The organism is Mucilaginibacter galii, assembly GCF_014635825.1.
GTDB classification, from domain to species: Bacteria; Bacteroidota; Bacteroidia; order Sphingobacteriales; family Sphingobacteriaceae; genus Mucilaginibacter; species Mucilaginibacter galii.
Genome location: NZ_BMDO01000017.1, coordinates 1 through 49052, shown reverse-complemented (window position 1 = coordinate 49052; position 49052 = coordinate 1). Strand labels below are relative to the sequence as shown.

Annotated in this window: 38 protein-coding genes, 1 tRNA gene and 1 riboswitch; of the genes, 14 read left to right on the top strand and 25 right to left on the bottom strand. The window is 42.4% G+C overall.

What is annotated here, in order from left to right:
• Positions 1-744 precede the first annotated feature (744 nt).
• From IEV61_RS20195 to clpB, 4 genes are all read right to left on the bottom strand, one after another.
• Positions 745-1281 carry a ferritin gene (locus tag IEV61_RS20195; protein ID WP_188418904.1) on the bottom strand — a complete coding sequence of 179 codons (537 nt, stop codon included), beginning with the start codon at positions 1279-1281 and terminating at the stop codon, positions 745-747.
• Between the two features lie 216 nt (positions 1282-1497).
• The gene (locus IEV61_RS20190; protein ID WP_188418902.1) at positions 1498-1863 is read right to left on the bottom strand and encodes a hypothetical protein; all 366 of its coding nucleotides are present in this window, start codon (positions 1861-1863) and stop codon (positions 1498-1500) included.
• A gap of 186 nt (positions 1864-2049) precedes the next feature.
• Positions 2050-2649, bottom strand: a complete 600-nt coding sequence (locus tag IEV61_RS20185) for a hypothetical protein (protein ID WP_188418900.1) — start codon at positions 2647-2649, stop codon at positions 2050-2052.
• A 330-nt stretch (positions 2650-2979) separates the two neighbouring features.
• Positions 2980-5571 (bottom strand): ATP-dependent chaperone ClpB, encoded by a 2592-nt coding sequence (gene clpB / locus IEV61_RS20180; protein WP_188418898.1) that lies wholly within the window; start codon positions 5569-5571, stop codon positions 2980-2982.
• A 289-nt stretch (positions 5572-5860) separates the two neighbouring features.
• Here clpB and IEV61_RS20175 point away from each other — a divergent pair, with 289 nt between their 5' ends.
• Positions 5861-7213, top strand: coding sequence for a sensor histidine kinase (locus IEV61_RS20175; protein ID WP_188418896.1), 1353 nt, complete (start codon positions 5861-5863; stop codon positions 7211-7213).
• A gap of 417 nt (positions 7214-7630) precedes the next feature.
• Here the strand turns inward: IEV61_RS20175 and IEV61_RS20170 are convergent, their stop codons facing one another.
• Entirely contained in the window at positions 7631-9052 is a 1422-nt protein-coding gene (locus tag IEV61_RS20170) for an ATP-dependent DNA helicase (RefSeq protein ID WP_188418894.1), read from the bottom strand.
• A gap of 63 nt (positions 9053-9115) precedes the next feature.
• On the opposite strand from IEV61_RS20170, the gene IEV61_RS20165 reads away from it, so the two are divergent.
• Both IEV61_RS20165 and IEV61_RS20160 read left to right on the top strand, forming a co-directional pair.
• Positions 9116-9934, top strand: a complete 819-nt coding sequence (locus IEV61_RS20165) for a DUF3822 family protein (protein WP_188418893.1) — start codon at positions 9116-9118, stop codon at positions 9932-9934.
• Positions 9910-10485 (top strand): RsmD family RNA methyltransferase, encoded by a 576-nt coding sequence (locus IEV61_RS20160; protein ID WP_188418891.1) that lies wholly within the window; start codon positions 9910-9912, stop codon positions 10483-10485. The genes IEV61_RS20165 and IEV61_RS20160 overlap by 25 nt, the downstream gene beginning before the upstream one ends.
• A gap of 699 nt (positions 10486-11184) precedes the next feature.
• Here IEV61_RS20160 and IEV61_RS20155 read toward each other — a convergent pair.
• Positions 11185-11757, bottom strand: a complete 573-nt coding sequence (locus IEV61_RS20155; protein WP_188418889.1) for a pentapeptide repeat-containing protein — start codon at positions 11755-11757, stop codon at positions 11185-11187.
• Positions 11758-11855: 98 nt separating this feature from the next.
• Here IEV61_RS20155 and coaD point away from each other — a divergent pair, with 98 nt between their 5' ends.
• Complete coding sequence (gene coaD / locus IEV61_RS20150) at positions 11856-12347, top strand: pantetheine-phosphate adenylyltransferase (protein WP_188418887.1); 492 nt, start codon at positions 11856-11858, stop codon at positions 12345-12347.
• Here the strand turns inward: coaD and IEV61_RS20145 are convergent.
• Positions 12286-12927: an NUDIX hydrolase gene (locus IEV61_RS20145; protein ID WP_188418885.1), complete on the bottom strand. Its 642-nt coding sequence runs from the start codon at positions 12925-12927 to the stop codon at positions 12286-12288. The two genes, coaD and IEV61_RS20145, sit on opposite strands and share 62 nt — an antisense overlap.
• Here IEV61_RS20145 and pyrE point away from each other — a divergent pair.
• A complete protein-coding gene (gene pyrE, locus IEV61_RS20140) occupies positions 12926-13567 on the top strand; it encodes an orotate phosphoribosyltransferase (RefSeq protein WP_188418883.1) in 642 nt (213 codons plus the stop codon). The genes IEV61_RS20145 and pyrE overlap by 2 nt on opposite strands.
• A 476-nt stretch (positions 13568-14043) precedes the next feature.
• Positions 14044-15669 (top strand): ABC-F family ATP-binding cassette domain-containing protein, encoded by a 1626-nt coding sequence (locus tag IEV61_RS20135; protein ID WP_188418881.1) that lies wholly within the window; start codon positions 14044-14046, stop codon positions 15667-15669.
• Between the two features lie 201 nt (positions 15670-15870).
• Here the strand turns inward: IEV61_RS20135 and IEV61_RS20130 are convergent, their stop codons facing one another.
• The 3 genes from IEV61_RS20130 to IEV61_RS20120 all read right to left on the bottom strand — a co-directional run bounded on the left by IEV61_RS20130 (position 15871) and on the right by IEV61_RS20120 (position 20953).
• Positions 15871-16623 (bottom strand): hypothetical protein, encoded by a 753-nt coding sequence (locus IEV61_RS20130; protein WP_188418880.1) that lies wholly within the window; start codon positions 16621-16623, stop codon positions 15871-15873.
• Between the two features lie 750 nt (positions 16624-17373).
• Entirely contained in the window at positions 17374-18588 is a 1215-nt protein-coding gene (locus tag IEV61_RS20125) for a PepSY-associated TM helix domain-containing protein (RefSeq protein ID WP_188418878.1), read from the bottom strand.
• Positions 18589-18625: 37 nt separating this feature from the next.
• Positions 18626-20953 (bottom strand): TonB-dependent receptor, encoded by a 2328-nt coding sequence (locus IEV61_RS20120; protein WP_229747230.1) that lies wholly within the window; start codon positions 20951-20953, stop codon positions 18626-18628.
• 243 nt (positions 20954-21196) lie between these two features.
• Between IEV61_RS20120 and IEV61_RS20115 the strand changes: the two genes are divergently transcribed.
• The 5 genes from IEV61_RS20115 (at position 21197) to IEV61_RS20095 (ending at position 26607) form a co-directional block, all read left to right on the top strand.
• Positions 21197-21541, top strand: a complete 345-nt coding sequence (locus IEV61_RS20115) for a winged helix-turn-helix domain-containing protein (RefSeq protein ID WP_188418876.1) — start codon at positions 21197-21199, stop codon at positions 21539-21541.
• Positions 21542-21612: 71 nt separating this feature from the next.
• Positions 21613-23610, top strand: a complete 1998-nt coding sequence (locus tag IEV61_RS20110) for a TonB-dependent receptor plug domain-containing protein (protein WP_188418874.1) — start codon at positions 21613-21615, stop codon at positions 23608-23610.
• Between the two features lie 11 nt (positions 23611-23621).
• Positions 23622-24113: a molybdopterin-dependent oxidoreductase gene (locus IEV61_RS20105; RefSeq protein ID WP_188418872.1), complete on the top strand. Its 492-nt coding sequence runs from the start codon at positions 23622-23624 to the stop codon at positions 24111-24113.
• An 851-nt stretch (positions 24114-24964) separates the two neighbouring features.
• Positions 24965-25040, top strand: a tRNA-Lys gene (locus IEV61_RS20100).
• A 181-nt stretch (positions 25041-25221) separates the two neighbouring features.
• Positions 25222-26607, top strand: coding sequence for a phage integrase SAM-like domain-containing protein (locus IEV61_RS20095; protein ID WP_188418870.1), 1386 nt, complete (start codon positions 25222-25224; stop codon positions 26605-26607).
• A gap of 171 nt (positions 26608-26778) precedes the next feature.
• Here the strand turns inward: IEV61_RS20095 and metE are convergent, their stop codons facing one another.
• Complete coding sequence (gene metE / locus IEV61_RS20090; RefSeq protein WP_188418868.1) at positions 26779-29085, bottom strand: 5-methyltetrahydropteroyltriglutamate--homocysteine S-methyltransferase; 2307 nt, start codon at positions 29083-29085, stop codon at positions 26779-26781.
• A gap of 183 nt (positions 29086-29268) precedes the next feature.
• Positions 29269-29455: riboswitch (cobalamin riboswitch) on the bottom strand.
• A 173-nt stretch (positions 29456-29628) separates the two neighbouring features.
• Between metE and IEV61_RS20085 the strand changes: the two genes are divergently transcribed.
• Positions 29629-30090 (top strand): Lrp/AsnC family transcriptional regulator, encoded by a 462-nt coding sequence (locus IEV61_RS20085; RefSeq protein ID WP_188418866.1) that lies wholly within the window; start codon positions 29629-29631, stop codon positions 30088-30090.
• Positions 30091-30742: 652 nt separating this feature from the next.
• Positions 30743-30982, top strand: a complete 240-nt coding sequence (locus IEV61_RS20825) for a Na+/H+ antiporter NhaA (protein WP_373867859.1) — start codon at positions 30743-30745, stop codon at positions 30980-30982.
• 426 nt (positions 30983-31408) lie between these two features.
• On the opposite strand, the gene IEV61_RS20075 is transcribed toward IEV61_RS20825, so the two are convergent.
• On the bottom strand, positions 31409-32083 hold the full coding sequence (locus IEV61_RS20075; RefSeq protein ID WP_188418862.1) for a hypothetical protein: 675 nt from the start codon (positions 32081-32083) through the stop codon (positions 31409-31411).
• Positions 32067-33539 carry an aspartate kinase gene (locus tag IEV61_RS20070; RefSeq protein WP_188418860.1) on the bottom strand — a complete coding sequence of 491 codons (1473 nt, stop codon included), beginning with the start codon at positions 33537-33539 and terminating at the stop codon, positions 32067-32069. The genes IEV61_RS20075 and IEV61_RS20070 overlap by 17 nt, the downstream gene beginning before the upstream one ends.
• Positions 33540-33875: 336 nt before the next feature.
• Here IEV61_RS20070 and IEV61_RS20065 point away from each other — a divergent pair, with 336 nt between their 5' ends.
• Positions 33876-35825: a KUP/HAK/KT family potassium transporter gene (locus IEV61_RS20065; RefSeq protein ID WP_188418858.1), complete on the top strand. Its 1950-nt coding sequence runs from the start codon at positions 33876-33878 to the stop codon at positions 35823-35825.
• Positions 35826-35838: 13 nt separating this feature from the next.
• Here the strand turns inward: IEV61_RS20065 and IEV61_RS20060 are convergent, their stop codons facing one another.
• The 12 genes from IEV61_RS20060 to IEV61_RS20005 form a co-directional block, all read right to left on the bottom strand.
• Positions 35839-36411: a hypothetical protein gene (locus IEV61_RS20060; RefSeq protein WP_188418856.1), complete on the bottom strand. Its 573-nt coding sequence runs from the start codon at positions 36409-36411 to the stop codon at positions 35839-35841.
• Between the two features lie 5 nt (positions 36412-36416).
• Positions 36417-38174, bottom strand: coding sequence for a sensor histidine kinase (locus tag IEV61_RS20055; RefSeq protein ID WP_188418854.1), 1758 nt, complete (start codon positions 38172-38174; stop codon positions 36417-36419).
• Positions 38171-39304, bottom strand: a complete 1134-nt coding sequence (locus IEV61_RS20050) for a sensor protein KdpD (protein WP_188418852.1) — start codon at positions 39302-39304, stop codon at positions 38171-38173. The genes IEV61_RS20055 and IEV61_RS20050 overlap by 4 nt, the downstream gene beginning before the upstream one ends.
• 74 nt (positions 39305-39378) lie before the next feature.
• Entirely contained in the window at positions 39379-40461 is a 1083-nt protein-coding gene (locus tag IEV61_RS20045; protein ID WP_188418851.1) for a porin, read from the bottom strand.
• A 69-nt stretch (positions 40462-40530) separates the two neighbouring features.
• Complete coding sequence (locus tag IEV61_RS20040; protein WP_188418850.1) at positions 40531-41097, bottom strand: K(+)-transporting ATPase subunit C; 567 nt, start codon at positions 41095-41097, stop codon at positions 40531-40533.
• Between the two features lie 14 nt (positions 41098-41111).
• The gene (gene kdpB, locus IEV61_RS20035; protein ID WP_188418849.1) at positions 41112-43145 is read right to left on the bottom strand and encodes a potassium-transporting ATPase subunit KdpB; all 2034 of its coding nucleotides are present in this window, start codon (positions 43143-43145) and stop codon (positions 41112-41114) included.
• Positions 43146-43153: 8 nt separating this feature from the next.
• Entirely contained in the window at positions 43154-44872 is a 1719-nt protein-coding gene (kdpA, locus tag IEV61_RS20030; RefSeq protein WP_188418848.1) for a potassium-transporting ATPase subunit KdpA, read from the bottom strand.
• Between the two features lie 10 nt (positions 44873-44882).
• A complete protein-coding gene (gene kdpF, locus IEV61_RS20820) occupies positions 44883-44960 on the bottom strand; it encodes a K(+)-transporting ATPase subunit F (protein WP_157540818.1) in 78 nt (25 codons plus the stop codon).
• Positions 44961-45214: 254 nt separating this feature from the next.
• On the bottom strand, positions 45215-46564 hold the full coding sequence (locus IEV61_RS20020; RefSeq protein WP_188418847.1) for a sigma-54-dependent transcriptional regulator: 1350 nt from the start codon (positions 46562-46564) through the stop codon (positions 45215-45217).
• Between the two features lie 43 nt (positions 46565-46607).
• Positions 46608-47510 carry a prohibitin family protein gene (locus IEV61_RS20015; RefSeq protein WP_188418846.1) on the bottom strand — a complete coding sequence of 301 codons (903 nt, stop codon included), beginning with the start codon at positions 47508-47510 and terminating at the stop codon, positions 46608-46610.
• Between the two features lie 485 nt (positions 47511-47995).
• Positions 47996-48466, bottom strand: a complete 471-nt coding sequence (locus tag IEV61_RS20010) for a hypothetical protein (protein ID WP_188418845.1) — start codon at positions 48464-48466, stop codon at positions 47996-47998.
• 14 nt (positions 48467-48480) lie between these two features.
• Complete coding sequence (locus IEV61_RS20005) at positions 48481-48855, bottom strand: hypothetical protein (RefSeq protein ID WP_188418844.1); 375 nt, start codon at positions 48853-48855, stop codon at positions 48481-48483.
• Positions 48856-49052 lie beyond the last annotated feature (197 nt).

Here is a 49052-nt window from a genome sequence, read left to right as displayed (position 1 = left end):
TCTTTTATGTAGTTCTTCACCCCGGCGCTCTATCCGTTTATCTCCGAACCTATCTCTGTAATCCGCATTCTGCATCCGCAAAAATACAGCTTATACTTGTGGGTACACCGTAGTCCCCGAGGAGGGAATTGAAACTCTTGTTTTTATAATACCTACCTGGGGAGGGGTGCGGTTGGATAGTGCGAGGGCAGGGAGGGGTTTGACACGCATGATTGGTGATTCGCTTTGAGAAAACCCTCCCTGCCCTCCCTAGGGAGGGAACTAATCTCTTGTTTTTATAATTCCTTCCTTGGGGAGGGGTGCGGTTGGATAGTGCGAGGGCAGGGAGGGGTTTGACACGCATGATTGGTGATCCGCTTTGAGAAACCCCTCCCTGCCCTCCCTAGGGAGGGAATTGAAACAAGACATAAGAGAAAAGTAGCGTTGTTCGGCAACACTACTACCAAAAAAAAGCGTAGGCCCGCCAGCGCACCCGGCCGGGAGTTGGCCATGCGGGCAAAGGCAGGGATTGCGATGGCTTGGTCTTTTTGCTACTTTTGTGGCTAAGACAAAAGTAGTAGCCTCTCGCGGCAATGAGCGAGACGAAGTGAGCACTAAATAAAGTTTAAAACGCACTAAACCGAGCTAATCAGCACCTAACTATTCGAACAAGATTTCTCGCTATCGTTCGAAATGACAGGAAATTAATTTCACGAAAAAAGCCGATACATTACTGCATCGGCTTTTGTAACTTTATAATTTCTATTAACCTGCGGCTTCGCTGTCGTATTTAATTTTGTTAACGTGCTTATCAATTTCCCAGCGACCGGTACCTTCTTCGCCAATAACCTCGAACAATTCGAGTGCGCGGCGGGCTTTATATTCTTCTTCGCGTTGTTCTTTAAAGAACCAATTCAGGAACTCGAAAGTAACAAAGTCCTGCTCACGCATACAGGTAGCAGCAATGTTTTTGAAAGATTGGGTAATAGCTATTTCTGCTTCCAGGGCATCTTCAAATACCTCGCGGAAAGCGGTAAACTCCTGTTTAATGCCTGTAATTTCGGGCGATACGGCGTTACCACCCATATCGAGCACATATTTAAATAATTTTAACTGATGATAGCGTTCTTCTTCGGCCTGTTTAGCAAAATAATCGGCCGAGTAATCGAACCCGTTACGGTTACACCACGACGACATGGCCAGGTACAACGATGAAGAATGAGCCTCTTTTTTTATCTGTTGGTTTAAAAGTGTTTCGATGTCTTCAGACAATAGACACTTAATGCGCATGATATCTTTCATAAATTTACAGTTTAAGCTGTACGTATAACAATACATACAATAATAGTGCTATAAATGTTACTAACAGTATTTATACGCAATATGAAATAAGTCTAATTAAGAGAGGGAGAAAAGACTCCAGAGTAAAGAATCAAGAATACAGAAATTAACATGAGTATATGTTGAAGATAGCAAATTGTGGCGCTTATCTGGATTCTTGAATCTATATTCTATAATCTAACAAACTACCCTGCTCAGCCTGTCGTGCAGGATCTGGTTGAGTTCGAGCATGGCGAAGGTACCTTCTAATAAGTCTTTAAGAGAGATGATCTGTAAGAGGTTTAAGAAATAGCAATGATTACAGGCGCAGATGAACACCATTTCTATTTCGGGTGCCTTGCTGCTGTCGAGCAGGGCGGCTTCGATGTCAACGCGGTAAATTGATTTTTTGAGTTTTAATAAACCGCGGTAATCGAACCGTACCAGTTTACCGGCAAAATCAATATACCAGCAGCATTCGCGGTCGTTTTGATACACAGTGCCCGCTTTGGTGTTAAACACCTCGGTGAAATTAGTAGCAATTGCAGTTTTTACCCCAGTCATATCTTACTCAGGCAAATATAAGACTATTTAGAAGCAGTCCAAATACTATTAAGAAATTTATGAACCCGTCATTGCGGGGTATGAAGCAATCCCTACTTAAAAAGGCACCAATTTAGCTATAGTGGATCGCTTTACCTCCTAAATGAGAATCCCCTGCGGAAAACGAAAGTATCAGTTTACTTACAGTTACCACTCTAAACCGGCAATATCAAATTCCATTATTTCTGTTTTATTTCCCGCAGGAGGTATTGCAACTATCGATTTATCACGGTGATTGGTAATTACTTCACCGGCTGAATTGGCAATAAACTCGGCTTCGATTAAAAGTTTTTTAGATTTTTTTAGCTTGGTTATGAAAGTTGTAGCGGAGTCTATAAAAACAATGCCGCCGCTTCCACCTTCTGTTCCAGAACACGTATATTCTTCTGGCTTTTGACTATCAAATCTTACTCTAATCGAAATCTCATCATCATCAGTATAAAATCTACCATTGTAATTTGATTTTAAGGGGTGAGTAACGGATACCATCACTTCATTAACGTTATTTTTTTTGCGGATAGTTAACTCTGGACTAACAGCATTTTCAGATTTTCTATAGTAACCAAAGTACAACCTGTCATCACTATATGTTGTCGCGAAATAAACAGTATCTGAAGTCATTCTATCTTCTGTTTTATCATATTTCCAGTTCGTTTCCTCGTCTTCCTCAGTACTTGATGAGTTAGTATCTACATCACATGAAGATGTTATTAAGATAATTGCAAATAAGATAAAATACAGCTTCATAATGCCACCTAAGATAATATTTCAGGTTGTTTTTTCAATAAAATAATACTTAAACTGTAAAAGCATAAAAACACACATTTAGTTCGTGTAATACTCTCGTGAAAAATCAGCAGCGCTAATTTAATCAGAACACTGGGTAACCGCTGATAACCCACATAACACATCATTGCGATTGACGAAGCGACCTGTGAATAGAAAAGTCACCAATGTACCTGTCATTTAAGACTGCTACGTTCCTCTAAATGGCAAGTGGTCTAAAACAAAAAAGGGAGCCACATCAAATGCAGCTCCCTTGTATATATAATGACTCCTTAACCGGAGGACGAGCCTTTACTCGTTCAGGAATACGAACTGGTTATCGAACATATCCAGTTTGATCTTGCTGTCGCGGTCTACCTTGCCGGCCAGTATTTGTTTACTCAACTCGTTCAGGATCTTTTTCTGAACTACCCTTTTGAGCGGGCGGGCGCCGTATTGCGGGTCGTAACCCAGTTGGGCCAGCCAGTCTAAAGCTTCATCAGTGGCTTCTATCTGGATACCCATTTCATCGAGCGTGTGTTGCAAGCCTTTAAACTGCAGTTTCACAATTTCGGCAATCTCGTTACGGCCCAGCGGCGTAAACATAATGATCTCATCTATACGGTTCAAAAACTCCGGACGGATGGTTTTTTGCAGCAACTCGAACAACTGGGTCTTGGTTTTAGCCATTACCTCTTCCTTATCGCTCTCTTCAAAACCCTGGAAGTTTTCCTGGATAATATGCGAGCCAATGTTGGAGGTCATGATAATGATGGTATTCTTAAAGTTTACCACGCGGCCTTTGTTATCGGTTAAGCGGCCATCATCCAGCACTTGCAACAGGATGTTGAACACATCGGGATGTGCCTTTTCTATCTCATCCAGCAAGATAACGCTGTAAGGTTTGCGGCGCACGGCTTCGGTTAATTGTCCGCCCTCATCGTAACCCACGTAGCCCGGAGGGGCACCAATTAAGCGGCTCACGGCGTGGCGTTCCTGGTACTCCGACATATCTATCCGTACCAATGATTGCTCATCGTTAAACAAGTACTCGGCCAGTGCTTTAGCCAGCTCGGTTTTACCAACACCGGTAGTTCCTAAAAAGATGAACGAACCCAAAGGCTTTCTTTTATCCTGTAAACCGGCACGGCTACGGCGTATAGCATCGCTAATGGCTTCAATGGCTTCTTCCTGACCGGCCACGCGTTTATGCAGTTCATCTTCCAGGCTCAGCAATTTCTCGCGCTCGCTTTGAATCATTTTAGTAACCGGGATGCCTGTCCAGCGGGAAACCACACCTGCAATATCATCGGCGGTAACTTCTTCTTTCAGCATGCGGCTGTCTGCCTGGTTCTCTAACAGGGCGGCTTTCAGCTTTTCTACCTCAGTTTCGGTATCTTTTATTCGACCGTAGCGTAACTCGGCTACCTTGCCATAATCGCCTGCACGTTCGGCCTGTTCAGCTTCTTGCTTATAGTTTTCTATAGCTTCAATTTTGAGGTTGATGCCGTCTACCAAATCTTTTTCGCTCTGCCATTTGGCACGCAGCGAATCGCGATCGGCAGATAAGTTGGCAATTACCTCGCTTAACTCGTTCACCTTGCGGTCGTCGTTTTCGCGTTTAATAGCCTCGCGCTCAATTTCAAGCTGCATAATACGGCGTTCCAGCTCGTCTACCGCTTCGGGTACGGAATTCATTTCCATGCGCAGTTTTGAGGCGGCTTCATCCATTAAGTCGATGGCTTTATCGGGTAAGAACCTGTCGGCTATATACCGTTGCGACATTTCTACCGAAGCTATAATGGCTTCATCTTTAATCCGCACTTTGTGGTGGGCTTCATACCGCTCCTTCAAGCCTCGCAGAATAGAAATGGCATCGGCAGCATCAGGCTCTTCTACCATTACACGTTGAAAGCGGCGTTCCAGGGCTTTATCCTTTTCTATATATTTCTGGTACTCGTTAAGCGTAGTGGCACCAATGGCGCGCAGTTCGCCGCGGGCCAGGGCAGGTTTTAAAATATTGGCAGCATCCATAGCGCCTTCGCCCCCACCGGCACCTACCAGCGTGTGTATCTCATCAATAAAGAGAATGATCTCCCCGTCGCTTTTGATAACCTCGCTAATGACCGCTTTCAGGCGTTCTTCAAACTCACCTTTGTATTTGGCACCGGCTACCAGCGCACCCATATCTAAGGAGTACACGGTTTTAGTTTTTAAATTTTCAGGTGCATCACCTTTAATGATACGGAAAGCAATACCCTCGGCAATAGCGGTTTTACCCACGCCCGGCTCGCCTACCAGTACCGGGTTGTTCTTGGTACGGCGGCTCAGGATCTGGATCACCCTGCGGATCTCTTCGTCGCGACCTATAACCGGGTCCAGCTTGCCCGATTCGGCGTACTCGTTCAGGTTACGGGCATATTTATTGAGCGAGTTGTAGGTAGCTTCGGCGTTTTGGCCGGTTACTTTGGCATCGCCACGCAGACTGTTAATGGCACTTTTGAGGTCCTTTTCATTAACGCCGTAATCTTTTAAGGCGCTGCTTACTTTATCATTTACTGATAAAAGTCCCAGCAAAATATGTTCTACGGATACAAACTCGTCTTTAAATTCTTTTAAATAGTTTTGCGCTTTTTGCAGGGCGGTATTGGTGTTAGACGAGAAGTAAATATTACTGCCGCTCACCTTTGGAAAAGCCTCTATCTGGGCATCCAGCGTACTGTTTAAACGACTGATATTTACGTTCAGCTTTTTTAATAAATAACTGATCACGTTTTCATCAACCAGTAACAAGCCTTTCAGCAAATGGGCGGTTTCTATAGCCTGCTGCTGATTACCGGTTGCTATTTCAGAAGCCTTCTGTACGGCTTCCTGGGCTTTGATGGTAAAGTTGTTAAAATTCATGATACTATAGCTTATTCAAACTACTTGCCACAACACTTTTAATGAAAAAAAGTCAGGCAAAAACAATCTTAAGCGCCATTTTGTCCAATTTATATAGTTCCAATACTCCATTAATGGCTGATGTAACCGTACGAACAGATGACCGGTTGATCAGCGAAGCCGGCACTATTTTCCGTAAACAACAACACTGATTAATAACCAGTTAAATAATGTAGAAATTTATCACATAAGGCTTAAAGTTATTCCTCATTTGTTTAAAACCATTAATTTTGAATTATAACTATTGCCCTTGAACACTTATTATTTTAAAAGTATTCCGCCTGATTACCGCACTGGTCATCAGAAATATTACATGCTCCAAAACCTCCATACGGCGCGGGCGGCGTGTATCCTGTTCTTTATTTTGAATGTAATGATCCGCATAGGCGTTATGGTATTGCCTTCCGGATTAACGCGTATTCACAATTACCCGGAATTTAACTTAGCGAATTTGGCTTGCCTGTGCATTACCCCTATTTTCTACCTAGTTGGCCGGCAGCTCATGGCAAACTATCTTAAAAAGAATACAAGCACCGGCCTTTCGCTTTTTTATATCGTATTGTTTTGCATATACCTGCTGGCCTGCGGCATGCTGTTCAACTTTATAGCCACTTCCGATCCTTCGCACAGCATTATTATTTACCTGGTAGCGCTTATTGCCGTGGCTGCGGTGTACACGCTGGAGTACCAGGAAACGCTGCTGCTTACCGTTGTTAACATGGTTATGTTTACGCTTCTCCTACTATATGTACAGGCCGACCCTACCGAAATTTTGTACAGTGAGTTGTTACTTGCTGTTCTATCGGGCATCTTCTTCTTTATATCGCGCCATATCTACACTTACCGGGCCGACCAATACCTGCAATACCGTATCATCAAAGAAAAAAACGGAGCAATTGAGAAAGCCGGCGCCTTTAAAAACGATGTACTGGGCATGGTTGCTCATGACCTGCGTAACCCTATTGCAGCCATACAATCAATAGCACTGCTTACTGAAATGGACGAAATTGATGAAGACACGCAGGAAAACATGGATATGATCAAAGCGTCGTGCCATAAGGCATTAGCCATTATTAACGATTTGCTGGAAGTGGCCCGCAACGATAACAGCGACACCATGCCCAAAGAGCAGGTTAACCTGAACAATTTTTTAGCCGATATGGTACAGGTTTGGCAGCGGGTAAGCGATTTTACAAACCCTTTAACCTTAACCGCCCCGCCATACCCGGTTTTTGCCGAAATTAATAAGGAAAAATTTCACCGCGTAATTGATAACCTCATTAGCAACGCAGCCAAATTTTCGAAAGCTACCGCGCCTATTGAGCTTACCGTAAACACTGAAAGTGCTCATATTTTAGTTACGGTAAAAGATCAGGGTATGGGTATACCCGAAACAATGCTGCCGCAGATATTCGACCGGTTTTCTAAAGCAGGGCGTAAAGGCTTGAAAGGCGAAAAATCGACCGGGTTGGGCTTGAGCATTTCGCAGCAGATTGTAGAGAAACATAACGGGCGTATTGAAGTGGAAAGTGAGGAAGGCAAAGGCTCGGTGTTTACCATAAAGCTGCCGCAGCTAATTAACCAGGATACACTAACTGCCTAAACTGGATGTTCTGTTTTGTCCTCAAACTTCCCCTCAATGGGCACACTGTGTAAATTAGTGTACAACAGGCGTTTTTGCCTTTTTAATCATTTAGCAAGCATAAGATTTATTAATTATACATAATACATTAATGAGTTAAATTATTTACCAATTTGGAAATTACCTATATTTTGGTAAAGTAATTGTAAAGCAGGTGTACAGTATTGTGTATTAATTAACCAATTATTTGTTAAGTTATGAAACAGGTATTTACAACAGTTGCTGCATTTGTTGCAGTATTGTACTTAGTAGTAGTAGTATTTTTCCAAATTAAAGACCCTCATTATTGAAGGACAGATTTAATTTGCAAGAACCTTACCTGAAAAAGCATTTATTAAATAGAGAGTTTAATAAATGCTTTTTTAGTTTCTGCATAAGCTATTCTTCAGGCGCCATATAAAACTTCTCGTTAAAGTTCACTAAGTACAGCTCGGTTGTTGCCCGTGTGCAAGCAGTATAAAACCAGCGTAAAAAATCGGTGTTCAACATTTCGTCGGTGATGTAGCCCTGGTCTACAAATACCGCTTCCCATTGCCCTCCCTGCGCCTTATGGCAGGTTACCGCGTAGGCAAACTTAATTTGCAGCGCATTATAATAAGGGTTCTTTTTTAACTCGTTCAACTTATCGCGCCGGTTAGGAATGTGCTCGTAATCTTTCATTACTTCCAGGTAAAACCGTTTTTGATCTATCGACTGTAAGGCAGGCGCATCAGCGTATAAAGCATCCAACAGTACTTTACAATCAATTACCGGGTCTTCGGCATAATCTATAAACTCCAGTTGCACATCGGCAAAGCGAAAGCCGTACAATTCTTCAAAACGGCGCACTTTTTTAATACGGGCAATATCGCCGTTGGCAATAAAGCCGGTGCTGTCTTCTTCATGTTCCTGCAACCAAAAGTAATTATTACGTACCACCATAATCTGGTCGCCGCCGGTAAGTTCTTCTTCGCGCATTAATATACGGTTGCGTATTTGCCGGTTGTAGAGGTTGGCGTTTTTGTTGGAACGACATATAACTAAAGAGCTATCGTGTCCGTATTTTTGGTAAGCATAATTCAGGCCCTCTTCCAGGCGTTCGCCCGTCATGCGGTAAACGTCTTTGTAGCCCTTGGTCACAATTTGCGGATAGGTTTCCTGCTCCAGGCGTATGAGGTCGCGCACAGCGGTTACGTTGTATAATATGCCCGAGTCTTTTTGCTGCCGCAAAACGTCGGTTAGTTCATAACTAAACACATGCAGGCCAAATTGCTCATGTAACAGCGGACCGTCGAGCGCTGGGCTATGGTCAGAACCTACGGGCGGCAGCTGCGCGGTATCACCCACCAGCATCAGCTTACAGTTCTTCATGTTGTACACGTAGTCTATCAAATCCTTAAGCAGGGTCTCGTAGTTGTTGCCGCTAATGCTATCTGAGATCATGGATGCTTCATCCACAATAAATAGCGTATCCTCGGCCATGTTGGTGGCCAGCATAAAAGATTCATCCACGTTCATGGCCGATTTTTTACGGTAGATGCGCTTGTGTATGGTATAAGCCTTCCGGCCCGAATAAGCCGTAATTACCTTGGCAGCCCGGCCTGTTGGGGCCAGTAAAACCGATTTTAAATTGTAACTGCGCAATGCTTTTACCAGGGCGCTAAGGATGGTGGTTTTACCCGTACCAGCGTAACCTTTGAGCAAAAAACACTCGTATCCCTCATTACTCTGCAAAAAAGTATGGAGGCGGCCAAACAGCTCCTGTTGCTGAGGTGCAGGCTGGTGCGGAAAGGCTTTACTGATCTGTTCGGACTGGGACATAGTGTTTTTGAAACTACAGGCATAACAAAACAATGAAAAAATAGTTACTTTTGCGCATCACTCATGAACGATACTTTATATCATTACATTGACCCTGGCTTTAGCCACACGGCTGTCGGTAATTATACATTATTGTTACTGCTTGGCCACGCTAGCTATAATTTGGCAATAATGCAGGGGCAGCAGTTAATGGTGTGGCGTAAAACCGCACCGCTGAGCGAATTAACACAGCCCGGCAGCGAGGTACAGGAAGTGCTTGATTTTAATTACCACGATGTAGTTACCGGTATAAGCAGCCCCTGGTTTACCTTAGTACCCGAAGAATTATTTGATACCGTTACAGCAACTGAGGCCGCCCGCTATTTGGATGTAAGCATTGCCGACAGTGTATTTGCCCAGCCGCTCGACGAGTATAACCAGGTCATATTTAAAGCTAATGAAGAATTAAGCACTGCAGCCGCACGTTACGACCTGCAAAAGGTAGTTTTTGCAGCTTCGGGCTGGATACAGACCATTGCCGCCAACGCGCCCTCAGAACACCAAGTGTTTTTACAGGTATTTGATGACCGTTTTGACCTGGCCTATTTCAGGCAGGAAAAGTTGCATTTGTACAATACCTTTGAGTATACCCACGAAGATGAACTGGCCTACTACACCGTGTTTGCCTGCCAGCAATTAAAACTCGATCTGTCTTTGATCACCGTAGTATTAAGCGGTGCGGTTGAAACAGACGACCAGCGTTTTAGTCCGCTGTTGAACGATATGTTTAAGGCGATTGAAATAACGCCGCTGCGTGTGGCCAACATACCTCAAACTTTGCCTGCCCACCAGTTGCTGGCCCTTACTGCCCTACCGCTATGCGCATCATTGGCGGACGCTTAAAAGGCTTGCGGCTTAACCCGCCTAAAAACCTACCTGTAAGGCCCACTACCGATCTGGCCAAAGAAGCCCTGTTTAACATTTTGCAAAACCAGATAGACCTGGAAGGCTTAAAGATACTCGATCTTTTTTGTGGTACAGGCAACCTGGCGCTGGAGTTTGCATCGCGCTATGCCCAAAGCGTTACCGCGGTAGACCGCAGCATCCATTGCGTTAATTATGTAAAAGATACGGCCCGTCAGCATGGGCTTACCCAAATAAATACTTTTAAGGCCGATGTATTTAAATACCTGGAGATAGAAACCGAGCAGTACGACCTTATTTTTGCCGACCCTCCGTACGACCTTAACCGTATTCCCGAACTGCCTAAAATTGTTTTTGATAAAAACCTGTTGCTGCCCGGCGGTATGCTCATTGTAGAACACCAAAGCATGCAAAACCTGAGCAACCACCCCAACTTTACCGTGCAAAGGCGCTACGGCCATTCGTCATTCTCATTTTTTGAGATGAAGGAGGAAGAAGGTGCGGAGAGCAAGGATCAAAGTGCGGAGTAAATTTAACTGCTTTCATTTCGCGGCTAACGAAAAATCCTGTTACTCTATGCTTGTATGTTACTTTGCAATTTGAACAGTATCTCTCACTATCGTTCGAGATGACAAGATGAATGTCAATTAATAAAAACCCAACCTGTCATTTCGAGTGTTAACGAGAAATCCCATTACTCCCTGCCTGTATATTACTTTGCAATTTGAACAGGATCTCTCACTTTCGTTCGAGATGACAAGATGAATGTCAATTAACAAAACCCAACATGTCATTTCGAATGCTAACGAGAAATCCTGTTACTCCATGCCTGTATGTTACTTTGCAATTTGAACAAGATCTCTCACTATCGTTCGAGATGAAAAGGTGAGTATTCTATTAATCAAAACCTAACCTGTCATTTCGAGTGCTAACGAGAAATCCTGTTACTCTACGCCTGTATATTACTTTGCAATTCGAACAAGATCTCTCACTATCGTTCGAGATGACAAAACGAATGTCAATTAACCAAACCTAACCTGTCATTTCGAATATTAACGAAAAATCCTGTTACTCCATGCTTGTATATTACTTTGCAACTTGAACAAGATTTCTCACTATCGTTCAAAATGACAAGTTTTTTAAGTTGTTATTGTGAGGGTTGCAACCTCACATGTTTAGATAATCATCCTTGCGGGCTGCAACTTCGTTATCACATTGGCTTTATATTCCTAAACTATCTTTAGCTGATGTTTCAATAATAGTCCGGCTAATCCCTCAGCTGATAAAACAGCCTTCTTCATGGTGTTGATCTCGGGATCGATGGTGTAATTATAAGCGGTAGCAAAGTTAACGCTGCTGAGATCGCTGCGGTTAAATAGGGTGCCCGATAGATCGCATTGTTCAAATTTAGAACCTGTTAAAATAGTTTGCACAAAGCTGGTCTCTTTCAAAGAACATTTCACAAAATTGGTCTTCGCCATTTTCTTACCGCTAAAAGAGGCAAAGTCGATGATGCAGTTCTCAAAAGCTACGCTGAACAAAAAATCGCTGCACTCATGAAAATTAACGCCCAGTATTTTGCAGTCTTTAAACGTTACGCTTTGCAGGGAGGTATTGCCTACTTTTAACATGGAAAGATTACAGCCCTCAAAAACACAATCGATAAACTTACTGCCCGAAAACTCACTGTTGGAAAGGTCGCACTGCTTAAAAGTGCAATCCTGAAACTCGCGCCCCCTGATGAGTTCGCCGGTGTAAACTACTTTCTCAAAGGTTTTATTTTCGTGTATCAGTTGCTGCATAATGCTTGGCAAGGTAAAGTATGGTTGCCGGGGGTGTTGAAGTTCGGAAACAAAAATCAGAAATTAAATATAACTTTGCTATAAGCTAATTAACCTATATGAAGATTGCTCTGTTCCCCGGCTCGTTCGACCCTATTACCAAAGCGCACGTAGATATCGTAAAGCGGTCGTTAAGCTTGTTCGACAAGTTGTACATAGGCATTGGGGTAAACAGCTCGAAGCAAAGTTTTTTAAGTATTGAACAACGGCAGGAAATGCTGCGTGCGGTATTTGAGTTGGAACCTAAAATACACATTATTGCCTACGAGGGCTTAACGGTAGATTTTTGCCGGAGCATAAACGCAGGTTACATGATTCGCGGTATACGTACGGTATCTGACTTTGAATATGAAAAGGCCATTGCGCAAATGAACCACGCCCTGGCCCCCGATATTGAAAGCATATTTATTGTAAGTAAACCAGGCTACTCCTCCATTAGCTCTACCATTGTGCGCGAAGTATTACGGCACAACGGCGATGTAAGCCAGTTTATTCCGAAAGAGGCGCTGGAATATCTGAAAGCAAATCACGTTTCAACAACACGTCCATAATAGAAGGGAACGTATTTCCTGCCACCAGGTCAATATCCTTGCGGCCCATCCAGCGTACATCGGTTATGCCTTCCTCTATTTGGGGTTTTAATTTGGCTTTGCCTTTATACTTCATTTTGTACCAGTGCGTTTTCTTGAGCACCACCTCGCCTTTAATGGTATAAACGTGGTAGGTGTTCACTATTTTTTTACCGCACTCGTCAATAGCTATACCACATTCTTCTTCCACCTCGCGTACGGCACCTTCTTTGGGCTTCTCCCCTTTTTCGAGTTTCCCTTTAGGCAGATCCCACTTACCATTGCGGAAAATGAACAGGTAATCTTTTTTGTTGTTCTTTACCAACCCGCCGGCTGCCTCAATAAGCGTAGTGCTTTTCATCACTTTTTTAAGAAAAGCCTTGGCATCATCGCACAAAACGTAATAGTACAACTTTGGATTGTTTCCTATTATTTTATTGTACAACGTTTTCAAATCAAACGATTGCTGGTCAAGCTGTTCGTACATTTCAACCTGTGCAGGGGCCGATTCTGTGATCAAAACCACCTTTTGGTTGATATAAATTCTGTATTTTAGTGCCATGTTTAATAAAAATGAGATTGAACAGCAAGTGGCTGAATTCCTGTTGCAAATTAAAGCAATTAAATTACAACCCGACAATCCTTTTACATGGGCTTCGGGATGGAAATCACCCATATACTGCGATAATCGTGTTACGTTGTCTTATCCGGCCATCCGTACCTACATCCGTCAAAAACTAAGCCTCGTAATTCAGGAAGAATTTGGCTCGGTAGGTTGCATTGCAGGTGTGGCCACTGCCGGTATACCGCAGGGTGCCCTGGTAGCCCAGGAGTTAGGCTTACCGTTTATATATGTTCGCTCTAAACCTAAAGAGCATGGTACAGGCAATATGATCGAAGGCGAAATTATGCCCGGTCAGCGTATTGTGGTTATTGAAGATTTGATCTCTACCGGAAAAAGCAGCTTACAGGCCGTTGATGCCCTGCGCACAGCCGGTTACGAAGTGGCCGGCCTGGCGGCTATATTCAGCTACGGTTTCGATGTAGCCGAAGAAAACTTTAAAAAAGCCAAGTGCCGTTACATTACCCTCTCAAACTACAATGCCATGCTGAAGTTTGCCGAAGAAAAGCAATATATTAACATCAAAAGCATGGACCTGCTACAACAGTGGCGTGCTAACCCTGCCGAGTGGGGACGCTAAATTTATAGATTTTAACAGAATAAAAAAACGGGCATGGTTATAGCAACCAGGCCCGTTGAATGTTTTTATAGATCGACGCAATACCAGTTTAACTGCATGCGTTTGGAAGATGAATTAAATAACTTTTTTGCTCTGAGCGTTGTAACCTGCAACTATTACATTTACAACTATTAATCCTACGATAACTGCTAACATAACTTGTATCTTTTATACATAGTTAAACGCAAATAGTGCTCCATTAGTTCGGAAAAGGCCTTTTTCAAAACACTTTTCCATTTATTTCAGCAATATTCCTAACTGCTATAAAAGTTCATAACAAAACTTAAACGGCGTTATAAAATTGAAATTCATTTCTTCGTAAACGTGTCTTTCATTAGCCCCCCAAAAATGGGGAATACTGTCGAATTACTTGCCCAAAGCGCGTAATTGTGGCATTTTTACCGTATTTTTGCACAATATATTTTTACAGGGACGGCATGATTACAGTTTCCAATTTATCATTGCGCTATGGAAAGCGCACCTTATTTGAAGATGTAAATCTTAAATTTACGCAAGGCAACTGCTATGGCATTATTGGCGCTAACGGTGCAGGTAAATCTACTTTTCTGAAAATTCTTTCGGGCGAAATTGACCCAAGTACAGGTTCGGTAAGTTTTACACCAGGCGAGCGTATGGCCGTGTTAAAACAAAACCACTACGAGTTTGATGAGTTCCCGGTAATAGAAACGGTATTAATGGGGCACAAAGAGCTTTATGATACCATGAAAGAAAAAGATGCCATTTACCTGAAAGAAGATTTTACAGATGCCGATGGCGAACGTGCCGGTGAGCTTGAAAACATTTTTGCCGAAATGGATGGCTGGAACGCCGAAAGCAATGCCGCTACCCTACTGAGCAACCTGGGCATTAAAGAAGACTCACATTATAAATTGCTGAAGGAACTGGACGCCACGCAAAAAGTACGTGTGTTATTAGCGCAGGCCCTTTTTGGCAAACCCGATATTTTGCTACTGGATGAGCCAACCAACGATTTGGACATTCATACCATTAGCTGGCTGGAAGATTTCCTGGCCGGTTATGAGGCTATTGTGCTCGTCGTATCGCACGACAGGCACTTTTTAGATACCGTGTGTACACACGTGGTGGATATTGACTTTAGTAAGCTTACGATATATACAGGCAACTATACCTTCTGGTACCAATCGAGCCAGCTGGCTTTAAAACAACGTTCTGACCAGAACAAGAAGCTTGAAGAGAAAGTAAAAGAGTTACAGGAATTCATTAGCCGCTTTAGCGCCAATGCTTCCAAATCAAAACAGGCAACCAGCCGTAAAAAAGCGCTGGATAAAATTAACCTGGATGAGATCAAACCATCTAACCGTAAGTACCCGGCTATTATGTTTAACCAGCAAAGCCGCGAAGCCGGTGACCAGATCTTGCAGGTTGAAAACTTGAGCAAGACACTGAACGGTGAGGTTTTATTCAAGAACGTTAATTTCATGATAGGTAAAGGTGACAAGGTTGCTGTATTGTCGCAAAACAGTTTAGCTACCAATGCATTTTACGATATTTTAACCGGCCGCGATACCGATTTTACTGGTAGCTTTAAATGGGGCGTTACCATTAATCCGGCAGATATTCCGGCAGATAATGCCGATTATTTTAAAGGCAAGGACGAGAACCTGATAGACTGGTTGCGCGAATATGCAACCGGCGATAAGGACGAGCAGTTTATCCGCAGCTTTTTAGGCCGTATGTTGTTTTCGGGCGAGGAAGTATTGAAGAAAGCGACCGTATTATCGGGTGGTGAAAAAATGCGTTGCATGTTTAGCCGCATGATGCTGCAACAGCCCAACGTGCTGCTGTTTGACGAACCTACCAATCACCTGGACCTGGAATCGATCACGGCATTGAACAATGGCATGAAAGATTTTAAAGGCACTATCCTGTTCACCTCGCGAGATCATGAACTGACCGAAACCGTGGCAACCCGTGTAGTAGAGCTTACCCCTTCCGGTCAAATAGATAAAATGATGAATTATGATGACTACATAAACAACGACGCCGTACAAAAGCAACGCGAAGAGTTGTACGCTATGTAATAAATAATAACAGATCAGGGTTTATAGTCATCCTTATAAACCCTGATCTATTTATAGGTTTGTATTAATCCCCTCACGATACCTCCACCTTAGCATAGCCTCAAATATGTTTTTCCTCATTGTGTATCGAAAAAACCCGGTATAATGAGGAATTGCAAAGTAAGAAACGAGTCTCAATGCAAACCAATGTTAGCTGTAGTTTCACTCATCAAAGGATACATATTTTTCAATAAGTGTCTTAATTGTTATGTGACTGTTTTTTAACAATTCAGAGTTTACTGTCCCATTTCTTGTTGTTCTGAAATTAAACTCAATTCCACTTATTTTCGCCTTTGCTTCTTTATATTCTGCCTTTGAAACTTTAAAGCTTCCGTTACTTTTTATTTTTATAATTTTCTCATCTTTCTTAGTCGCAGAAGTCACATTGGGTTCTGTTTGTTCTGTCATGCCAATAAATACCGACAGTTCGTCAATATCAATTAGGCCGTGCCATTTAATTACAAAATCATCCTTTAAGTTTCCTGCTTCCTTACATTCTATATTTTCGGGTTTTTCTTCTGCCAATGCATTAACCGAACCTAAAAAATATTTTTTTCCATCTGTTAATTTTATCTCAACGTTATACTTTTCTTTCACCGGAACATTTAAAAAAACATATCTCGATTCGTTGGTATAATAAAGTCCTTGTTTGTGAGTCAGCTTTTCTTCAATACCGTTTACAAAAATCAGGATGGAATCATTGCTAATTCTATTCCCATCGTTATCAAGTAATGCTACTGCTACTGAATTATCGAGTTTGTCGGTTGGACTTTGATTGATTTCTATTCTTGCATATATTAATGACAGCTTATCCAATTTTCCATTTGATAAATCTGATGTACAAGAACTTATACCTAATAAGATAAGGAATAAATATAAAACACCATGATTTGCTACCCCTTTTAAGTCTACCATTATATTATTTATAATTATTGCTTAAATCTTCGGTTCTTGTATTCGAGCGATTAGCCAAAGCATAATTTAATATGATAATAGTACGATTAAAAATACTTCTATCAAATTTCGCCCCTGCTGAAAATGTACGTATAGTAGGAATGCTTAAATTGATGATAGTCACTTTTATTTAACCCGGTTAATCTGTTCGCAAATTCTGAGGAGAAACTTTGGTAACGGATGAACATGGCCAACCTAAATTTACCTACAAGGAATCAAAAGACATATTAGGGAATGTTACAAAGGTTGTAACAGATGGGCAAGGCAAACAAATTCTATCGGTAAAAGGCTTCACAGATATTTTTGGGAATGATACAAATACTGTGACTACCGAATTGGACCAAGACGCCGTGGATTCATTGATGGGATTCTTCATTGATAAATAAAAATTATTCGTAATTTCATAAAGAAGGCGGCTATTTGAAGATGTTGCGATGAAATACATTAAGGGTGTAAAGAATTACTCACATCTAAAAACAAGTTATCACTAAATGGCCTATCTCCTCCACTGGAGGCATTTTGCTAAACGTTACATTTTTAAGAGTTCACCAATCTTATAGAGTAATGCTCAATAAAATCAATTCCTAAACAAGAAGAACGCAATGTCGCAAGCGGCCTAACTCCTGTCAGGAAGATCTATTGATAATAAATTTTGAAAGCATCAAAAGATATAAGCAGTGACTATAATGAATACTTATCACAATTCAAAGCTTAGTTAGTCTCCCTCATCTTTCTTTTGCTACGCCCCCATTTACGGTTATACCAAATAATAAACCCGGTTATGGGCATGCTCGCGCCTATTATACACGCAAAAAATGCCATGATCTTGGTGGGCAGCCCCAATATCTGCCCGGTATGTATATCAAAATTCATACGGAATAATTTTTCGCCCGCTGATAATTTCTCATAGGGTTGTTGATGTTGCATAACAGGGGGCAGTACTTGCATTGTATTTTGGTCAAAGTAATTTACAGCTCTATTGTACAGCAAAGTACCGTCGCCAAAATATACAGTGGTTTCGTAAGCAAACGATGATTTTTGAGGTATATTAATGGATATACTGCCAAACGCACCGTCATACTTCATCATCAATTTATTCCAAACCACGTCTTCCGGATGCGCGAACCTGCCTTGGCTCACTGTATTGTCAGATACTGAATCAATCTGTTTTTCTGATAAGGTTTTCCACGTCAGTACTTGATAAGCGCCTTTTTTAAACCATTCGAACGAGAAAAATATGCCAGACAACGTCAACGCCAACACAAACAGCACGGCGTAAAAACCAATAACATTGTGAATATCAATATTAAGTCTTTTCCATTTTGCCCGCCATTTCACCGTAAACGAGTCTTTTACGGCTTTCTTGGTCCACTTTGTTGGATACCACCATATTAAACCGGTTATCATAGTAATCACAAATATAATACAGGCCGAACCAACCACCGGACTTCCAATTTTTTTTGGCAGCCATAAAAACCTATGCCCCGCCCTTACGAACAAGAAAAATTCATCGGCCGCACTTTGTTCGCGTTGATCTTTTAGAACTTCACCCGTATATGGATTTAAATATATTTCCGCTTGCTGATGCTTTGGCAAGTCAAAATTCAGGGTTACAGACCGACCCGGTTTCCAATATTTTAGACTGGTTAAAGTATCGTTTGTAATATGCTGTGTTTTAAAATACGCTCTTGATCGCGCTACCAATTGCGATGGAGGCAGGTATGGCTTATGCTGTGCCTTAACAAACCAATGCTTTTCGGTATATCGCCAAACTTCGTAGCGCCACACCCATAAACCACCGGTAAAGCATACTATGAATACAATAATGCCTGATGTTAAACCCAGCCATAGGTGCAGCCACTCGGACACTTTACGAAAGTTGGATTTTTTTGCTTTTGAGCTTCTTTTTTTAATTGCAGTAAGCATAATAACAGTAAAAGGGGAGGTAATCCCTCCCCTATAATTAAAATCTGAATGATAAACTTGCCATTACGTTTCTTGGCGCCTGTGAGTTACCGCCAATGTCCCAATACTTCTTACTGGAAATATTATTAAGTTTGACACCCAGCCTCCACTTGCTTTGATCGTAAAACACGGTACCACTGTAAACCGTGTAAGAAGGCATGTAGAAAGTATTATCAGCCGTAAAAAAGTTTTTATCGGCGTAATTAGCCCCAAAACCAAATCCCAAACCTTTCAGCCTGTTTTGCAAGGTATAAGTGGCCCAAAAATTAGCAACATTCTCCGGAGAAGTGGTGGCTTTATTACCTTCGATAGCGGCGTTAGATGATTTTACAATACGGTTATCATTATAGGCATAGCCCGCAACAATACTTAAACCAGCAACCGGATTTCCGGTCACTTCAAAATCAATACCTTTACTTCTTTGCTTACCGTCCTGCACCGTGAAATTTGCCTCCGTGCGAGTAGCATTGTCGATATCAATATTATAATAACTCGCGGTAATGCTTAATTTCCTATTTAAAAGTTCGGCTTTTACCCCACCTTCATACTGAACGGCATATACAGGGTCAAGCACAAGTACACTACCATCTGGTTGTGTTACCGGGGCAAGATTTTGAAAGCCGTTCATATAATTTCCAAAAAGGGAAACCTGATCTTTAACTACCTGATATACCAAGCCTAATTTAGGTGAAAGGGCCGTTTGCTTATAGCCCGCTGTATTACCCACTTTTTTTCGTTCAAATCTGTCTACACGTAAGCTTAACATGGCCGATAGTCTATCGGTTACGTTAATTACGTCAGAGGCATAGGCGCTCAGCGTTTGCTGGTCTGCAATAGCTGTAGTGTATAGCGGCATTATGGCGTCAACCGCTTTCCTTCTGATAGGTGCAAAGTTTGAAGTTACGTTGATGGTATCAAGTGTAACCACATTTCCACCCGCCCTGCGGCTACCATCGTAGTACCTGTAATTTATTCCGCCTAAAAAATTATGTTTGATGCCGCCCGTTGAAAACTTGCCATTAAAGTTTTGCTGCAGGTTGATAAAGTTATTGGATATTGGCCCCCACATGCCAACCTGCCTAACCGCCCGGGTTGGCGAAAGCCAATTGGCATAGGATTGATAACTGTAATCCACATCTTCACCCACAAATGAAAACAAGGTAGTTGATTTCCAGTTGCCCGAGATTATATATTCTGCCTGTGCGAAGAATTTGGAAGCAGACGTTTTACCATTGTTGTCATCGTGGAACATGGATGTGGTATAGTCCAGTTGAAGCTCCGCCGGTGTTCTTAACCCGGAAGCTGCTGTATAGGTGTTATAAGTACGACGGGTATTTTTGGCATTAAAAAACTCCGCATCAAAATGAAAAGTTAGTTTATCTGAAGACTTATAAATCAGGCTTGGAGCGATAGTATAAGTATTGTTAAAGCCATAGTTTAAAAAGCTGGCTTCTCTATTTGAAGCGAGGTTAACTCTGAACAAAACTGTTTTGTCTTTATCAAGCGGCGTATTCACATCAGCAGTAAGCCGGTTCAGATTATAGCTGCCTGCTGTATAAGAAACTTCTACGCTGGTGGTATCGAAAGGTTTTTTGGTCACTAAGTTCACCACACCGCCAAACGAGGAAACCGCAGAACCAAACAACGTTCCTGAAGGGCCTTTTAACACTTCTATCCGTTCCACATTTGAAATATCGAGTGATGAACGGCTGGCTGATGTTTCCATACCATTTCTGGCATTAACACCACTTATAAAGCCTCTGAAAGCGATACCAACGCCACCCGCAGGGAAAGTATAGGCTACCGCACCGGGTGTATTCTGAACGGCATTTACGATATCAATGGAAATCTGCTGCTTTAAGAGCTCTTTGCTTATTACGGTATAAACTTGCGGATTTTCCAGGTTTTTCAAAGGCATGCGTGCTACGTAATCGCTTTTCTTATCGGCTAAAGTTTTTACTCTGCCCGATGAAATACTCACCGCTTCTAATTGCTTTGATGTTTCCATCATTACAAAATCCAAGCGAGTATGTTGTCCTGCCGTCAAAGTCACTTCTTTGTTCTGGCTCTCCAGGCTTAAATACTTAGTGGTGATGATTTGTGTGCCTGCCTGAACACGGTTAAAGCGATATTCTCCGCGGTCATTTGTTGAGGTAACTAACTTTAAACCAGTAACAGATACGGTAACACCTTCTAACAGTTGACCGTCGGCAGTTTTAATAGTTCCGCTTACAGAAGCAGTATTTTGTGCCAGTGCTTGAACTGTAAACAGCGTAAGCGCTGTAAGGATCATGCTAAATGATAAATTGGATAGAGTTTTCTTCATGCTAATACGTTTAAAGGCGCAAAGATATAATTATTTAGAATTAAACTAAATAAGAATAAAGGATTGTTTTGTGCCCAACATCTCACTCAAGCGTTCCATAAGTAAATAACCTAACTATTTGGCCACCAAGTGGAGCCTTTCTGAAGATTTTGCTGTCGTCTATTCTAATTGATGACTAATCTCTAAGTAATAGTAGAAAAATCAGTCTCCTGTATATAACACAATAGTTATAATTGTAGGATAATGACAGAACTAAAGACTGAATTTACAGGTAAGCTATACTTAGAAGTCAAAGGTGAACGGGTTATTGGCCCTGGGCGTGTGGAACTGCTGGAGCGGATCCAGGAATCCGGCTCGATCAGGCAAGCTGCTTTGCAAATGAAAATGTCTTACCGGCAGGCATGGCAATTTATTGATCATATGAATACACATCTGGGAGAACCGGTAATTGTCTCCTCACGCGGCGGAAAAGGTGGCGGTAAAGCGGCAATTACTCCAAAAGGACTTGAAGTGATTGCGCTGTTTAAAGCGTTTCATGCCGAGTTTCAGCAGTTCTTAAGAAATAAAAACTCGCAGACTGAATTTTAATCTCTTCCATCTTAATTATAACAATTACCTTCGTTTCGTTATACACCATAAGGAATAACGAACAAATGCATATGAACAAAACTTTACTTGCTTTATCGATCGGCTTGATCGCAAGTGTGGGGATTAAAGCACAAACAAGAGACACCAGTAACCGGACCTTTCACTTGGGCGAGGTGGTGATTAAAGGTTACCACGACACCCTGCGTGCCGACAAACTTAATGGCTCGACAATCAGCAAATTTAACCGGTTGGACGTATCCCATGCCTTGAATTTATTATCCGGCATTACACTTTCAGCAGTTGGCCCGCGTAACGAATCGGCCGTAAATGTGCGCGGCTTCGATTTACGCCAAGTTCCGATTTACCTGGACGGCATGCCGTTGTATGTTCCTTATGACGGCTATGTGGATCTGGCTCGGTACACTACTTTTAACCTGGCACAAATACAAGTAGCCAAAGGTTACTCCTCCGTATTGTACGGCCCAAATGCAGAAGGCGGCGCAATCAACCTCATTACACGCAAGCCGGCAAATCATTTTGAGGCCAACGTGGTTGCCGGATGGCTAAGCGGCGGCTACCGGTTAAATACAAACATTGGCGGCAGGGTCGATAAATTTTATTACCAGGTATCCGCGTCGCAATTAAAGCAAAACTGGTTTCCGCTATCGAAGGACTTTGTGGCTACCCGCACTGAAAATGGCCGACATCGTGATAACAGCTACCGCAATGATGTTGGCGTAAGCGGAAAAGTTGGATTTACCCCGACCGAAAATCAGGAATACGCCGTAGGTTATAGTTACCAGCGCGGTAAAAAGGGAACGCCTGTTTACACTGGTACAGATACCCAAAATTCACTGTTCAAAAATCCGAGGTACTGGAAATGGCCTAACTGGGATACGCAGAGCTTATACTTTTTGAGTAACAACAAGCTGGATAGCCATAACATCATCAAAACACGCTGGTATTATAACACCTTCAAAAACGAGTTGGACAGTTATGATGATGCTACTTATACTAACATTACCAGGCCCTACGCTTTCCGGAGCCTGTACAATGATTATACCTTAGGTGCAAGTGCAATTTTCGAGAACACCTCCGTTCAAAACAACAACTTCAGTATTGCCGCGCATTACAAAAAGGATGTGCATAAGGAATACAATGTTGGCGAGCCAAGTCGTCGCAGTGCGGATAATAATTTAACTTTTGGCCTGGAAGACACTTACCAGCTTACCCATAAATTGAAAGCCAATGCCGGTATCAGTTTGATGAGTCGCACGAGTGACGGCGCAGAGCAATATAACAGTACTACCAAGTTAGTGTCTGATCTGCCTTATAACAGCAATATTGCCTGGAACCTGCAGGGTCTATTACAATATGACCTGAATGCCAGTAATGTGATCTCCGTTTCGGTAGCGCGTAAGACCCGCTTTGCAACCATCAAAGACCGCTACTCTTACCGGCTGGGCACTGCCATTCCGAACCCGGACCTGAAAGCAGAAAATGCACTAAATTACGACCTTACCTATCGTGGCAACATAGCCGGAAAACTGTCGGTAACCGCATCAGGCTTTTACAGCAAGATCAACAACAGCATCCAAACAGTAAACAATGTAACCACCGATGCGGTAACAGGCACCAGGCTGGCACAAGTACAAAACGTAGGAAAAGCTGAGTATTATGGATTTGAAGCCGGTTTGGGTTACCAGTTACTAAGCAACCTGAGGGCCGATGCCAATTACACACACCTTATCCGTAATAACCTAAGCGCCCCTGCCATTTTCTTTACCGACGTTCCGCGCGATAAGGTCTTCGCTTCGGTAGAATACCGTCCTATAGCCAAACTTTACCTGTTGGCCTCTGAAGAGTACAATTCAAAACGTTTCAGCACCAGCTACGGCACGCAGGCAGGCAGCTTTTATTTAACTAATGCTAAAGCACATATCGAACTAATGAAAGGCTTTTCCTTAGAGGGCGGCGTGAACAATGTATTTGATAGGAACTACCAGTTGGTGGAAGGCTTCCCGGAAATGGGCCGGAACTACTTCGCCAACCTGACCTTCAATTATTAAAACAACGCAATATGAAAAAGATATTAGTGCTTCTCTACCTTATTGCAAGTGCATCCCTATCAGCGATGGCACAAAGTGAAGAAGTAGCCATTGGCGGCGATGTGGCCAAACCATTCAAAATCAATGCTTCCAACTTTGCCGAGATGAAACAGGTAAGTATAAAAGTAAAATCGAATGATGGCAAGGAGCACGAGTACACGGGCGTAGCCTTGTTTGATATACTGACTAAAGCAGAAGCAGTGCCCAATAACCAGTTACGGGGTAAATCATTAACCAAGTATGTGCTGGTATCGGCCGCCGATGGTTACCAGGTGGTAATCGCGCTGCCCGAAATAGATCCGGCATTTACCGACCAAACGGTGATATTGGCTAATAAGCAAGACGGTGAAGACCTCGCTGCCAATTACGGCCCTTATCGTTTGATTGTGCCGCGTGATAAAAAGCCTGCACGCAGCGCCATGCGGGTAATCAGCATTGATGTGCTGACTGCTAAAAAGCCTTAACGTTATATCTACGTAACACAATACAAGAAGCACCAATTAAACAGCCGGTGCTTTTTTAATGGTTATTAAACCGCCTGTCGTTGATCAGATCGACATCGGTGAGCGTTTTCAAAAAAAGCGATCACTTGCACTTTCTGTTCTTCAGTTAAAGCAATTCCTAACCGGCCGTTTTTCTGAAATTCCTTATCCAGGTTGGCATGTTGCTTCATACCCGCCTGCGTAATGCGTTAAAACTTGTTTAAGTGAATAAAAACGGCCGTCGTGCATGTAAGGTCCGGTTATTTCTACATTCCTCAAAGACGGCACCCTAAATTTACCAATATCTGTTTTGCGGTGCGTGAGGCTGTCTCTGCCACGATCAGTTGAAGTGACCTCCAGGCCATTGTTGCGGATAGATTGATCGGTAAATAGGTATCTATTTTAGCTGCCCTTTACGCCCGTTGTCTTAAAAATATCCACCAAAATCTGATTCCCTCACCAGAGAAATCTGTTAGTTTGAGACAAAGTCTATAGTAATTTCCTTCCAACTAAAAACAGAGGTTAGAGATTCACCCTACCGCACCTAAAAAAAGACCATCAGCGTGGCGAAGCGAGGTCAGCCCGGCGGAATGAAAATGAAGTGTGGTAGTACATAACGTCAAAAATACATGAAAGACACATCCTAAAGACTGCAACTATGGTAAACAGAATCTTTAAGATTGAACTATAGTTCATTAATTTTAACTCGGTTAATCTGTTTGTAAATCTTAAACGGGCGTTTTGATCAATCAAAGTAAAATTACAGATTGTCAACTTTAAAAGTTACAAAATGTACTTTTAAACGTTATATTTGCATCCCGGAATAAACGAATGACTTCTTAGCTCAGCCGGTAGAGCAACTGACTCTTAATCAGTGGGTCCGGAGTTCGATCCTCCGAGGGGTCACCAAAAAAAAGCTGCCTTTAAAGGCTAAAAAGGAGCTTTACAGTACATAAGGGCACTTTTGAGTGCCCGCTTATCTTTAACTGACGTCCGTCGGTTTCTTAAGATTATCATATTTTTTTGTTTAACTTAACGTAAAAGCGTCACAAATACGTCACGAAGCTTTTGCGTTCAAAAAATTTATGCAATGGCTACTGTATGTGCTAAGGTATATGAACACCATAAAAAAAATGATGGATCATATAATGTCAAGATTCGCATTTTCCATAAAGGCGAAAAAAAATATTTAGATACTCCGTTTTTCTTAACTGCGAAGCAGCTTACCAAAGGCTTTGAGATCAAAGATGTCTTCGTTAAAAAATCGGTTCAAACTCTTATTGATAATTACAGAAAGGAAATTCATGGGTTAGAAGATCGCCTTCAGTTATTTTCTATCGATGAGCTTAAATGTTTTCTTGAGGAAAAAGATGAGGATATTGATTTTATAAAATTTTGTGACAAGCATATCGATCAATTAAGGGCGGACAAGAGAATGGCAACCGCAGCTAACCATACTACTGTAAGAAATAGCTTAGTTGATTATTTCAAGAAAGATGTTGTTTCCATTAGAGAAATAACTTCTCAGTTTCTAAGGCTTTATGAACGGCATTTGAGAAGGCCAAGAAAGGTCACACGCTTAAATCAGTTCAAAGAAGAGGTTACTGTTTTGAAAGAAGGTATAAGTGATCAAAGTCTATATAACTATACAAGAGACCTACGTACTTTATTTAACGAGGCTAAAAGAACTTATAATAATGATGATCTTGGGCTCATAAGAATCACACATTATCCTTTTACTAATTACACGATGGTTAAACCTCCCGTAACAAGAAAAAGAAACCTATCAATAGAACAAATTAAATCAATCAGGGATTGCAATTGCGTCCCTGGCAGTCGTGCAGAATTAGCAAGAGACCTTTTCATGCTAAGTATTTATATGTGCGGCATGAATGCAGTGGACTTTTACAACTTTTTAACTGATGGCAGCAAAGAAAGATTAGAGTATAACAGGTCAAAAACTGCAGGCCAAAGACATGACAACGCCTTTATTAGCATAAAGGTTGTTAGCGAGGCAACAGATTTAGTTAAAAAATATGGTGGAACTTTTAAAAAAAGATACACCAATTACAGAGGGCTGGACAAAGCACTTAGTAAAGGATTTTCGATTCTGTGTGAACAGCTTCAACTTAAAGGCGTGACATTTTATTGGGCTCGTCATTCCTTTGCGAATTTGGCTTACAATACGTGTAAGTTAAGTAAAGATCATATCGCCCAAGCTCTGAATCATGTGGATAATGGACACAAAACAACTGACATTTACATTCAGAAAGACTGGTCAATAATTGATGAAGTACAGCGCACCGTCCTTGATTTATTAGGATCACCAGAACTGAATTTCAGTGACAATTCAAAACATTCGCCTGTGCTTTCAAATGAAGATCTATCATTTTTAAGTTCACTAGTTTTCTCTAATCATTTAGATTTAGACACAAGAAAAAAAGTCATGGAATTACACGCCAAACTAACACTATAATTAATGGAAAATAAGGGCGCCTAGAGGGAGTTGAATTCGCCTAAGAGAATTTGATAGCTAGGTATTCAGTGCGCCAACTTGAAATGTTTTCTTAATATTACATATATGTATATAAATAACTTCCCTGTGTCAACAAGAAATGCGGACGGATAGTCCACCCGCACTTTATCATCAAATTACGCTTTCTGTGCTAATTTGCTTCCTGGCTTGCCGGGCCGCCGCAACCATGTTCTCCAAAGCCGCTTTAGTCTCCGGCCATTTACGGGTTTTCAGGCCGCAATCAGGGTTTACCCATAAATGCCGGGCTGGTAACAGATCTGCCGCTTTGGTAAGCAGCGCTACCATCTCTTCAGTGGTTGGTACTCGTGGAGAATGAATGTCATATACGCCTGGGCCTATCTCATTAGGATATTCAAAGTGAGCGAAGGCATGCAATAGTTCCATTTGTGAACGTGAGGTTTCGATAGTAATCACATCCGCATCCATGGCTGCAATATGCTCAATGATGTCGTTAAACTCGCTGTAGCACATGTGGGTATGAACTTGTGTTTCATCTTTTACACCACTTGCCGTTATGCGGAATGCTTTTACCGCCCAATCCAGGTAATGCAGACGTTTTGCTTTACGCAAAGGCAATCCTTCACGAATAGCGGCCTCGTCAATTTGAACCATGCCGATACCGGCTGCTTCTAATGCCAATACTTCATCATGAATGGCCAGGGCAATTTGGTTAGTGGTCACATCTCGTGGCTGATCGTCGCGTACGAAGGACCATTGCAGAATAGTCACAGGCCCGGTTAGCATACCTTTCATAGGTCTGTCGGTTTGGCCAGCAGCAAAGGTGCTCCAGCGCACGGTCATATTCTGAGGACGGCTAACGTCGCCATAGATCACCGGCGGCTTAACGCATCGGCTACCGTAGCTTTGTACCCAGCCATATTTAGTGAACAGAAAACCATCGAGCTGCTCGCCAAAATATTCCACCATATCGTTACGCTCAAATTCACCGTGCACTAATACATCCAAACCAATCTCTTCCTGCCAGCGGATCGATTCGACGGTAGCTTGTTCAATTGCTGATTCGTATTGCTCCAAAGTAAGTTCGCCTTTTTTAAATTTGGCACGCAGTTGACGGATATCGTCTGTTTGCGGGAATGAGCCAATGGTAGTTGTAGGAAACGAAGGCAGGTTAAAACGTTTATGTTGTAATTGCTGACGGATTGGAAACGCACTACTGCGGGTAGCATCTGCTTCGGTGATAGCTGCAACACGTTCTTTTATTGTTTGTTTATGAACTTTTTGTGATGCACGGCGTCCTTCAATGGACGTTTTATTGGCATTTAATAATTTGAGGTTGCCTGCTATGATCTGTTTTAGTTCGGCTACCTCGTTCAGTTTCTGTTCGGCAAAAGCCAACCAATCTTTAATCTCAGGGTCAATGGTTGTTTCTACTTCGATATTTATAGGGCTATGAAGCAACGAACATGACGGAGCTATAATAACCCTATCAATACCCAATTTTTCAACAGCTTTGCTAATGTGTTGCAACGACTTTTCGTAATCGTTTTTCCAAACATTACGACCGTCAACGACACCTAACGAAAGCTGTAAATTGTCCGGGATAAGGGACAGTACTTCCTCCAATTGTTCCGGCGCACGTATGAGGTCGATATGCAACGCTGTAACGGGAAGATTAACAGCTAATTGCGTATTATCCAGCAATCCCTCAAAATAGGTAGCCACCAATAGCTTGATACCACTTACGCGGTTAGCAATGGCACGGTACGCATAGTCAAATGCTTCCTTATCCTTTTTCGAAAGGTCAAGCGCCAGGCAGGGCTCGTCTAATTGTATCCATGTTGCACCCTGTTGCTTCAGGCGGTTAATGATCTCTATGTAAACAGGTACTAAGTTTTTAACAAGGTCTATGCGTTCAAATCCTTCCTCTTTCTCTTTACCCAGCAACAAATAACTTACAGGACCTAATAATACAGGTTTGGCTTTAGCGCCCAATTGTTGTTTGGCAATACTGTATTCAGCAAAGATCTTCTCAGAGAATATTCTGAATTCCTGTTTAGCGGTGAATTCGGGTACGATATAATGGTAATTGGTATCCAGCCACTTAGTCATTTCCATAGCAGTAATATCCAAACCGTCTTTTTGATAACCGCGGGCCATTGCAAAGTATAGATCAATTTCGCTGTTGGTCTTTACTAGCGATAATACCGGTGCATAGCGTTGAGGGATCACGCCGAGGACCAGGCTGGTGTCGAGCACCTGGTCGTAAAAGCTAAAATCATTACAGGGAATGAGGTCTATACCGGCATCTGCCTGAGTCTGCCAGTTCTCTTCTTTGATCTTACGGGCAACGTCGTTCAGTTCGCTCAGGTTAATCTTTCCCGCCCAATACTGTTCGCAAGCTTTTTTGAGTTGTCGTTGGCCACCGATACGTGGGTAGCCGAGGTTTTGTGTTAGCATGTTTTCAACTTTTTAAATGGTTAATCGTCATCGTAAAAGTTCTTTTCAATTCCAATATGCTATGTATCGAAACAAAGGGGCGAGAGATATGCGTACATGCGAACAGGACACAATAAACCTCATCGGTTTTTGAGAATCCGTATGATATACATTAATCTGACCTAAGCTTCTTATCGCGAAAGCATTGTCAATTCAAATTAGGCAGGTATCCTGACTTGTAACGGCTTTTATCGTCCTTCCCGCCTTATGGCAGTGGAACACTTGGATAAAACCCTTGGTTAAGTTACTTACAGTTGCGCGACAGTCCGTGATTTACACACGGTTCCCTACTAATTCACAGCTAAGTAAAACCTAATTTGATCAATGAAATATGTAAAGAACTTAATCTACTGCGACCAGTTATATACTCTGGCAAAGTTATTTTTACATAAATTAATAACTACATTCTTCGATTAATAAGATATAATCACCTTAAAGTTTGATAATTTTAGTGAAATTCGCTTTTGGCTGATTAATTTTGATCCCATAAGAGCGTTTTATACTATGGAAGAACTTGATGAGACCGATCTGCTGCTTTTAAAAATATTGGGGAAGGATTCCAGTCATACTATTAAACAGTTAGCATCTCAGGTCAACCTGTCGCCAACGCCGGTATTGCAACGGGTGCGACGGCTGGAAAACAACGGGTATATCAAAAAATATATCGCTTTACTTGACCCTGCAAAATTCAGCCAGGGGTTCATTGTTTTTTGCAACATAAAGCTCAAACAGCATGACCGAAAAATTGGTCATCATTTCGTTACCGACATTATGAAGATTGATGAGGTTATAGAATGTTATAACATTTCTGGCGAATACGATTTCCTCCTTAAAGTATTTGCGAAAGATATGAAGCACTACCAGGATTTTGTATTCAATAAATTAGGCTCGGTTGATAGCATTGGCAGTACCCACAGCACTTTCGTGATGGCAGAGATCAAAAACCTGCATAATATCAATTTCTGATAAATTGAAGAAAAGTTCAAACATACCTAAGAAAAACTGTGCTTAAGGAAATTTGCGCAGGCTTTATGCCAGACAGTCGAGCTTTGATATAATGACGATTTTTTGTTTTGAGCTCCGCGGTGTTAAGATTGTTGATTTTAAACTTTAGCAATAAGATTAAACCTTTCTTACTAAACATCATCATATGATCAACATCTCTACCCTAAGTTAGTGTAACTTAAGTAATCAGGAAGAATTCTGTTATACTAGAATCAAACAAGATAGCGACTAATTGTTAAATATTCCGTATCACAATTAATCGTCGTGCATACCTTCAAATAGGAACAACTTAGTTACAGGTGGAAATCATTCGATTCATCTATACAGCGGCGAGATATGGGTGGCAATCGGGCTTGGGAGTGAATATCTTACCGATTTAGTATTAAAGCAGGGTTTTTATACATAGCAACCCACCATAGCCGGCATTTTGGGCTTTATTATGTGGGCAATTTAATCCGTCTATGAAAATTTCATCTATCAATGTGTCGGTTTTGTCATCACTTACTTGTAAGATGATTCTTAGATTGGTTAATGTTGTTAGCTTTCGTTATTCTGCGTTTCCACTCGCTAATTTTGGCATTGAAATAGGTCATGATTTTTTTGAAGCAAACATATCAGCGCTGTAAGACTTGGGGCAATTGCCGGACTTGTCTTGGCAAAATTCGTCGCCGTGTTTTCGTTTACTTGGTTAATGGTAAAACATAAAATACCTTCACTTCCTGAAGGAGCAACATGGAGTCACATAAGAGGCATTGCCATGTTTGCTGGAATTGGCTTCACGATGTCATCATTAATCACTTCTTTGGCATTCAAGATCCGGATCAAATCAAAAAGACAAAATACGGCATCTTAACCGCTTCTATTATTTCAGGCTTTTCCGCAGCATGGTGCTCCGCAAAACGGCGAAAGCTTGATATAGCAGCTAATATTTAGGCTTCTCTGCTTGAAAGGTTTGTGCAAATAAAAGGGTATTAAATGCTTCCAAGCATTTTGTCATTATTGAAAACACCTTACCATAATGGTAAGGTGTTTCAGATTTACATATCATAACGAGATTTTAATTCATTGATTTCCAGTACCATATTTAGAAAATTATTAATAGGCATTATGTTGGATAACAATATAGAAAACATAGTTATGAATATTCAGATTCAAAACAGATCCCGTTCAGCACAAGCACAGAGGGCTCACCTAAAAAGACTCGCACGAGTTCGCATGAAGTTGACCACTGTACACCTGTTGATCTTCGCATTGGTTGTGGTTTTGATCTTTGGAGCCATTATGAAGTCGTTGACTCAATAAAGCTTGCGGATTTAGTATCATCATCAAGACAGGCTTTAGCCTTTCTTATGTAAACCTCGGTTTGTTTTTTGTCCAAAATAGTTCTACCGAGCAGCATGATACCATAAGCAAAAAGTAAACCTGTGACCGGAAAAAGCCAGCCCAAAATGTGAATCTGTTGAACGCTCTCATGGTACCAGAATAAAAATGAACAAAGAATCAAAATAAACAGGTAAACTTTGATCATTACAGTGCCACGCATTAGACTGAGTCGGTAATTCTCCCAATGCTTATTTTCAAGACCACTGCCTTCTTCCGATTTCTGTTTACGATGATCAAGTAAGTGAACACCGATAAATACGATGCAGGAAAAAACCAACAGGAAGATTGTGACCCCGGAAAACCAAGCATTTTTCACAATGAGCGTATTAAAGCGTAAAGACACGAATAAAAAAAGTATAAAGGTGCAGCAGACCGTCACGTCATAATAAAGCAACCGATAATCCAACTTATAACATTGTAGCCGAAGCCAGGTAAGAAAGTTATTGATATTCTTTTTTTCCGGGTCTGTATCAGGAAAACAGGTCAATGGGCACTTTTCGGTTCGAATGATTTCTTTTAGCTCGTTCAGGTGCTTCAGGGATAATTCGGTTCGTTTAAGCTTGTTTTTCATAGACTACATCTGATCTGTTTTCTCCCATTACGCTGCTCAGCGCGATCACCGCCCGGCGATAACTTTCCCTGGCCACTAAAAATTGTATATTGACTTTTCGTAGCGCAAAACCAGCACTTTTGATATTGATACCCTCAGCAGCAAGTGCAGCAGCGCTTTTTGCCAGCAAGCCGGGCCGGTCCATATTGGAGCCAAGCAGGCAAACCATAGCGGTTGGCTCTACCGTAACCTTTTCAAACCGGTCGGCAAGATCATGCAAAAGTTTTTTGCTGTAATCTTTTTCCCATATCACTGTAGAAATACTGTTGGCGCTTGTTGCCTTAAAGGTATAGCTGATATGATGATCTGAAAAAACCTGCATAATATGCAGATCGCTTCCGACGGCCCCAACCATATTAGGATCATAAACATCAATGATAAGCAGTTTATCTGTACCGGTGATAATTTCAACGCGCTTATGCTCGCTGACATAATCTCTGGTAATTAGCGTACCTGGATGGGAAGGTTCAAATGTGTTTTTTATTCGAAGGTCTATATTTCCGATCTCCAATGGTTTTGATGCCTTTGGATGAATAGCCTCCATTCCAACATCAGCCAATTGATCGGCAATATCGTAGTTGGTAAAGCCAACTGCGCAGCAGTTTTCCTTGCCGACTATCATGGGATCTGCCGTGGATAGGTGGTATTCCTTATGGATAATGGCCTCCCTCGGTTTTAAAATTTGTGCGATTTTGCTAAAGGTCACTTCTGAATACCCGCGGTCGAACTCTCGCATGATGCCCTCTGTGCCTTTAGCATAGCCGGTCACGACACAGACCCTGTCACTGAAATTTACATGCTTGAATGCATTTTTGATACGCTGGTCTATTGTAAAAGACCGGTGGTCGTCAAAGCCGCTCAGATCGATAAGCTGTGCATTGATCCCCTTTTGCTGGAGAATATTAACCAGATTGTAAGCGGAATGGGTTTCACCGATTGAAGCTAATATCTCTCTTGCCGCCTGTAAGATTCCATCCTTACTCACATAACCCGATGAAAGAATATTAGCGAGATTCTCTAAATATTTACGGGCACGGCAGATGCGCTCTTCTAAATAATTGTTTGCAGCTTCCAGATCAAGACCAAGGCTCTCGTACCTTTTATTGATCGCCTTTAAGGCCACCACCAGTTTTTTTAATGACTGATGGAAATCCTGGTATTTTTTAATCCGGTGATAAACACCGGGTGTGCCGGTTCTTTTGTTTTCCAGCAGCAAATCCGTTACGCCTGCAAACGCAGATACTACGAACACCCTGTTATACATTGAATGCTCATCACGGCCGTAAAGAATGATGTTATTGATCACATCATTCAGCGCGCTCATGGAAGTTCCACCTATCTTTTCCAGCGTCAGGCGGTTACCGTTTAGCGTAATCTGCTTATTTGGATCAGGATCTTCTTTCGCTGGTTTATGCATGGCTATATAGGCTTACATTGTTAACGATCGACGTTCTGGTCTTACGGTACGCGCTTTTAATTAAAATATTCATGATTTTATAGAAATATTTATCTTTTAAATTAATGTATGTTTCACTGGCTTTTATTTTTCAGGAGCTATACACAGTATTGTGAGTGCATATTAAAAACCATGCCTAAAGTGACTTTAATACTGATGTACAGCGACTTGCATTTTTTCAGTTTTAACTATTCCGAAAATAACCTGCTGTTTTGAAAGGCATTTTTTCAAGATGAACCGATCGTGATTTTGCTGAACTTTAGGCTTACATTTGAGTTCATATATCGGGTATATTACATGGACGTACAGACCAATTCACAGGCTTTCCATCAGAAAATCAAAGCGGCCGGAATGCTGATCGCTATCGGTATCGTTTTCGGCGATATTGGCACCTCTCCCTTGTATACGTATAACGCATTATTCCATCCTGGCGAGGTTATCAATGAGATGAAAGCCCTGGGCGTTTTAAGCTGCGTGATCTGGACGCTTACCCTTCAAACCACCTTAAAATATATCGTTATTACCTTACAGGCTGATAACAAAGGAGAGGGTGGTATATTTTCGCTTTTTGCACTAATTAAACGTTATTACGGAAGGTGGCTCATCGTTCTGGCTATTATAGGCGGTTCTTTTCTCATTGCCGATGGCATTATCACTCCGCCTATCTCAGTTGCATCTGCTGTAGAGGGCATGCGGGCGATCTACCCAGAGATCAATACCGTACCTATTGTCATTGCTATTATCATCGGGCTCTTTGCAATCCAGCAATTCGGCACACAACAGATCGGTAAATTTTTCGGGCCGGTGATGGTGATTTGGTTCACCTTCATTGGCGCAATAGGCATCCTATCGCTTGTCCATAATCCGTCTGTGTTAAGGGCATTTAATCCGGGCTATGCTTATCAGCTTTTAGTTCATTATCCTCACGGCTTTTGGCTTCTTGGTGGTGTGTTTCTTTGTACAACCGGTGCCGAAGCCATGTACAGTGATATGGGGCACGTGGGCAGAAACAATATCAGGGTCAGCTGGATCTACATCAAGGTGGCGCTGATCTTATGCTATGCAGGACAAACCGCATGGCTGCTATCTGCAGGTCAGGCCAATGACCTGAGTCCGTTTTATAATATCGTACCAAAGGCTATTTATTTACCCGCTGTAATACTGGCGACCTGTGCTACCATTATTGCAAGCCAGGCCCTGATCACCGGTTGTTTTACTTTGGCTAATGAAGCCATTCACTTGGGATTTTGGCCAAGGCACCGCATCATATTCCCTGGAACGATACGCGGTCAACTGTACATTCCTTTCTTTAACTGGGCGTTGATGGTCTGTTGTATAGGTATGGTCCTTTACTTTAAGGAATCGAGCAAGATGGAAGCTGCATTTGGGTTATCTGTCACCTTAACCATGCTGACGACCACTATTCTGATCGCGCTTTGGCTTCGCGCAAAACGTCGCCCGATGGTGCTGGTTGTTTTGGTGGCCATCATTTTTTTGTCGGTCGAATTTTCTTTCCTGATCGCTAACCTGCAAAAGATTAAAGAAGGTGGCTGGATCATGCTGGTCGTTGGTGCATTGCTTACCGGCATAATGCTGGTGTGGAGGAGCGGAAGGTTACAGCAGAAAAGTATGGTTTCTTTTCGCGAGCTCGATAACGGCGACCTTGCTAAATTGGTTGAACTTAGTCATCAGGAACAAATCAGCAGTTATGCGACCAACCTGATCTATCTGACCGCCTCCAGTGAACCGAATGAAGTCGAAGATAAGACCATCAGGTCGATTTTCGCCAATCCAATTAAAAAGGCAGATGTCTATTGGTTTTTCCATGTAGATATTGCCGATGAGCCCTACACGCTGCAATATTCGGTCACTCCCTTGTCGACAAATGACGTTTATCACGTCAACCTAAAGCTGGGCTTCCGGGTACAGCCAAGGGTGGACTTGTTTTTCAGGATGATCGCACAGGAGCTGCTCGCCAGCGGTGAACTGCAGTTGGACAAAACACCGATCATGCACTTTGCTGCCAATGAAATCGGAGACTATAAATTTGTCATCATCAATTCCTATCTTTCTTTCGACAATGATCTGCCGTTCTGGAAAGCTTTGCTGATTAAAAGTTATTACAATTTGAAAGGGATCGGTGTCTCTGATGATGTAAACTATGGATTAGATGCCAGCAACGTCGTTTTAGAAAAATATCCACTCCTGTTCACTAATCGGCCACCATTAAACTTAAAGCGGATCTGACCTATAATCATACCTAGATATCCTCCTCGTCCATCGCATTAATTCCAGTCAAAAGTTTTTGGCGACGGTTGAAGCATTGATAGAGGGAATAGGAACCCATCAAGTACATGACCAGGGTCACGGGTGAGTTAATATCGATGACCTTCTGCACAGGTACCAATTCTGTGGTTTCATAAAAGGCATAGCCTGCTACTAAAATAAGCGTATAAGCTGTAATATAACCAATAATCAGCCCGATCTGCTTTTCCATAATTCCCACTTTGTATTGCAGTAAGGTCTTGATGCGTCCCCATTCGGGTGGCCCCAATGTAACACCCGCTCTCCATTGCCAAACTAAAAATCCGGCAAAGGCTCCAAAAATTACTGCAAAGATAATTTTGAGTGAAGTCAACGCCGTCGGGTCATCACCTTTATAAAGATTAATGGTTCTCACGATGATCATCACAAAATTAATGAGAATAGCCACATTCGCCCACAACAACAAATTATGAAAACGGTCATAGTGAGCTTCCATATAAACTTCCAGCTTCTCATCAGAATCGATCCTTATCCGGTCGTTCTCATCAAACAGATCTTTTACATCCATAATATCTATGCCTCTGATGCAGGTAACTGGAAATAAAAACGGCTTCCTTCTCCCAATGCACTTTCCACGCCTATTTTGCCTTGCTGCACTTCTATAAAATCTTTGGAGATAGCCAGCCCTAACCCGGAACCGGATTTATTCTGTCCATCAGTGGGCACCTGGAAATAGCGATCAAATAATCGTTTTTGAAACTGCTCGTCGATTCCTTTACCAAAATCTTTCACCGAAAACTCGACAAATCCTCCGCGCTTGGCCAGCTGAATAACGACCCTCGACTTTTCTGAACTGTAACGCAAGGCGTTGGAAAGGAAATTAACCAATACCCAGGCTGTTTTCTCTACGTCCACCTGAACCTTCGGAAGACCGGGAGCCGTGATCACTTCCAATTTAACTTCTTTTTGCTCCGCCTGGAATTTTACAGAATCAACGGCATATTTAACGATCTGCTCAGGTTCGGCAGGTATGTAGTTAAGCTGTATATTGCCGGTCTCCACCTGCGAAAGTTCTAAAAGTTCACTGGTGATCTTTAATAACCTGCTGGCATCCTCACTGATGTGATCTACGAGTTGCCGCTGTTCGGGGTTGATAGCACCGACCCGCTGGTCATTCAGTAATTTCAAACTCAACCTGATGGAAGAGATCGGGGTTTTTAGCTCGTGAGAAATGGTTGCAATGAAATTGGTCTTCGCTTCATCCCTTTCCTTGAATGTGGTTATATTCGTTAAGATATAAACCTTTCCGGCAGACTTGGCGGCGGTGCGGATCGCACCTTGCTGGCTATCCAGGTTAGGCACCGATATATCCCTGGTCTGCAACTCAAAATATGACTCCCTGCCGTCAAGTACAATCTTGAAAGGTTTTAATATTTTTTGATCCTTGTCAAGGATAGAACGGAACAGGTCATTACTTTTTGCAATGTCATCTGCTTTGGTACCAATCACTTTTTCTTGTGTGATACTTAAAGTTTTTCGTGCAGCATCATTCGTGAACAGGATCTCCCCGTCTGCATCCACACCGATGATCGCATCCTGCATCTGTTCAATGATCGCCTCGATGCGGCGCTTTTCAGACAAAACAGTGGCCAGATTGCTGTTTTCCCACTCGTTCAATCGCTCAGCCATCGAATTGAATGCCGATGCCACATGGGCAAATTCATCATTCTGTTGAAAGTTCAGCCGCTTGTTATAATTACGCTGACTGATCTCCTGTATCCCTTCAAGTAACCCTTTGAGCGGATTAGCGATGAATCCCGGAAAGTTGACACTAAAGCTAAATAAGACTAAAAAAGTAAATGTTGCTGCAAAACCGAGGATCAGCGTCGCCTTATTTACTGCATTGTTCGCCAGTTCATGTTTACGAACAATAGCCTTCATATTCAGTCTTTCGATCTCACGCAGGTGCAACCTGATCTTGCGTTCCAACAGGCGTTGATCTCCGATACCCGACCCCGGTAGCTTTAATTGATCGAAAACTTTTCGCAGGCTGGCTACCGCTTCCATTTCACCTTTTTCGGTGATATTATGTTCTTCTTTGACCAGTTGTCTTTCAAATTTTGCAAGCGCATCAGTGCTCAATGGAAGATCATTGTCATCCATTATCGTACGCATATCGCGCGTATAATTCAGGGTCTCATAATTATCCTTCAGGATCACTTTTGAACTTCCGGATATTTGCTGGATATAATAAAGGGATATGCCGCCAAATAATAGGACAACGACAAAAAGAAAGCCGAATCCCAGGCGGAGTTTGGTTTTTATTTTCATGACAATATAACTAAGTCAGTTTCTGTGGCGGATAAGTTTTTGAGCAGTTCGTTGAAAATGGCGGTTTTGATGATCACCTGGAAAAGGCTTAAATGTGGTTTACCGATGCATATGGTGGTGACCTCTCTTTCCCGCGCTACCTGCATAATGGTTTGGGTAATTTGATCACTTTTCATTTTAAGTACCTCGGCACCAAGTTCTGTGGCCAATTTGAAATTGTTGATCAGAAAGCGCTGTTTGTCTAATTTGATCCTGTCCATGCTTTCATTGCTGCTTTGCACGTAAAGCACGATCCAGGGAGAACGGTAGTAGGAAGCAAGCCTTGCGGTCTTCCGGATAACTACCTTTGCTGTCTCTGCATTCGAAGATATACAGGCAAGGAATTTTTCGGGCCGGAGCTTGATCTGCTTGGGTACTTCGATATCGATCTTGCGTTCCAGGTGGTGAGCTACCTCCTTCAGGGCCAGTTCACGCAGTTGCAGAATCTTTTCGTTGCGGAAAAAATTACTGAGCGCCCGTTCAATTTTCGCCTTTTCATAGATCTTGCCTTCTTTGAGCCTCTCTATCAATTCATCTGCGGTTAAGTCAATATTAACGATCTCGTCTGCAATGTCTAAGATCTTGTCGGGGATACGCTCTGTGATCAGGATACCCGTAATCTTTTCTACATCCTCGTTCAAACTTTCCAAATGCTGGATATTGACCGCGGTAATAACACTGATCCCCGCCTCCAGGATGTCCATTACATCCTGCCACCTTTTTGAATTCTTACTTCCTTCAATGTTAGTATGCGCCAATTCATCCACGATAACGACCTCCGGGTGTCGGTTGATCACCGTTTGCACATCCAGTTCTTCCAGTTCTTTACCTTTATAAAAGGTTTTTCGTCGTACAATAACAGGAAGACCGGCCAGCAAGGCATGAGTTTCCGCACGCATATGCGTTTCAATATAGCCGATCTGTATATCGATCCCATTTTTAAGCAGTGCGTGAGCTTCCTGTAGCATACGGTAGGTTTTACCCACACCTGCGCTCATACCGATATAAACCTTCAGTTTTCCTCGTCTTGAGCGTTTCACCAGCTCAAGGAAGTCTTTTACCGACCCGTCTTTGTGTTCTTCCTCTGGCATAATTGGCTTCTTCCCTCCATCAAAATACAAACAAGGGTAGGTTCACACCCACCCTTGTTAAATCACTTATTATGTTAAAATGAGACTGCAAAACTTGCTGTGATGAGCGGATTGGTGTTGACCAGGCTTCCCTGTTTAACAAATATGTCATCCTTGCTATCGTAAACTTTTCCCTCTAGCCTGATCAGCGCATTACTAACCGGGGCATAATCCAGGTTCAAGGAATATCCGGTTGTCCTGAAGCCGTTAGGTGTACCGGTGGCAATGATCGCTCCATCCTTATCCTGATAATACTCTACCCGGCCAGCCACCGCCCATTTGCCTGCAAACTGGTAGCGTGCAATGGCAACAGGGGAAATGATGTGGTTGGTTTCATCGCTGCCTTTTTCCTTTTGTTGTGTACCATAATCAAAACCAGCTGTCAGTCCGAAAGCATTCGTTATTTGGAATATTCCATAAAAGTTATGGTAGAAACGACGTACCCGTACGGTATCCGCACCCTCGGTGCCTAAATAATTACTGTAATTCAGCGTGATCTTGTCTGTTGGTTTATAATAGACTTGCAGACCTCCGGCGGGTTTGCTGTTACCGTTCTGGCGGTTAATCCGTTGCCAGCCGTTCAGGTACAAACCGGTAAGCGTTAATTTACCATCGTTCGTGATATAGGTCAGCTTTGCACCTGATTCATAGTAAGGCGTATTTTCAGATGAAATATTACGGGTAAGCACCCAGCAGTCTTTAGATATGGCGCTTTCAAAACCAATATGTGAAGCAAAAATACCACCATCAACCCATAGGTTGGCTGTTTTTGATAACTTAAAGCCAGCATTTGCTTCAAAAACGTTTTTTAACACACCTTGTTCGGCGGCAAGGTTTGCATTAGCATAGGTACCTGCCATCAGGGCCAAATTTGCCCGTACGGTTCCATTATCATAGTTAGCCTTGATGAAACCCAAATTCAGATTCACTTCATTGTGGCGGTTGTGAGAATAAACGAAGCCGGGACGGTTGTTATCAACCGGGCGATTGAAGTCAAACCCGTAGTACAGTTCCGCATAACCGGTTATGGTCAAATTACTTGCTTTTTTAACGGTGTCCTGCGCTTTCGTAGCCAAAGCACAGCCAATAAGGGCCGCGCCCAATAGAAATTTTTTCATTTGTTTAAATAGATTAGTAAGCGCAACGGTTTCACCGTCGCGCTCGGAAGTATAGATAGATGTAGGGTATTATTTTTTGAGTGCGTCGAGCGCTACATTTAATTTAAGGACATTCACCTTTCCTGGGCCAAACATACCTGCCAAAGGTTTTTCAGTATGCTCTTCTACCAGTTTGGTTACCTGCTCTACAGACAATCCGCGGTTTTGAGCTATACGGCGAACTTGGATTGCTGCGGCGGCGGCCGAAATATCCGGATCAAGACCACTTCCCGATGCGGTCACCATATCTGCCGGTATATCTGTTTTCTTTAAATATGGATGGTACTTCAATAAGGTATCAACACGATCACTTACCTGTTTCAAATAGTCGGGGTTAGTAGGGCCTTTGTTAGAACCGGCCGAGCCGGCAGCGTTATAATCAACGGCCGATGGCCTGCCCCAAAAATATTTTGGCTGATCGAATTTTTGACCAAGAGCCGCGTAACCTACTATTTTTCCGTTTACAGAGATGGTTTCGCCGTTACCTTTTCCGGTAGAAAGCTTACCAATAAAGGCAACCAATAAAGGGTATACTACGCAAAGCAGCAAGGTTAAGGCAACTGTTAAGCGGATGGATTGTATGATGTATTTTTTCATGACTTTAACTTCAATTACATAAATAAGGCAATAACGATATCAATAATTTTGATACCGATAAAGGGAGCAATAACGCCGCCTATACCATAGATCAGCAGGTTTCGGCGTAACAGTGCGCTTGCACCGATTGGCTTGTACTCTACACCTTTTAGCGCCAGTGGGATCAGTAACGGAATGATGATCGCGTTAAAGATTACTGCAGACAGGATAGCACTTTCGGGGCTGTGCAGGCGCATAATGTTGATGCTCTGCAAGGCCGGTATAGAGGCGATAAACAATGCCGGTACGATCGCGAAATATTTGGCTACGTCATTGGCGATCGAGAACGTGGTAAGCGTACCACGGGTGATCAGCAACTGTTTACCGATCTCTACGATCTCGATAAGCTTGGTCGGGTCATTGTCCAGATCCACCATGTTACCGGCTTCCTTGGCAGCCTGAGTACCGCTATTCATGGCCACACCTACATCAGCCTGGGCAAGTGCAGGTGCATCGTTGGTACCGTCACCCATCATCGCCACCAAGCGGCCTTCAGCCTGCTCATGTTTGATATAGTTCATTTTATCCTCAGGTTTAGCCTCAGCGATAAAATCATCTACGCCAGCTTTTTGCGCTATAAATTTGGCGGTAAGCGGGTTGTCTCCTGTTACCATTACCGTTTTGATACCCATTTTACGCAGGCGTTCAAAACGTTCAGCAATACCAGGTTTGATGATATCCTGTAATTCGATCGTGCCAAGCACTTGTCCGTTTTGAGCTACAACCAATGGTGTCCCACCATTCGATGCGATCGTTTTAACTCGTTCTTCAACATCGTGCGGAACCTTCTTATCTGATTTATGTGCCAGGTTACGCATAGAGTCAAAAGCACCTTTCCGGATTTCTAAGCCATCGGGTGTATTGATGCCGCTTGAACGGGTTTCTGCTGTGAACTTGATAAATTCAGAACCTTCAGGTGCTTTTTGAGAAAAGTTGGCTTTACTTTGCGAAGCCAGTTCGATGATCGATTTTCCTTCGGGCGTTTCATCTGCCAGAGAGGACAATACAGCGGCTTTGATCAAGTCGTCTGGTGCTACATCTATGGCAGGCCAAAAGTGGGTGGCTTTACGGTTACCGATGGTGATCGTACCGGTTTTGTCCAATAGTAATACGTCAATGTCACCTGCAGTTTCTACCGCTTTACCCGATTTGGTGATCACGTTGGCCCTCAAAGCCCTGTCCATTCCCGCAATACCTATTGCCGAAAGTAAACCGCCTATCGTAGTAGGTATCAAACAAACGAATAGGGAAATAAGTGCCGCAATAGTGATGGGCGTGTTGGCATAATTAGCGAACGGCTTTAAGGTAACACAAACAATAATGAAGATTATGGTAAAGCTGGCCAGCAAAATAGTTAAGGCGATCTCATTAGGTGTTTTTTGCCTTGATGCGCCTTCTACCAATGCGATCATTTTATCCAGGAAGCTTTCGCCGGGTTCGGTGCTTACCACTACCTTGATCCTGTCTGATAGTACTTTGGTACCACCGGTAACGGATGATTTATCACCACCAGATTCACGGATAACAGGGGCAGATTCGCCGGTAATGGCCGATTCATCTATGGTGGCTAAACCTTCAACTATCTCTCCGTCTGTCGGGATAGTATCTCCGGCCTCGCAAACGAAAAAGTCACCTTTTCTAAGTTCGTTGGATGATTTCTGTACAATTGAACCATCGGCCATTAACACATTAGCAGGTGTTTCTTCGCGTGTTTTACGCAAACTGTCGGCCTGTGCCTTGCCACGTGCTTCAGCAATAGCCTCGGCAAAGTTGGCGAACAAGAGCGTAAGCAGCAGGACAATAAAAATGACTAAGTTATAAGCAAAAGAACCCTGACCGGTGTGTGTAAGACTATAGAAAGTCATATAGGCCATAATAACGGTACCCACTTCCACGGTAAACATAACCGGGTTACGCAGCATTACCTTGGGGTTCAGTTTGATGAACGATTCTTTTAGCGCGGTTTGCACTAAGGCAGGTTCAAATAATTTATTAGATTGAGATTTCATGTGTTTAATTACTTAGGCATTGAAAAGTACTCTGCAATAGGACCCAGGGCCAGTGCAGGGAAATAGGATAATGCGTTAAGGACAAGGATAACGGCAAAAGTCATGAGGCCGAATGTTACGGTGTCTGTTTTAAGCGTACCGGCAGATTCAGGTATGAACTTTTTCTTAGCCAGCAAACCGGCAATAGCAACGGGGCCTATGATGGGTAAAAATCTACCGAGAATTAATAAAAAGCCGGTGGAAACGTTCCAAAAGATGTTGTTATCACCAAGCCCTTCAAAACCGGAGCCGTTGTTGGCATTGGCCGAGGTCATCTCATACAGCATTTCGGAAAAACCGTGATAACCAGGGTTATTTAACCATGCAGACGGCTTAACAGCCCAATCGGCGTTGCCATGTGCAACAAAAACATAACTGGCCAATGCAGTACCTGCCATAATAAGGAAAGGGCTTAATAAAGTGATCAATGCGGCGATCTTCACTTCCCGTGCTTCTACCTTATGGCCTAAGAACTCCGGTGTACGGCCAACCATTAGCCCCGATATAAATACAGCAATGATGAGATAGATGAAGTAATTGAGTATACCAACCCCGCAGCCGCCGAAGAAGCCGTTGATCATCATACCCAGCAGCTGCCAGGCGCCGGTTAGCGGCATAGTACTGTCATGCATGCCGTTTACAGAACCTGTAGATACAATGGTGGTTAATGTGCTCCAGTAGCCGGTAGCCATAGGGCCTATGCGTACTTCTTTGCCTTCCATGGCACCGGAGGCCTGTTGTATGCCCATTTTGGCAATATTGGGATTGCCACCCAATTCACTGCTTATAGTTGGTATCATCAGCATGAACATGCCGACCATCATCACACCAAATATTACCCATCCCAGTTTTTTACGACGAATAAAATAGCCGAATGCAAGTATCATAGCCATTGGGATGATCATCTGCGAGATGATCTCTACCATATTGGTAAAGTAGTTAGGATTTTCTAACGGGTGGGACGAGTTGGCACCAAACCAGCCACCTCCATTAGTACCAATGTGCTTAATGGCAATCATTTGTGCGGCTGGGCCGCGTGATACATTAACTGTATCGCCTTGCAATGATATGAATTGACCCTTGCCTTCATAACTGGCAGGCGTGCCATTGAATGTAAGCAGCAGGGCCATAACAATTGATAATGGCAATAATAAACGTGTAATTGATTTTACAAAAAATTCCCAGAAATTACCCAAATTGGTGGTTGTTTTATCACGGAATGCTTTGAACAATGCCACTGCGCAGGCTATACCCGTAGCTGCACTGGTGAACATCAAAAACATGATTATAAATTGTTGGGTTAGATAGGTAAGACCACTTTCGCCCGAGTAATGCTGTAAATTACAGTTTACCACAAAACTGATAATAGTATTAAATGCCAGGTCTGGCGTCATACCCGGGTTGCCATCGGGGTTAAAAGGTAATTTGTCTTGGTATATCAATACAAAAAAGCCATATACCAGCCATAATAAATTGATGGTAAGCATTGCTTTCAGGAACTGCTTCCAATCCATGGGCTCATCCGGGCGGATGCCTGCCAGTTTAAAAATGCCGATTTCAAGCGGTTTTAAAAAATCTGTCCAAACACGCTCACCTGCGAACATCTTGGCCAGGTACCTGCCCAGCGGGATTGCAATGAGCAGGGTGATCAAAAAAGAGGCTACTATGCCTAAAAATTCTGAGTTCATTTTTCGTTAGTTAAAATTTTTCGGGTTTCAGCAGTACATAGATCATGTAAATGAAAACTGCAATGGAGATAATGAATAATGCGATCATGTTTTTTTAGATTTTTTCGAACCAGTCGACGGATTTGTAAATTAGCCACATGCAAACGAGTATGGCCAGGAATAGTAACAAGGTGATCATAGCTTTTCTATTTAATTGATAAGCTATATTCAATTGAGGTGCCATCGACAAAATCAAAATACAACCTATTGAAATACAGGTTATTAAAATAATTCGACATATTTGAGCACAAAAAAACCCTTCCATTTTGGAAGGGTCTTTTTCATTAGAGAAGGGTAACCATTTTAATTTAGCTTATATTGATCAAGCTTGCGGTATAGTGTTGTTAAACCAATGTTAAGCAGGCGGGCCGCTTCAGTCTTGTTGCCACGGACATGGGTTAGCACCTTCAAAATGTGTTGTTTCTCAATAGTTTCCAGGTCAAGTGACCCTGACCAGGTCGTATGGTGCCTGAAATCAACAGGCAATAGTTCTTCACCAATCACAGTTTCGTCCGCCAGTATCAAAACCCGTTCTATGGTATTTTTTAATTCCCGGATATTACCTTTCCAGTTGTGCGTGGTCAGTGCTTCAATAAATTCATCGCTAAAGCCATCGACCCGTTTGTTTACTTTTGCCGCAAATTCTTTCAAATAATACCTGGCGATCAGTTCAATGTCCCCTTTACGATCGTTTAGGGAGGGTAAAGTTAAAGTAAATACCGATAGCCGGTAAAACAGGTCCAGTCGAAAATGCCCTTCTTCAGCTTCCTTTTGCAGGTCGCGATTAGTGGCCGCTATAATGCGCACGTTTACTTTGGTCGTCTGGGTATCGCCCACCTTAATGAATGTCCGGCTTTCTAGTACCCGCAACAGTTTTGCCTGCAGATCCATGCTCATCTCACCCACCTCATCCAGGAATATGGTACCCTGGTCAGCCTCCTCAAAAAGCCCGCGTTTATCTTTGACAGCGCCGGTGAAAGCACCTGCCTTGTAGCCAAACAATTCACTTTCCAACAGGTCAGGCGGGAAGCTGCTGCAGTTGACCGCTACAAATGGCCGATCATGTCGGTGGCTCTCCTGGTGGATGGCCCCCGCAAATACTTCTTTTCCGGTTCCTGTTTCGCCTAACAGCAAAACGGTCGTATCAGTAGTTGATACTCTTTTCGCCATTTCTATCGACTCACGGATAGGCTTAGAACGTCCCAGGATGTTGGCGAAGCTATACCTTTCGGTTAACCTGGCCTCCATGTTTAAGATACGCATCTGTAGCTTTGCTTTTTCAGCAGCCTTGAAAACCAGCGGAATGATCTTGTCGTTATCATCACCTTTAGTAATATAATCGAAACCACCATTTTTAATAGCTCTCACTCCATCACTGATCGTACCATACGCTGTTAAGTTGATGACCTCTACATAAGGCTTTTTTTCTTTGATCTGTCTAACCAGGTCAATACCGCTTACGTCAGGTAGTTTAACATCGCTGATGACCACATGTATATCTTCAACACCGATCAATTTAAGTCCTTCTTTCCCGGTATGGGCCTGAAATACCCGAAAACCTTCAAGTTCTAAAATCCGGGTTATCAGCGCAGCTAACTTTTTTTCATCGTCGATCACCAACACGGTAGTCTGCGATTTCTCTTTCGCTTCCAATTCGTTCCTTTTTTTTAAAATTATTGATCCTTGATTATAGCTATTATTTGTCCGTAAGCATGATTGGGTTCCCTTTGCCACCCATGATTATGACCTTAGTATTAGGTGATAATGCGATCTCCTTTTGGGCTTTAATAGCTTCGTATTGTAGTTGTTTATCTGATAGCCCGGTTGACAGTATTTTTTGGTAATCTGCAATACCTTGGGCCTCAACCCGTTTACGTTCTGCTTCCTGCTTCTCCTTTTGCAGTACGAACTGCATTTTTTGAGCATCTTGCTCTGCATTGATCTTGGATTCGATACTCGCTCTCACGGAAGCCGGTAAAGTGATATTACGCACCAAAATCTGCTGCATCTCCAATCCTCGCTTATCAAAATTAGCCGCTATGGTGCGATTGATCTTATCCTGAAACTCCTGACGCTTGCCTGAGTAAAGATCCACCGCAGCGTAATTTACGGCGTTATCCCTGATAACCGTGCGGGAAATAGGCCGTACAATTTTGTCTATGTAATCCTCCCCTATATTTTGCATGATATACGGTGCTTTGACCGGGTTAACTTTATAAAGTACAGACAGATCGATGGTAACTTCCAAGCCATCAGAAGACAAGACACGAATTGCATCGTCACCTTCTTTCTGACCCTCATTACTGATTGCGCTCATCGTATAGGTTTGTGTTTGAATACTGAACATCGTAACATCAACAAATGGGTTGATGAAATGAAGCCCGCTCTCCAGTACATTATTTTGTACTTTTCCAAAAAGTGCCTGCACTCCTACCTTTCCGGGTTCGATAACTTTAAACATAGATAAAAACAGCCCTAAAGCTATAACAACAGCACCAATAGTACTTACAAGACGGCCGAAGCGGCTTGCAGCTTCGCGGGAATTTTTAAGTAAAATTCCGGCAATGAGTATGACTACTCCTAGAATGGCAATAAACATTTTGTTTGATTGAAGAGATTTGGTTTGTTAAATTTTCACATGCCATAACTTGAATAGTATAGGCACCTGTAAATCGTTTAGCCAAAGAAGTGCCAGCTCCCTTATTGAGATTTTAAGATCTGTAAATCAGCGTATTATTATTCGCGACAGTTTTCAGATATTACAATACCTTTTCAAAATGGCAGGGTGTTTACTGAAATGGGAGGGTGGAGCAGTAGTTTAAAAGAATTTATTGCCTCAGATCATTTGCAACAAAGACAGAAACTAAGTAATATTAGATATATCGACTTTTGATCCCTTTACAGCTTTTGTACAAGTGATTGGTAAACCACCACTTACCGATTTTACCAACCTATTTGAATAACTTAGCATGCATACCAATCCGTGTACCAGTTAATTTTAAGTATTGCTGCAGGCTACCAATTAGCATACAGATCACTCCTTAAGCACACGTCACACAATCATTAATGAGCAAGGCGTTCGGCTTAATTCAGCATCACCGGTAAATGCTTTGCTTTCCAGATAAAAAAGTCTAATAGTTCCTCTGAAATATCCCTCGAACAATAAAGTCTGAGCTCGGGTGTCATCTTTGCCGGATCAAGAGACATGGAATCAATAAACATCTTTTGATAACCGTCAGAATAAGTAATTTCATCAAATTCCCGCTTGAATTCGTGAAAGGCCCAGTAATCAATTGCATATCGGATGAGCTGATGCCTGAAGTAAGGCTCATATTCTATTTTTTCCGGATCTACAACGCCGAATCCGGTGATAAATTCAACATCCATAGGATTGACCTGATGAGGTCCGGTATGGTAACGACCATAGGCCAGTAAGCACCATTCCGGTACGCTTTCAGGAATTTTTTCCGTATGAATGACCTGTATTTCCAGCTTTCTTTTGGGGCAGCTCAGCAGATCATATTTTTCATGGTGGGTGATCACAAATTCTTCCATTGTAAAAAGAGGGATTATAAGTAACGTAGTCTGTCGTCTTTATGATTGTTCATGGACTGATGACTATTGAAGTTTGCTATAAAGGCTGCCAGTTGCTCCTGTTCTGAAATATCAAGATGGCTCCCATCATAGATCCAGTAACCGTTTGTGTCAAACAGGATTCGGCCGCGGCTATCTGCCTGAGAACATTCACTGGAGGCTGTATTTGGAGCAAGCCCATATCGATCAGGCTCATGGATATAGAAAAAGCCGACGTCATTCCGAAAGAGTTCATAGACAAATGGGCCGTCTTTATCTACAGGCAACGGTATAATTTTGATTATGGAAAACATTCCACTATTACTTTCAACAGGGAACGTTTCTTCCGATTTTAAAGCTGGTACTTTCATCCCTTAGTCAATTAGTGTTTTAACATCTTTCTTTATTTCGTTTACGCTGCGCAGCAGTTCCTGCATCATGGTTTGATATTCCGGGGATGTTGACCACCTAATTCCGTGGCAAAGTGACCAGGCGATTAGCTGGCGAACGATAGCAGCGAGAGCTGTAAAAGCGTTTTCAAAGTTAGTTATTAAAAGTGGTTATTGAT

Excerpts from the sequence above, each read along its gene's own strand:
- metE (WP_188418868.1), bottom strand. The coding sequence starts at position 29,085 with ATGCTAACACAAAACCTCGGCTACCCACGTATCGGTGGCCAACGACAA.
- IEV61_RS20165 (WP_188418893.1), top strand. The coding sequence starts at position 9,116 with ATGAACGATACTTTATATCATTACATTGACCCTGGCTTTAGCCACACG.
- IEV61_RS20045 (WP_188418851.1), bottom strand. The coding sequence starts at position 40,461 with ATGAAAAAATTTCTATTGGGCGCGGCCCTTATTGGCTGTGCTTTGGCT.
- IEV61_RS20065 (WP_188418858.1), top strand. The coding sequence starts at position 33,876 with ATGGACGTACAGACCAATTCACAGGCTTTCCATCAGAAAATCAAAGCG.
- IEV61_RS20070 (WP_188418860.1), bottom strand. The coding sequence starts at position 33,539 with ATGCATAAACCAGCGAAAGAAGATCCTGATCCAAATAAGCAGATTACG.
- IEV61_RS20195 (WP_188418904.1), bottom strand. The coding sequence starts at position 1,281 with ATGAAAGATATCATGCGCATTAAGTGTCTATTGTCTGAAGACATCGAA.
- IEV61_RS20120 (WP_229747230.1), bottom strand. The coding sequence starts at position 20,953 with ATGAAGAAAACTCTATCCAATTTATCATTTAGCATGATCCTTACAGCG.
- IEV61_RS20015 (WP_188418846.1), bottom strand. The coding sequence starts at position 47,510 with ATGTTTATTGCCATTCTAGGAGTAGTCATACTCATTGCCGGAATTTTA.
- IEV61_RS20155 (WP_188418889.1), bottom strand. The coding sequence starts at position 11,757 with ATGCAGCAACTGATACACGAAAATAAAACCTTTGAGAAAGTAGTTTAC.
- IEV61_RS20125 (WP_188418878.1), bottom strand. The coding sequence starts at position 18,588 with ATGCTTACTGCAATTAAAAAAAGAAGCTCAAAAGCAAAAAAATCCAAC.
- IEV61_RS20130 (WP_188418880.1), bottom strand. The coding sequence starts at position 16,623 with ATGGTAGACTTAAAAGGGGTAGCAAATCATGGTGTTTTATATTTATTC.
- IEV61_RS20115 (WP_188418876.1), top strand. The coding sequence starts at position 21,197 with ATGACAGAACTAAAGACTGAATTTACAGGTAAGCTATACTTAGAAGTC.
- kdpB (WP_188418849.1), bottom strand. The coding sequence starts at position 43,145 with ATGAAATCTCAATCTAATAAATTATTTGAACCTGCCTTAGTGCAAACC.
- IEV61_RS20085 (WP_188418866.1), top strand. The coding sequence starts at position 29,629 with ATGGAAGAACTTGATGAGACCGATCTGCTGCTTTTAAAAATATTGGGG.
- IEV61_RS20055 (WP_188418854.1), bottom strand. The coding sequence starts at position 38,174 with ATGAAAATAAAAACCAAACTCCGCCTGGGATTCGGCTTTCTTTTTGTC.
- IEV61_RS20095 (WP_188418870.1), top strand. The coding sequence starts at position 25,222 with ATGGCTACTGTATGTGCTAAGGTATATGAACACCATAAAAAAAATGAT.
- IEV61_RS20160 (WP_188418891.1), top strand. The coding sequence starts at position 9,910 with ATGCGCATCATTGGCGGACGCTTAAAAGGCTTGCGGCTTAACCCGCCT.
- IEV61_RS20040 (WP_188418850.1), bottom strand. The coding sequence starts at position 41,097 with ATGAAAAAATACATCATACAATCCATCCGCTTAACAGTTGCCTTAACC.
- IEV61_RS20050 (WP_188418852.1), bottom strand. The coding sequence starts at position 39,304 with ATGCCAGAGGAAGAACACAAAGACGGGTCGGTAAAAGACTTCCTTGAG.
- kdpA (WP_188418848.1), bottom strand. The coding sequence starts at position 44,872 with ATGAACTCAGAATTTTTAGGCATAGTAGCCTCTTTTTTGATCACCCTG.
- IEV61_RS20170 (WP_188418894.1), bottom strand. The coding sequence starts at position 9,052 with ATGTCCCAGTCCGAACAGATCAGTAAAGCCTTTCCGCACCAGCCTGCA.
- IEV61_RS20005 (WP_188418844.1), bottom strand. The coding sequence starts at position 48,855 with ATGAAAGTACCAGCTTTAAAATCGGAAGAAACGTTCCCTGTTGAAAGT.
- IEV61_RS20185 (WP_188418900.1), bottom strand. The coding sequence starts at position 2,649 with ATGAAGCTGTATTTTATCTTATTTGCAATTATCTTAATAACATCTTCA.
- kdpF (WP_157540818.1), bottom strand. The coding sequence starts at position 44,960 with ATGATCGCATTATTCATTATCTCCATTGCAGTTTTCATTTACATGATC.
- IEV61_RS20075 (WP_188418862.1), bottom strand. The coding sequence starts at position 32,083 with ATGAAAAACAAGCTTAAACGAACCGAATTATCCCTGAAGCACCTGAAC.
- IEV61_RS20060 (WP_188418856.1), bottom strand. The coding sequence starts at position 36,411 with ATGGATGTAAAAGATCTGTTTGATGAGAACGACCGGATAAGGATCGAT.
- IEV61_RS20105 (WP_188418872.1), top strand. The coding sequence starts at position 23,622 with ATGAAAAAGATATTAGTGCTTCTCTACCTTATTGCAAGTGCATCCCTA.
- IEV61_RS20190 (WP_188418902.1), bottom strand. The coding sequence starts at position 1,863 with ATGACTGGGGTAAAAACTGCAATTGCTACTAATTTCACCGAGGTGTTT.
- pyrE (WP_188418883.1), top strand. The coding sequence starts at position 12,926 with ATGTTTAATAAAAATGAGATTGAACAGCAAGTGGCTGAATTCCTGTTG.
- IEV61_RS20110 (WP_188418874.1), top strand. The coding sequence starts at position 21,613 with ATGAACAAAACTTTACTTGCTTTATCGATCGGCTTGATCGCAAGTGTG.
- clpB (WP_188418898.1), bottom strand. The coding sequence starts at position 5,571 with ATGAATTTTAACAACTTTACCATCAAAGCCCAGGAAGCCGTACAGAAG.
- IEV61_RS20010 (WP_188418845.1), bottom strand. The coding sequence starts at position 48,466 with ATGGAAGAATTTGTGATCACCCACCATGAAAAATATGATCTGCTGAGC.
- IEV61_RS20135 (WP_188418881.1), top strand. The coding sequence starts at position 14,044 with ATGATTACAGTTTCCAATTTATCATTGCGCTATGGAAAGCGCACCTTA.
- IEV61_RS20145 (WP_188418885.1), bottom strand. The coding sequence starts at position 12,927 with ATGGCACTAAAATACAGAATTTATATCAACCAAAAGGTGGTTTTGATC.
- coaD (WP_188418887.1), top strand. The coding sequence starts at position 11,856 with ATGAAGATTGCTCTGTTCCCCGGCTCGTTCGACCCTATTACCAAAGCG.